Genomic DNA, 57671 nt, shown 5'->3' with positions numbered 1-57671 from the left:
GAGCATTTCAGCATCAGACATCTCCCCTAAGCGGTGCTTAGGATTTCTTTCACCGTGAAAGCCTGCTGGCTGGCAAGCTATCATGCTTGCAGGCTGGCCTACCGTCCTGACGGCGTGCATGCAGGCGCGACGGCATGACGGCAGGCTTGCAGGCATGAAGGCCGGATGACGTGGCGGCTTGACGGCTGGCAATCATGCAGGCATGAGTGCAGTCGCTCTTGCCGTCCGGCTTGCGTGCCAGAAGGCATGCCAGACTGCCGGCTGCAAATAATGCTTGCCATCGGGCATGCAATCGTGCTAGCCATCAGGCATGATTATCGCCGTGGCGAACTCCAAGGGCGGGGTCGGGAAATCGACGCTCGCCGTTCACCTGGCCGCGTGGCTCGACAAGCAGGGCCACCGCGTCACGCTCGCCGACTGCGACACGCAGCAGTCGTCGTCGCAATGGATTCGCGAGGCGGCGCCGCAGGTCAAGACGCTCTGCATGCGCGACCCGGACACCATCATCAACGAGCTGCCGCAACTGGCCCAGGAGACCGACTACGTCGTCGCCGACGGCCCCGGCAGCCTGGCCGAGACCAGCCGGGCGCTGCTGCTCGTGGCCGACCAGGCCATCGTGCCGTGCAAGGCGTCGATGCTGGAGATTCGCGCGCTGGACGCCGCGACCAAGGTGCTCCGCCAGGCGCAGAAGATCCGCGTCGGCCCGCCCAAGGCGACCATCGTGCTCAGCATGGTGGGGAAGAACTACCGGCTGACCCAGGACATGCGGGAAGCCGCGGCATTGCTCAAGCTGCCGATCACGCCGACCTTCATGACGCTCCGCCAGATTTACGCCGACGCGCCCGGCCAGGCGGCCGTGGTGTGGCACATGGGCTCGCGTGCCAGGGAAGCCGCCGTCGAGGTGCACCGGCTCTTCCGCGAGCTGCTGCCTGATGCGATTGCATCGGCGCGCCCGGCCCGCAAGCGCCAAGTCGTGGCGACGTAGGGGGAGGGGACGCATGGCCGCCGAACGCCGCTCACTCGCCGAGGGACTCAAGGCCACCCCGAAGGTGGACACCGTGGTCGCACGCGAGTTCGTGTACGAGGGGAAGCCCGGCGCGGCGCCGCCGGAAATCAAACCGCAAACGCAGGTTCCTGCCGCGCCGGTCATCAACCGCGTATCGCTCAGCACGCGCATCCGTGACGACTACGCCAAGGCGCTCAAGCGCGCCTCGCTGGAGCGGCAGTTGAAAGGCGTCGAGCCGAACACATTGCAGGACATCCTGGAGCAGGCCATCGAGCCGTGGCTGCGCTCGAACGGTTATCTCTCCTGATCACCCGGAGCGACAACACTGGCGCTATCGACCGCAGCGTCGCCGGCATCGGCAACGTCGGTCGCCTGCGGCACTTCGAGTCGCGCCGGCGGAGCTTCCGAGGGCGAGGGGAGGGACGGCGCCGCGTCCAGTTGCAGTTCCTGCTGCCGGCTCGAACCCTTGAGGTGGTACGAGCGGACGAAGGCCAGTCGGTCGCCGTTGAACATGAAACGGATGTTGACGAAGAACACGCCGTCGCTCGGGCTGCGGTAGAGGAACTCCTTTTCGAGCAGCTCACGCACGCCGCGCTGGTACGTGCGGTCGTTGATGCCGTGGTCCTTGGCGAGGTACTGGTTGAGCTTGATTTCGTCCGAGCCGGGATTGGCCCGCATCTGGTGGTAGACCAGCTCGAAGACCTGCATGCCCGTCTTCGACAGACCGGCCGCCTGCTTGATGCCGTCGAGGAAGAGCTTGACGAAGCGACTGCTATCGACTTCCTCCTCCCACCAGAAGCCCATGCCGCCGATGCCCTTGATCTCGCCGCTGCTGTGGTCCACGATCACCGAGCCCTTGCCGCCGGGCACATGGAAGCGCTTGGTGCGCGTCGTCATGCCGTTGGACGCGGGCACGCTCGGGTTGGTGCGGTAGACCGGGAAGCCGCGTTTCGTGCTGATCTGGTTCGCGCCTCCGGCGGTTGCCGCGCCTCTCGCGGCCAGCGCCGTACCCTGTCGATCATCCGTCATTTTCGCCCTCCATTTTTGTCTGTAGTCAGACAACACACTGGCAGATGACCGACAGAAGCGCAAGGGCTTTCTGACGGTGCACCGACCAGTTGTGACGGTCGCCCGACAGATCGTGACGGTTCAGATCGAGCAAGATCAACGACTTGCACCCCTGCCTCTTTCTTATATTCCAATACAAAGCACCGGGACCGCCGCCGAGCGCGCCCCGACCGCGCTGGCCGAGGCGGCGGCTCGCACGCCTCATCGGAAGAACCGCGCCGGCTGTGGATAACGCCACGAAAACCGCAGCAGCCGCAGCCAGAATGCACCGCCGGTAGACGGGAGGGTTGCCCTGGCTGAGCAAGCCGCAACGGCTTCACGTCGCGGAGAAGCCCGTTTGGCATTCAGGGAAGGGTTCGAGCGCGTGGCATGGTTCCCGGCCTCAATAGACGCCCGTAGAAGCGAGGAATCGACTTCGAGGCCATGTCGTCGCCCGGAGATGCTCTTTGGCCATTCAGAGGCGATTACTCGCGGAATGTCGCTGATGCAGGAAACAGATCGTCCGGCAATCGGGTCAGTCCTTCCGCCTCAACCGGAAACTGAACGGCGTGCCGCTGTCGCCTTTCAGCAGCAAGCCCTCATCGTCGAACGTGTACTCGAAATCCATCGTCGCTCCGAGCAACCCCTTGATACGGATGCGGTCGTCGTCCAGAAGGGTGTAGGAGCCTTGCGTGTCGATGAGGGCATCCTCCGTCCACGTCCCGTCGCGGCCGAACCTCCAGTCGGCGAAGCTGCCGGCGACGTGCCATGTTCCCGACAGGCGATAGCGCGTGGAGGCGTCAGACGCCCACGGGATGCCCAGGCTGACGAGGAAGTAGATGACCACCCCTACCAGCGCCAGGGGAATGACGCCCTGGCTCATGATGATCAGGAACCAATCGAACGCGCACGCAAGCCTGCTCTCGGATTCGACGGGAGCAAACGGAGCCGGGGTCACCGGCCCGCCTGGAAGCTGACTGCCGGAAGATCTGGGTTCCGCGCTCATCGCCGCGCCTCCCGCCTTCGTCGCAGGCCAGCGAAGCCGACCAGGGAGAGCAGCGCCAGCGAACCCGGCTCGGGCACGGCGGCGGTAACGATGCGAATCTCGTCGTACGCCGCGTCGAACTTCAATGTGAAGTCCAGCCGCGTCCGGTCGCCGGAAATCTCGAAGGTATCCAGCGAGCCGGGGGGCAGTTCCAGCCGCCGGCCGGGGCTGTTTCCGTAGGTCACGCCCGGCCGCCCGAGGAAGTCGTCGGTGCCGTTCATCGAGGCCGTATGAATCAGCACGCCCAGGATCGGCTGGTCGAAGACGACGTAGCCGGAAAGCAGGGCATCGAAGCCCGCCACCGAGTCGGCGTGGAACAGGTAGCTCTGCACCGCCGTCCCGACGGAGACGAGGCCCGGCACGAGCAGCGACTCGTGATCGACCAGCCCGGTGTTGACGTGGTCCAGGGCCAGGTCCGAGAACAGCACGGTCTGCCGCTCGAAGAAGCCGCGGATCTCGGTATCGCTCTCCCACTGGTTGAGCGCGATGTTGGCGGGCGGCTCCGCAAGGACAGCCGCCCCGCCGACCTCGATGATGTCGGCGGAGGCGTAAGGGGCGAGCATGGCGATGACGGCGATAACGAATCCGAGCCGCATGTTCTTTCTCTCCTGGGCATCGGGGACAAGGCGGCAGATTCCGTCGCGGCACGCCCGCGCGGACTGTCCGCGTTTTGGGGACACCCGAGTATAGCCGCTCTGATTGGGATGTGGCAACCACCCGCGGCAAAAAGCGTCTACTGCCCACCAAGCAGCCCCTACAGCACTCCGCGTACCAGGGCCTCGCCCGGCTCATCCACGAAAGGGCGGACGAGCTGGGCCTCTCGGTGCGGGCGCTCGCCGAGCGCCTTGACCGCCCGAGGACCACGGTTCACAAGACCCTGACCGGCCAGCGCCGGCTCGACCCCATCGAGTTCCTCGACTGGTGCGAGGCGCTGGAATGGGACGACCCGCTGGCGATCATCCGCTCGGTACGTCGCCGCTGACCCGCCGCACACCGAGGCGGTCCGCGAGCGATGCAGTTTGGGGTTGATTCGTCGGCCAGAGTGTGGCATGGGAGTACGCCGCAACTCACACCATCGACTCCATGCCCCGTCATTCCTGCCCCGCGTGCATCGAATCATCCGTCATTCCCCCCGTGGCCGTGCCCCTGAGCGCTGCCCGGGCAGGCAGTGACGCTACTGCGCGCCGCCGGACGGGACGGCACGGGCCGGGCATAGCTGCGCCGCTGTGACCATGCGCAGGAAGTGGCGCCCCGGACGAGAAACACCGCTGCTCTTCCCGCTCAACGGGAGCGACACAGCCGTCGCCCTGGAGGACGCACCGCAGCAACAGGAAGGAGAACCCCATGCCGTACAAGACGATCATCCTCGAACTCCTGCAGAGCGCGCCGCCGCTGCACGAGCAACTCCGCCGCGGCCGGATGCTGCTGGCGGCGACCGAGACGCTGGCGACGGCGCTCAAGGCCCGGCACGAGGAACTGAAGCACGAGTTGGCGGCGACGAAGCCGGAACTCGACCCGGCCCAGGCGGCGAGCGCGGCGATGGAGATCGCGGCGGCGGAGATGGAGCATCGTTTGCAGGCCGCGTTTCCGGCCAGCGGGCAGGGGCAGCTCTCGCTGGACGCCGCGATGGCGTTCGTCCGCAGTCTCACGTTGCGCGGCTGAAGGCGCGTCGCGCCCCGACGCTGTGGGACCTGCCGCCGCCGGCGCCACGGCCGGTTCATGATGCTGGACCTGCCGTCGAGACTCCGCATCCCGCCGAGGCCGAAGACCAATCACCCGGCGACACGCCCGCCCCGGTCGTCCAAATCGCCAGCGGCGAGAAGGAGAAGGCCCGCGACATCCTCGCCGCCATCCGCACATTGCAGGCGGTTGAGCGGGAAGGGCGGCCGGCAACGGCCGACGAGAAGCGCATCCTCGCCAGGTTCCCCGGCTTCGGCCCGGTGGCGCTTTCGATCTTCCCCGACCCGGTGACCGGGCGGTTCAAAGACGCCGGTTGGCAGGTGCTCGGCGAGGAGCTGAAGGCGCTGCTGTCTCCCGAGGAGTACGAGAGCGCCAAGCGGACCACATTCAACGCCTTCTACACCTCGCCCACCGTCATCGCGGCTATTCACGACGCCATCGGGCGATTGGGCGCACCCGACGACGCCCTGGTGCTCGAACCGGGCTGCGGCATCGGCAAGTTCATGCGGCAGGGAAGCGGCCGCCGGCGCTTCATCGGCGTCGAGCTGGATTCGGTTTCCGGGCGTATCGCCCGGGCGCTGCACCCGCAGCACGACATCCGCATCGAGAACTTCCGCGACACCAAGCTCCCCGAGGGCGGCATCGACGCCGTGGTCGGCAACGTCCCCTTCGCCGACATCCGGCTCGACTATCACGGGCGGAAGCTCGCTCTGCACGACTACTTCATCGCCAAGTCCGTGGACGCGCTCAAGCCCGGCGGCGTGCTCGCCGTGGTCACGTCGCACTTCACCCTCGACAAGCAGAACGCCGCGCTCCGCGAGTCCCTCGCCTCCAAGGCCGATTTCGTCGGGGCGATACGCCTGCCGTCCGATGCCTTCAAGCGCGAGGGCACGTCCGTCGTCACCGACATCCTGTTTCTTCGCAAACGCGCCCTTGGCGAGCCGGAGCATCACGTAGACCCCGACTGGCTGTGCGTTGCGCCGCTTGCCGTCGAGGGCGTGGTAGTCCCGGTCAACCGTTACTTCCTGAATCACCCGGAGATGGTGCTGGGCGAGTGGAGCCGCAAGGACACGCTCTACGGCGAGGGCTACAGCGTCCGCGGCGGCGGCGACCTTGCCGCGAGACTCAACGACGCCATTCAGCGACTGCCGCAGTTCACTCCGATCCTGGCGACGCCAGAACCAGGACGCTCGTCAGGCCGGAGCCTTGGCGAAGGCGGATTCACGCCGCCGCCGCCCGAGCGCCACATCGACGAGGGCAGTTTCTTCGTCGGCGAGGACCGCGGCATCTACCAGGTCGCCGGCGGCCAGGCCGTCCCCGTCGTCCACGGCGGCGCGGCACTGAAGGCAGGCGGCACGCTGACCGGTAAGCGCATGGCGGCGCTCATCGACATCCGCGACCGCGCCCGCCGCGTGCTTGCGTCGCAGAACGAGGGCTGGCCTGCGGAACACCGCGACGAGGCCCGCCGCGAACTGAACCTCGCCTACGACCGGTTCGTGCGCGCCTACGGCCCGATCAACAAGACCAGCTTCAGCGAGACGCGCGACGGCAGCGTCATCCGCCGCCGGCCCAACCTCGTGAAGTTCATCGAAGACCCGGACGCCATGCTGGTCATGTCGCTGGAAGACTACGACGAGGTCACCGGCAAGGCGGCCAAGGCCGCGATCATGAGCCGCGACGTGGTCGGCCGCACTCCGCCCGTCACGCAGGTCCGAAGCGCCGAGGAAGGGCTGCTCGTCTCGCTCAACCAGAAGGGCAGGGTTGACCTGCCGTTCATCGCCGCGCTGTACGGGAAACCGGAACAGCAGGTCATCGCCGAACTGGGCGACCTGATCTACCACGACCCGGAGTCGAAGCAGTGGCGGACGGCCGACGAGTACCTGTCGGGCAACGTCCGCCACAAGCTCGCCGTGGCCGAACGAGCCGGCCCGAAATACGCCCGCAACGCCGAGGCATTGCGCCGCGTGCAGCCCGAGGACGTGCTGCCCGGCGACATCGACGCGAATCTCGGCGCGCCGTGGATACCCGCAAGCGACATCCAGGCGTTCGCGGCCGAGTTGTTCCATGTTGCGCCCGAAGCCGTGCCCGTGGCGCACCTTGCCAAGGACGCTGTGTGGAATCTCGACGCCGGCTACGCGGCGAAGCAGTCCGTTGCCGCCACCTCCGACTACGGCACCGGCCGCGCCAACGGCACGTGGCTGCTGGAACTGGCGCTCAACATGAAGTCGCCGACCATCTACGACGTGATCGACCACGGCGACAGGGAAGAGCGCGTCGTCAACCAGGACGAGACGATGGCCGCCCGCGAGAAGCAGAAGCTCATCAAGGAGCGCTTCCGCGCCTGGGTCTTCGCCGATCCCGAACGCACCGAGCGGCTGGTCCGCATCTACAACGACACCTACAACAACCTGCGGCCGCGCCTCTTCGACGGCGCGCATCTCGACTTCCCCGGCATGAACCAGGCGATCACGCTCCGCCCGCACCAGTGCGACGCGGTGTGGCGCGGCATGAGCGCGGGCAACACGCTCTTGGCTCACGCCGTCGGCGCCGGCAAGACGTTCACGATGGCCGCCACCGGCATGAAGATGAAGCAGGCGGGGCTCATCCGCAAGCCGATGTACGTCGTGCCCAACCACCTGCTGGAGCAGTTCGCCCGCGAGTTCATGCAACTCTATCCCAACGCGAAACTGCTCGTCGCCACCAAGGACGACCTGCGCCGCGACCGGCGCAAGCTGCTCACCGCCAAGATCGCCAGCGCCGACTGGGACGGCATCCTCGTCACGCATTCGTCGTTCGAGCGCATCGGCATGTCGCGGGAGTACCAGGAGAAGTTTCTGACCGAACAGATCGCCGAGTACGACCGGTTGCTGATCGAGCACGCCGGCGCCAAGGGGTCGAACCGCAACATCATCAAGCAGATCGAGAAGCAGAAGGCGGCGCGCGTCGAGCGCCTGAAAGACCTGCTGGCCCGCGAGAAGAAGGACGACGGCCTCGTCTTCGACGAGCTCGGCGTGGACCACGTCTTCATCGACGAGGCCCACTACTTCAAGAACCTGGAGACGCCGACCAAGATGGAGCGCGTCGCCGGCATCCAGACCGGCGGCAGCGAACGCGCCTTCGACGTGTACATGAAGGCGAGCTACCTGGGCGAGCGGCATCCCGGCCACGGCGTCACCTTCGCCACCGGCACGCCGGTATCGAACACGATGGTCGAGATGTACACCATGCAGCGCTTCCTCGACCCGGCGGGACTCAAAAGCCGTGGGCTGGAACACTTCGACGCCTGGGCGGCCACGTTCGGTGAAGTCATCGACACGATGGAGATTTCGCCGGACGGGGCGTCGCTGCGCCCGCGCAGCCGGTTCGCAAAGTTCACCAACCTGCCGGAACTCCAGCAGATGTTCCGGGCGTTTGCCGACGTGCAGACCGCCGGGATGCTCAACCTCCCGACGCCGAAACTCGAAACCGGCAAGCCGATCGTCGTCGCCTGTCCGATGTCCGCCGAGCAGCACACCCTCCAGGACCAGCTCGTCGCGCGTTACGAGCGGCTGCGGACGGAGAAGGTGGACCCGCGCGAGGACAATGCGCTGGCCATCACCACCGACGGCCGCAAGCTCGCCACCGACGCGCGGCTGCTCTCGGCTTCCGCGACCGACTTCCCCGGCTCGAAGGTCAACCGCCTGGTCGAGAACGTCGCCGACATCTGGCAGAAGACCGCCGCGACGCGCGGCACGCAGATGATCTTCTGCGACATGGGCGTCAACCCGACGCCGTGGGGCTACTCGGTCTATGACGACGTGACGGAGAAGCTCGTCGCGGCCGGCATCCCGCGTTCACAGGTCGCCGCCATCGGCGACGCCGACTCCGACGCGAAGAAGCAGGCCCTCTTCGAGAAGGTGAGAAACGGCACGGTCCGCGTGCTGATCGGCAGCACGCAGAAGATGGGCACCGGCACGAACGTGCAGCAGCGCCTGGTCGCCCTGCATCACCTGGACGCCCCGTGGAAGCCGGCCGAGGTCGAGCAGCGCGAAGGCCGCATCCTGCGGCAGGGCAATACCAACGAAGAAGTTGCCGTGTACCGCTACGTCACCGAAGGCTCGTTCGACGCCTACATGTGGCAGGCCCTCGAAACCAAGGCCCGGTTCATCGGCCAGGTCATCACCGGCCACAACGCCGCCCGCCGCGCCGAGGACGTGGGCGGGCAGGAACTTTCCTACGCGGAAGTGAAGGCGATCGCCTCCGGCAATCCGGCCGTGCTTACGCTCGCCGAGGCCGACGCCGAGTTGCAGCGGCTGGCGCTGCTGCGGAAGAACCACCTCGACGAGCAGTACGTCGCCCGCCGCAACGTGGGCGACCTGCCGGGCAGAATCGCGAGGTTTTCCGAGCGGTTAGCGAGCCTCGACGCCGACCGGGCGACCGTCACCGCCCACGCCGGCGACGACATCGTCATCGGCGAGCGCGCCTTCCCGCGCGAGGACGCAATGGCCGTGCTCGGCAAGCGCCTGGAAGCGCTGCCGCAGACCGTCGGCGAGGAACAGCGCGTCCCGCTCGGCGCATACCGGGGCCTGCGCTTTGGACTTGTGCTCAGCCCGCACTTCCCGCCGGAGGTCTACCTCGAAGGTGCCACGACCCGGACGGACCGGCTCACCCGCGGCAGCCACGGCCCGCGCGCCGTCCTCAACGCACTCGACCGCGTCAGCGCCGGCTACGACAGCGACATATCCCGGCTCCGCCAGGACCGCTCCATCGCCGAGTCGCAGCTCCGCGACTACCAGGCCCGCATCGGCAGGCCCTTCGACCACGAGTCCTACCAGGACGAGCTGACGGCGCTGCGCGACCGGCTCAAGGCCAGTCTCGCCGGCATGACGGCCGAGCCGTCCACCGGAACTCCAGCATCGACGGCCGCTGAACTGGCCGAAGGGATCAAGACACTGAAGGCGGCCCACACCGTCGAAACGCCGGCCGAACGGAGCGCCACCCGCCGCCTCGACGCGGAGGAGCCGGTCACCACCCGCATTCGTCGCCATGCAGAGGCGCGCTCTGCTGACGACCCGACTGTCTCCGACGCCGAAGACACTCGCCCCTCGCACGAACCGGACGCCTTCGCCATCCCCGGACTACCGGGCCTGAACGGCTTCGGCACAGGCGTGCTACAGCGAGGCTCGAAGCGGTACCGGGAACACGTTGCCGATGAGCGTCGCTCCAGGCGATGCCCGGTCACCGAGAATGCTCCCAGCCGATAGGTGCTGGTGCGGTTCGCGATTTGCGGCACCCGTCACGCAACTGCCGCGGCCGGAGACGCAGACGCGACCCGAGACCGAAGGCTGTCCACGACCTTGCGCCACCGCTGCTGCAGCTCGCTTTCGATGAACTTCCGTCTTTCCGCGCGCCGCTCTGCCGAGAACCACTCGTCGGTCCATTGACGGATCTCCATCTTGTACCCGGCGCCGCCGCCCCAGCGATCCCGGCAACGTTGCCAGTAGCCGGCGTCTTCGCGAAGCTGGTCGCCGAACGCCGCCTCGCCGACCGACTGGATGTCCTGGAAGAACTCGTTCACCGCCGACGCGACCTCGGCGGACAAATGCGAAATGAAGCCATGAGCATCCGCCAGGTTGTCGTCCTCGGACAGGTTCTTGAGAATCGCCTTCAACTCCGCAACCTGTTTCGCCGTGCGGGCCACGGCCTCACGCCTCGACCCGTAGCCCAATCCGTGCCAGTAGTCGAAGTTGTACCAATCGCCTCGCCTGTTCACGGATGCGCGAAGACTTGAGGCATACCGAAGCTGGTCCATGTTGACGAGGAGCGCCTGTTCGACATGCGGTTCGCCGTCGGGAATGGACTCGTTCGCGCGACACCAAACGTGGACGCGACGGCCGACTTCCTCCAGGGCGGCGCGAACGGCCTCGTTCTCCCGGTTGACGATCAGGTGATCAACCGTCTGCACGAGCGACGAAATGCGCTGTGCCGCCTTGTCTCGCTGTGCGAACACGGTCTCGATCAGCCGCTGTTGCAGTTGTTCGCAGTCGGCAGGCACCGTCACATCCGTGAACTCCACGCGAAGCTCGGGCAGCCTCTGCCGTGCGAGGGTACTCCGGATGTGATCCGACTTGATCAGCCGCCCGTCTTCCACGTTCCCGGCAAGGTTGCCTTGTTGATCGCGTACCTTGGTTTCCTCGCCTCCCCGGGGCAGCACTACGAACACACCGCGCTCGGAGATCGCGTCGCCCAAACCGCCCTGCACGGCACGCTCGATCACGTCGAGCATCGCCGCGTCCGGCGAATCGTTGAATTTCGAGCAGAACACCACGACCGCCGATTCATCGTCCAGGTACGCTTGCAAGTCCCGCCGCGGCGCCTTTGGCTCGTCCACTCCCCGCGTATCGATCAGCCGCAGGTCTACCCGTTCTTCGGCGAGTATCCGCTCGGGAAGGCTTACTTCGATACGCCGCGGCATCGAGAACTCGGGATGATGCCCGTAGTTGATCTTCGCGGACGTGCGTCCCAGCCACTGCAACCCCGTCATTCCAGTATCACGCGACCAGCTCACCGAGGCTCTCCGTCGTCGATGGAGTTCCAGGCGAGCAAACACTTGCGCCTGGAGATCCTCCCGGTTCGGATACTTCAGCGCCAGTTCCTTCGCGGGATCTTCGTACCGCAGCTTGCCGTCTCCCGACTTGACGCGCTTGTGCGCGAGTCCGGTCATGTTCCGGAGTGCCCGGTCAATCTCGGCATTCAGACCAGCGGCTTCCGAGGAACCCGTGCCCTCGTCCGACGCCAACTTTGCGATATGGTCGCAGAACTCCGCCACGAACTGGCGCATCTCCTCGTCCGTGCATGGATCGACGGAGATCGCGTACTCGCCGCCGGACCGGACGTGAACTTCGCAGATGGTCGTCCTGCCGCCGCCGGTCTGCAAGACCATCTGGTGCTCCAGATCGTCTTCATTCACGCTCTCGTCCCGAAGGTTGGCCAGCGCGCAGATCAGCGTTGTCTTCCCGACGCCGGGACTCCCGATCAGCGCAATGGGGTGCTCGGTGCTCGCCAGGAAGCGCGCCGTCCGCAGCAGCGCCTCGCGACACGACTCGACCTGCTTCAGCAGCACATTCTTCGTGTCCGGATCGTCCTGGAGCGACTTCAGCCGTTGCAGGGCCTGCTCTGCCTCCCAGAGCGAGTGTCGATTCGCATGCTCGAATCCCGGCCGCTCCAGGATGAACCATTCCTGGCCCAGGTACTCCGCGTACTCCGCCGCCTCCGGCGTGCCGATTGCCCGCGCGAAGTCCTTGGCTTCCTCAACCGACAGCCGAAGTTCACCCGATTCGAGCCGCGAAACCCGGCTGGCGCTGGCGCCGGCCGCGAGCCGCTCCGCGATCTCTGCCTGTGACTTACCCGCGGCTTGGCGCAGCCGCGAAAGCGTCAGCCTGACCCGTCCTGATTCGTCCATAACTGCCTCCTGATTCGTTTGCGGTTTTCAGAACTTCGATACCGCATGGTATGCGATTATTCTGCCATTGTCAACCGCACGACATGCAGAAACTCGCGCTGCAATGTCTAACCAACTGCCTTGTCAGTGTTTACGGACGATCTGCCGGTGCTGCTGGAACGTGTCGAGCACGGTTTCAGCACGCCTCACGCCGCGATTGCCTCGGGCAGGTGTCATGGGACGTGGCCGGCTCCGCCTGTCCGGCTTTCATCCGCGGCGCTCCCGGCCGTCGCCGCTTCGCTTCCCGCCTCCGAGTCTTGCACGCCTCACGCCGTCGCCGCTGACGCGCCCTGCGGGTGCGCTCCGTCATTCGGCCTGCTCCGCTGACGCGGGACTCTCCGGCGGGCCGCCGGCCGTCGCGCCGCTTGCTCCTTGTCACCCCCGACGTGGTCCCTCGTGCCTGGCGAAGGGACCGCACGTCGCGGGGCCCGACAAGGAGCAGAACCATGAAAGCCGAACAAGCAAAGAAGATCGCCGACCAGGCCCTCGAACAACTCGCCGACGCACTCGCCAAGGGCAAGAGCGAGGCGCTCACCCGCTACCTCGCCATGCTGGCGAAGTTCCACAAGTACAGCTTCGGGAACGTGCTGATGATCCTCGCGCAGAAGCCCGACGCCACGCATGTCGCCGGCTTCCACACCTGGCGGCAGATGGGCCGCTTCGTCCGCAAGGGCGAGAAGGGCATCGTCATCATCGCACCGATGCTCATCCGCAAGCGCGACGAGCAGGACAGCGACGGCGCCGAGGAGCCGAAGCCCGTGCTGCGATTTCGAGCGGTGTACGTCTTTGATGTGGCGTCAACCGACGGTGAACCTCTTGCAGAGCCGGCGCGCGTCAACGGCGACCCGCGTCACCACACCGACCGCCTCAAGGCGCTCATCGCCGAGCGCGGCATCACGCTTGACCACATCGATGTGCCACACGACGCCCTGGGCGTCTCCCGCGGCGGCCGCATCAGCATCCACCCAGACTTGGAGCCGGCCGTCGAGTTCTCCGTCCTCGCCCACGAACTGGCCCACGAGCTGCTCCACCGCGGCGAGGACCGCCCGGCCAGCAAGACCGTCCGCGAGACCGAGGCCGAGGCGGTCGCCTTCGTCGTCTGCCAGGCGATCGGCCTGGAGGCCGGCACCGCCGCCAGCGACTACATCCAGCTCTTCGACGGCAAGACCGAGACGCTGGCGCAGTCCCTTGACCGCATCCAGCACGTCGCCGCCGAGATCATCGCGGCGCTGCACGGCGCCGCCGCCGAGCAGGCCCAGGCGGCCTGACTCTCCGACACCCCGGCGGGGTACCGCCGGGGTGTCTTTCTGTCGGTCGGCCGCGGGCCGATCGGGGGCGTTCAGCCCGTGCCGGCGGCACCGCTGTCGGAAAGCCAGTGCATGGACCACGTTGGATGGAGCGGGAGACGCGGCCCCTCTCCCGCTCCAAGCCTCACCCTCTACCCCCCTCCGAGCAGGCCGGTTGACATGTCTATCATGCTCCGATAGACAGGTAGCGGCGGTCAGGAGGCCCCGCGGATGCTTTACCAACGATCCCTCGAAATAGAACGCCGACTGGAGGCCGTGCTCGGCATGATCCGCAAGGGCAGCTACTCGACCCCGCGCTTGGCCGAGGAACTCGGCGTGTCGATTCCGACCGTCTCGCGCGACGTGACCGCCCTTCGCCAGCGCGGCCACGACATCCGGGCCGAGCGCGGCGACAACGGATGGCGATATGTCCTTGTCCAGGGAAAGGCCGACCGCAAGGACCGGCGCCCGTCCGACTCGGCACGAGGGGAGGGCCACTGACGCATGACGACGCTCGAATCCATCACGCGCGGCGCGGCCGTGCGAGGCATCCTCCCGGACTCGCTCGTCACCATTAGTGACGTGCGCTGGATCGGGACGGTTGCCATCGAGGTCACGTACAAGGACGCCGCAGGCAGGCTGGGCAACGAATTGCTCTACCGCGACCGCGAACCGACGCTGGAAGTGGTGGAGACCGGGCGCCCGTGGAGCTTCGACGGCGATGGCGGCTTGTTCCGGCTCTTGTCCGAGGCCAACCGTATCCGGCTGGCCTATCTCTTCGATCCGCTGCTCGCCGTTCACACGTCCCTAGTCGAGCCGCTGCCGCACCAGATCACGGCGGTCTACAGCGAGATGCTGTCCCGCCAGCCGCTGCGGTTCCTGCTCGCAGACGACCCGGGCGCCGGCAAGACGATCATGACGGGTCTGCTCATCAAGGAACTGATCGCCCGCGGCGACCTCCAACGCTGCCTCATCGTCTGCCCGGGCAACCTGGTCGAGCAGTGGCAGGACGAACTGGATCGCCGGTTCCACCTGCCCTTCGACATCATGACGAACGACGCGCTCGAAGCCGCCCGCACGGGCAACTGGTTTGCGGAGACCCCGCTGGCCATCTGCCGGCTCGACAAGCTGAGCCGCGACGAGGACACCCAGTCAAAGCTCAATCTGACCGACTGGGATCTGATCGTGTGCGACGAAGCCCACAAGCTCAGCGCGACCTATTTCGGCAACGAGGTCAAGTACACGAAGCGATACCGATTGGGTCAGGCCCTTTCGCCGTTGACGCGGCACTTCCTGTTGCTGACGGCCACGCCGCACAACGGAAAGGAAGCCGACTTCCAGCTCTTCATGGCGCTCCTGGACGGCGACCGCTTCGAGGGCAAGTTCCGTGACGGCGTTCACATGAGCGACGCGACGGACATGATGCGCCGCCTGGTCAAGGAGCAGTTGCTCAAGTTCGACGGCACGCCCCTGTTCCCCGAGCGCCGCGCCTACACGGTGAACTATGCCTTGTCGGACGCCGAGGCCGACCTCTACAAGCAGGTCACCGACTATGTCCGCGAGGAGTTCAACCGCGCCGAGGCGCTGGAGAACGAAGGCCGGAAGGGCACGGTCGGATTCGCGCTCACGATTCTGCAGCGCCGCCTCGCTTCCTCTCCCGAGGCCATCTATCAATCGCTCCGCCGTCGGCGTGAGCGGCTGGAGAAGCGCCTCCGCGAAGAGCAGTTGCTCAAGCGCGGCGCGGAGGCCGGCATCGACCTGACGGCCGGACTGCCGGCGCTCACTGCCGATGAGATGGACGACCTTGACGACGCCCCGGACAAGGAGGTCGAGGACACCGAAGAGCGCGTGGTCGATCAGGCGTCCGCCGCCCGCACGATTGCGGAACTCAAGGCCGAGATCGCACAGTTGCAAGACTTGGAGCGGGCAGCGCTTCGCGTCCGCCAATCGGGCACGGACCGCAAGTGGGATGAACTGTCCCGGCTGCTGCAGAACAACTCCGAGATGTTTGACGCGCACGGCCATCGCCGGAAGCTCGTCATCTTCACCGAGCACCGCGATACGCTGAACTATCTTGCAGAAAGAATCGGTGCGCTGATCGGCAAACCCGAAGCCGTGGTCATCATCCACGGCGGCATCGGCCGCGAGGAGCGCCGCAAGTCTCAGGAGGCCTTCACGCACGACAAGGAGGTCGAAATCCTCGTGGCGACCGACGCCGCCGGCGAGGGCATCAACCTCCAGCGCGCGCACCTGATGGTCAATTACGACCTGCCGTGGAACCCGAATCGCCTGGAGCAGCGCTTCGGCCGCATCCACCGCATCGGTCAGACCGAGGTCTGCCACCTGTGGAACTTGGTCGCCAAGGACACGCGCGAAGGCGAGGTCTATTACCGGCTGCTGGAGAAGCTCGACGAGGAGCGCAGCGCGCTCGGCGGCCAGGTCTTCGACGTGCTCGGGGAGCTGACGTTCGACGATCGCCCGTTGCGCGACCTGCTGCTGGAGGCCGTTCGCTACGGCGACCGGCCCGAGATCAGAGCAAGGCTCTTTCAGGTCGTGGACAAGGCGCTCGACCGCCAGCATCTGCAAGAGCTGGTCGAGGGGAGGGCGCTCACGCACGACGCGATGGACGTGTCCAAGGTTCGGCAGATTCGGCAGGAGATGGAACGCGCCGAGGCCCGCCGCCTGCAACCTCACTTCATCGCCGCCTTCTTTATCGAGGCATTCAAGCTGCTCGGCGGGACGATTCACGAACGCGAGCCGAAGCGCTACGAAATCAAGCACGTACCGGCCGTGATCCGCAACCGCGACCGACAGATTGGCCGCGGCGAGGCCGTGCTCACCCGCTATGAACGCATTACTTTCGAGAAGGGACTCATCAGCGTCCAGGGCAAACCGCCGGCCGCTTTCGTGTGCCCCGGCCATCCGCTGCTGGATGCCACGCTCGACCTAATCGTCGAGCGGCACCGCGACCTGCTCAAGCGCGGCGCCGTCCTGATCGACGACATCGATCCCGGCGAGCAGCCGCGCACGCTGCTTTATCTGGAGCATGCCATCCAGGACGCACGAACCGACCGCGCCGGCAACCGGCGCGTCGTGTCGAAGCGTTTGCAGTTCGTCGAGATCGATGCCGACGGCGACGCGGTCAATGCCGGACCGGCACCATACCTCGACTATCGCCCGCCGACCGACGAGGAGGCGAAAGCGCTTGCCGACATGCCGATGCCGGCCTGGATTCGTGGCGACCTCGAATCACGCGCGATGGAGTACGCCGCGATTCACATGGTTCCTCAGCACCTTGACGAGGTCCGCCGCCGCAAGGAGGAGTTGCTCGACAAGACCAAGGCCGCCGTGCAGGACCGGCTCACAAAGGAGATCAACTACTGGGACCACAGGGCGGCCCAACTCAAGGACCAGGAGCTGGCCGGCAAGGTCAACGCCAAGCTCAACTCCGGCCTCGCACGACAACGCGCCGACGAGCTGACGGCCCGCTTGCAACGGCGGCTCGCCGAAATCGAGCAGGAGCGCAAACTCTCGGCACTTCCGCCGATCGTTCTCGGCGGCGCGCTCGTGCTCCCCATCGGTCTTGTGCGGACGCTCAAAGGCGAAACCGCCGACATTCCGCCGGCGTTCGCCGTCGAGACTGAGCACTCTGAACGATTGGCCATGCAGGCCGTGACGGAGATCGAGCGTCGTCTCGGCTTCGTCCCGCGCGACGTGAGCGCGCAGAATCTCGGCTACGACATCGAATCCGCCATTCCCGACACGGGCTTGCTGCGGTTCATCGAGGTCAAGGGGCGCGCGAAAGGCGCAAAGACCGTCACCGTCACCAAGAATGAGATCCTCACGGCGCTGAACAAGCCCGACGAGTTCATCCTCGCCATCGCCGTGATCGATGGGGACCACACCGCCGACGTGCGGTACGTCCGCCAACCGTTCCAGACGGAGCCGGATTTCAACGCCACGAGCGTGAATTACGACTTGTCGGCGCTTTTGGCCGGAGCGGAGGCGCCGGCATGAGCGTCACTCTCCAGCAACTACAACACTGGCTCACCAGCCGCGAAGACGAGCACCTTGAGTTCAAGGAGGCCAAGAACAACTTCCACTTCGACAAGCTCGTCAAGTATTGCGCCGCGCTCGCCAATGAGGGCGGCGGCTCCATCGTGCTCGGCGTGACGGACAAACGCCCCCGCAGGGTTGTCGGCAGCAACGTCTTCAACGATCTGGAGCGGACCAAGGCCGGACTGATCGAACGGCTCAGGCTTCGCATCGACGCCCAGGAGCTCGCCCACGCCGACGGTCGCGTCGTCGTCTTTACCGCGCCGTCGCGACCAATCGGAGTACCGATTGCCGTCGAAGGTGCGTACTGGATGCGCGCCGGCGAAGACCTCGCCCCGATGACGCCCGACATGCTCCGGCGCATCTTCGACGAGGCCGGACTGGATTTCTCCGCCGAGGTCTGTCGCGAAGCGACGCTCGCGGACCTCGACCCTGCCGCGATAACGGCCTTCCGAACCCGCTGGGGCAGGCATTCCGGCTCAAAGGGGCTCGCCAAGCGACCCGTCGAAGCACTGTTGCAGGATGCCGAACTCATTCTGCCCGCCGGCATCACTTACGCGGCGCTCATCCTGCTCGGGACGCGCGCAGCGCTCGGCCGCTTTCTCGCGCAGGCCGAGGTCATTTTCGAGTACCGGGCGAACGCCCGCCCCGGTCCGGCGAATCAACGCGAGGAGTTCCGCCACGGGTTCTTCCACTTTTATGACCGGGTGTGGCAGCTGGTGAACCTGCGAAATGACATGCAGCACTTCCAGGAGCGCCTCGTCATGCACCCCGTGCCGACCTTCAGCGAGGTCGCGGTGCGAGAGGCGTTGCTGAATGCCGTCAGCCACCGTGACTACCGCCACGCCGGGTCGGTCTTCGTGCGTCAGTATCCGCGTCACATCGAGATCGTCAGCCCCGGCGGGTTTCCACCCGGCATTACGCCCGACAATATCCTCGACCAGCAGTTGCCCCGCAATCGCCGCATTGCTGAGACCTTCGCCCGTTGCGGCCTGGTTGAGCGCTCCGGCCAGGGCGCCGACCGGATCGTCGAGGAGTGCGTCCGTCACGGCAAGCGACTGCCGGACTACTCTCGCTCCGACGACAATCAGGTCTGGCTCACCCTCGACGGCGAGATTCGCGACGAGAAATTCTTGAAGTACCTGGAGCGCATCGGCGAGGAGACGCTTGATACGCTCGATCCGCACGACTTCCTCGTACTGTCGGCGGTCGCGGAGGGCAAACGCCTCTCGGCTGATCTGCAAAAGCACGTGCCGGCCCTGGTCGAGAAGGGCCTCCTCGACCGAATCGGCCGCGGTAAGCCGATCCTCGCGCGGGAGCTGTATCAGCCCGAAAGCGAGTCCGCAGTTGCCGCCCGCAATCGGGTGTCAATCCGCGAACAGAGCAAGGCTCGGCTCCTGCGTCACATCACCTCGAATCGGAAAAGCGGCTGTTCGCTCAGCGAGTTGATGGCCGTCGTTCCCGACCTGACGCGCAATCAGGTTCAGGACCTACTGAAGGAGCTGCGCCGGGAGGGCAAGACGCACCCCGTAGGGGCCACCAGGTCGGCCCGCTGGTATCCGGGCGGCGAGTCGCCGATTGCGGGAGGGAGACGATGATCCACGCAATTCCCCCGCAATCCATCGCGATCCTCGGCCTCGAAAATGCGTGTTTTTCAGGCGTTTGCGGCCCCTCCGATTGCGTGGAGGAGTCGGGCCAAAGCCCCCAATCTGACCCAAATCCCACGCAATCCGGCCCGCGCACGCCGTACAACCGGGAGGCTTCTTGATGGCCCGCCGCCGCCAGCAACCCGCGCCTACAACTGTCGAGCGACGCGTCTTTTTCTATCGCGTCAATCTCGGCCAAGACAATGCGGGAAGGCCTGTCCGCTTCGACGCCGCCGGCGCTCTGCAGCACATCGACGGCCTTCCGTACACACCCGCCGGCCGATACGTCGCCGGCCCGGACAACACGTCGCTCTGCGCGTGGATCGATAACGGTCGGCAGCAGCCGTGCATGCGCCTCGGAACGATCCGTCGCGGCGGGTTCCCACAGGTCGAGGACGCCGGGAACCTCAGCGACCTGGCTCTCGCGCCAAACTCCGGGCTGGCCGAGGTGACGCATCTTGCATTCTTCCCCCGAAACATCCTCGGCGCCGTGTTCAACTTCTACGGCCCGCGCCCGACGCGGCTCGGTCCCTATCTGGCTGCACGGGTTCCGGGCATCCCGCCCGACATCGCGATCGAGCCGCTCCTGCGCCAGGACGTTCTCGCCGAACTCAATCGACTGGGCGGATTGCGACTCTTCGACCTGAAGGTCCGCCGCTCCTACGCCGACACGATTGCCCACGCCGACGCCAGCCTCGGCGCCGCGTTTCAGGCCGCTGCTGACGCAGGAGAAGCTGACCTCGTTCAGGTCGTCCTACGGACCAATCGGCAACGGGCATCACGCTTGCGACAGAACCTCAGAACCGTCGCTCGCAATCTGCTCGGACGCGCCGACCTCCGCGAGGAAGCGGAGCGATTCGTGGTCGCCGGCGTCGATACGCACACCGAGCGAGTCGTCGAGGTTGACTTGCTCAGCGACAAGCTGGTCTCCGTCAAGCGCATCGTGAGCCAGGGCGGTCGCTCGAAGGCCCTCGATGCTGACTCGGCATATGAAGCCATCGCCAACGCTCACCATGAGTTGCGCGATGAACTCCAGCGCGCCGCGGGAGTCGCCCAATGAAGCGATTCGCCGGATATTGGGGGCGTTGCTTCTTGGGATGCGAGCTCGTCGCATTGCTTGCGTTCTTTGTGGCGTTCGTGGTATGGGCCGAATACTACAACGGGTACGCTCACGTGGCCGACATCTTGGAGGATCGCCGCAGCGCCATTTACGGCACGCTCGCCGCGATCTTCGGCTCTCTGCTCGGCTTCGCCATTACGGCCGAGTCCATCGTGCTCGGCCTGTCGGGTCACGAGCGACTGGACATTGTCCGCAAGAGCAAACACTACCCTACGCTTTGGCGGGTATTCACGGCCACGATCCGGGCGCTTGCCATCGCCGCGGTAGCGGCGCTTGTCGCCCTCATTGCCGACCGGGAGAACTCACCGGCAGCTTGGGCCATGTACGGATGCGTGCTCGGCATCCTGCTGGTCATCGCGCGATTGTCGCGCTGCGTTTGGGTACTGGAGCAGGTCACGCACCTTGTCGCGACCGCGCCGACGGAGGAGCCGAAGTCGTGACCGCATCCTACCGCAAGAAGCTGATCGAAGTGGCCCTGCCGTTGCCGGAGATCAACGACGCGTCGGCCTACGACAAGATGCCCGGCATCGGCCCGCACCCGAAGGGCATCCACCACTGGTGGGCGCGGCTTCCGTTGCCTACGGCCAGAGCAGTGCTCTTTGCTTCCGTGGTGGACGATCCGTCCGAGCATCCGGACCGCTTTCCGACCGAGGACGCGCAGAACGCCGAACGCGAGCGTCTCTTCGACATCCTCCGCAGCATGATGGAGAAGCGGCTGCATGATCGGCCGGAGATTTACGAGGCGGCCCACGCCGAGATGTTGAAGCACTGCGACGGAAGGCTGCCCGCCGTCTATGACCCGTTCGCCGGTGGGGGCTCGATACCGCTTGAGGCCAACCGTCTGGGATTAGAGGCGCACGCCGCCGACCTGAATCCAGTCGCTGTGCTGCTCAATAAGTGCAACCTTGAGCTGGCCCCCCGCTGGACGAATCATCCCCCAGTCAACCCAGAGGACCGAGAGACCATTGGCGGTGCAGATGCCTGGCGTGGTACACATGGATTGGCGGCCGACGTGCGGTATTACGCGGCGCTAATTAGTGACCGCGCCCATGAGAAGATCGGCCATCTTTACCCGAAGGTGCGCCTACCCAAGGAGAACGGCGGCGCCGAAGCAGATGTAATCGCATGGATATGGGCGCGTACCGTTGCCAGCCCCGATCCCGCTGTTCAAGGCAAGCATGTCCCGCTCATCAGCACATATTGGCTTTCTAGTAAGAAGGGAACGCTTGCGTGGCTCTCGCCTGTCATTGACCGTGGGCAAGGCACGTGGCGATTTGATGTTCGCACCGGGCCTCCCGAAAATCGAGCGGCTGTCGCCGCAGGCACCAAAGTTGGACGCGGTGCTAAGTTCCGATGCTTGCTGAGTGGCGAGCCCATTGGCGACAAGCACATCAAAGAGGAGTCGAAGGCGGGCCGTCTGAAGGAATCCCTCCTTGCGGTTGTGGCAGACTCGCGGGCTGGTCGTGCCTATGTACCGATCAATACAGTCCACGTAAATGCCGCTTCCGTACCCGCACCGTCGAATGTTCCGCAAGACGAACTGGCACATGATCCGCGAAACATCTGGTGCATCGGCTACGGTGTGACTCGCTTCAACCAACTGTTTACGTCTCGACAGCTCGTGGCAATCACGGTTCTCGCCGACTGCGTCGGACACGTTGCCATCGACATCATTCGCGACGCCGAAGCCGTTGGCATGGCGCCTGACAATGCGAAGAGTTATGCGAATACCGTTACGACGTTCCTGGGGTTGGCTCTGGACCGCTGCTGCGACTTCAATAACTCGCTTTGTCGCTGGAGTCCCACGAACGAGAAGGTCATGAACCTATTCTCCCGGCAGGCCATTCCCATGGTCTGGGACTTTGCCGAGGCCAACATCCTCGGAAAGTCCGTTGGGGCATGGCACACTTGCAGTCAGTACGTGGCTGGCTGTATTCAGGTCCTAACCGCTGGCTCGCAGCGCACGGGTCACGCAAGACAGATAGACGCCGCCAGCGGCGCGAATGGGCTCTCCAAAATCCTGGTCAGCACTGATCCTCCTTACTACGACAACATCAGTTACGCTGGTCTGTCTGATTTCTTCTACGTGTGGCTTCGACGATCGATTGGCACTGTTCATTCTGATCTGTGCAGCACAGTCCTCGTACCCAAAGCCCAGGAGCTAACGGCATCTCCAGAGCGATTTGATGGGGACAAGGAGAAGGCAAAGCAACACTTCGAGAGCGGATTCCGGAGTACGTTCACAGCGCTGCGCGAGAAAATGGACCCACGCTTCCCGCTCACCGTCTACTATGCATTCAAACAGGAAGACGAGAGCAGCGGAGCAACAGACGACCATGCTTCAAGCATCGATCTTACTACGGGCTGGGAGACGCTGCTTGAGGCGCTGAACTCGAGCGGGTTTCAGATCACCGGGACTTGGCCGGTCCGAGCGTCTCAGCAGTGGCGTATGGTCGCGATGGGAACGAATGCTCTCGCATCGTACATCGTTCTCGCCTGCCGACCTCGCCACGCTGACGCGCCGCTCGCGACTCGCAAGGACGTCATAGCGGCCCTACGTGGCAACCTGCCCAACGCTCTCAAAATGCTCCAACACGGCAACATTGCACCGGTGGATCTCGCTCAGGCAGCAATCGGTCCGGGTATGGCCATTTTCACGCGCTATGCCAAAGTGATCGAGAGTGATGGCAGACCAATGACTGTCCGCACGGCGCTTGGAATCATCAATCAAGTCCTTGACGAAGTGCTCACAGAACAGGAAGGCGATTTTGACGCCGATACGCGTTGGGCGGTGGCGTGGTTCGAGCAGTTCGGCATGAACGAGGAATCTTTCGGGACCGCTGAGACCCTGAGCAAGGCGAAGAACACGGCTGTTAGCGCACTCGAAGAGGCCGGAATCCTCCGAACGAAAGGGCTTAAGGGTAAGGTGCGATTACTGCGACGTGACGAACTCCCAGATAATTGGGACCCCGCCACCGACGCCCGTCTCCGCCACTGGGAGACGGTGCAGCACCTGATTCGGACGCTGGAGACCAAGGGCGAGTCCGAAGCCGCCAAGCTGCTGAATCGCCTCGGCGGCATGGGCGAGACCGCCCGCGAGCTGGCCTACCGGCTCTACTCGATCTGCGAGCGCAAGAAATGGGCCGACGAGGCGCTGGCCTACAACAGTCTCGTGATCGCCTGGCCGGAACTCTCCAAGCTTGCTCTTTCCGCCCGAGTGCGGCAACCTGAATCGCAGCGTGAACTCTTCTGAGGATGGGATCTGACTTATGGCCGTGAGCAATCGAGAACGTGTCGGCAAGGGGCTGGACCTGCTCGCGGCAGGATTGCGGCCGTTCGTCGAACGCGAACTGAAGTCCCACCTGGGCGATGACTGGCAGAACGTGTTGCCGGAAGCTGGCAACCGCGGAGCGCGGGGCAAATCGCAGGCCGCTAACCTGGACGACCCGGCGACCTTGCTCGGCGTCCTGTGGGACCAGTGGAACGCCGTGTTCCGCGACGTGCTCGGCCCGGCCGAGCGGAGCATCGTCAGCGAGCTGCGCGGCGTGCGCAACCAGTGGGCGCACAACGAGCAGTTCACCAGCAACGACGCCATCCGAGCGCTGGATTCGATGGAGCGCCTGCTCAACGCCGTCTCCGCCGCCGACGCCGCCGGCGAAGTCGGCCACATGCGCATGGACCTGATGCGCACGATGTTCGACGAGCAGCGCCGCTCCGAAATGCGTAAGCGCTCCGCCCAGCCGACCGAAGGGAAGCCGCAGGGGGGGTTGAAGCCGTGGCGCGAGGTTGTCACCCCTCACCCTGACGTGGCGAGCGGCCGGTATCAGCAGGCCGAGTTTGCCGCCGACCTGTGGCAGGTGTACCAAGGCGAAGGCTCGGACGAGTACAAGCACCCGACCGAGTTCTTCCGCCGAACGTTCATCACCGAGGGCCTGCGCCGCCTGCTCTCGCAGGCCGTGCTTCGGCTGTCGGGCAAGGGCGGCGATCCGGTCGTCGAACTTCAGACCAACTTCGGCGGCGGCAAGACGCACTCGATGCTGGCGCTGTACCACCTGTTCTCTGGTGCTTCCCCGGCGGACCTGCCGGGGGCCGAGGAGTTGGTCAAGGCTGTCGGCATCCAGCTTCCCAAAAACGTCCGCCGAACCGTCTTCGTCGGCACGCAGATTTCACCCGGCAAGCCGCACAAGAAGCCGGACGGCACGACGGTTCGCACGCTTTGGGGCGAGATCGCCTGGCAACTCGGCGGCAAGGAGGGCTACAAGCTCGTCAAAGAGGACGACGAGCGGGCGACGAATCCCGGCGCCACGATGACCGAATTGTTCAACAAGTACGGCCCGTGCCTGATCCTGATCGACGAATGGGTCGCGTATGCCCGGCAGCTTCACGGCACAGCCGATCTGCCCGCGGGCACGTTCGACACGCAGTTCACCTTCGCCCAGGCGCTCAGCGAAGCGGCGAAGGCAGCGAAGAACACGCTGCTCGTCGTGAGCATCCCCGCGTCGGAGAGCCCGCACCAGCGGGCCGACCGAGCCGTCACTGACATCGAAGTCGGCGGCGAGCGCGGACGCGAGGCGCTGGCCCGGCTCAAGAACGCTGTAGGGCGTGTCGAAGCATCATGGCGGCCGGCCAGCCCGGACGAAGGCTTCGAGATCGTGAGGCGGCGGCTGTTTCAGCCGCTCTCCGGCGACCAGTTCGTCGCCCGCGACGCCGTGGCTCGCGCGTTCGTCGATTGGTACGGCACCCAGCAGCAGGAGTTTCCGACCGAGTGTCGCGAAGCCGACTACGAGCGCCGCATCAAGATGGCCTACCCGATCCACCCGGAGATGTTCGACCGGCTCTACAACGACTGGTCCACGCTCGACAAGTTCCAGCGCACCCGCGGCGTGCTGCGCCTCATGGCGACGGTCATCCACTCGCTATGGGAGCGCCAGGACGGCAATCTGCTCATCATGCCCGGCAACGTGCCCGTCGATGATCCGATCGTGCAGTTCGAGTTGACGCGATACCTGGAAGATCAATGGATTCCGGTGATCGAGAAGGACGTGGACGGGGCGAACTCGCTGCCGCTCGCGCTTGACCGTGACAACCCGAATCTCGGCCGCTACTCGGCGACGCGCCGCGTGGCCCGGACCATCTACATGGGCTCGGCTCCAACGATGAGGGCAGCGCACCGCGGAATCGACGAGCGACAGATCAAGCTCGGCTGCGCGCAGCCCGGTGAATCGGTCGCGACCTTCGGCGATGCACTGCGGCGGCTCACGGACAGCGCCACGTACCTGTACGTGGACGGCAAGCGCTATTGGTACTCCACGCAGCCGACCGTGGCGCGACTGGCGGACGACCGCGCCGGCCAGCAGAGCGACGACCAAATCAGTGACGAGATCGTCAAGCGCCTGCGGGACCAGGCGCGGACGCGGGCCGACTTCTCGAAGATCCATGCCTGCGTGCCAAGCAGCGACATTCCCGATGAACGCGAGGCCCGCCTCGTCATCCTGGGGCCGGACTACCCGCACACGAACAAGAACGGCATCAGCGCGGCGCGGAAGGAAGCCGCGGCCATTCTCGAATCGCGGGGATCGTCCCCGCGTAACTACAAGAACACGCTCGTGTTTCTCGCCCCGGACATCAACCGGCTGCGCGAACTGGAGCAGGCGGTTCGCCAGTACCTCGCCTGGTCGTCAATCTGGGACGAGCGCGTGCCGCTCAACCTCGACCAGTTTCAGACTCGCCAGGCCGAGACGAAACGCAAGGGCGCCAACGAAGCGGTCGATTTGCGGATTACCGAGGCGTATCAGTGGCTTCTCGTTCCCAGCCAGGCCGACCCGAAGGGGGAGCCGTCGTGGACCGAGTTGAAGCTCCAGGGCCAGGAGAGCCTTGCCGGCAGGGCCGCAAAGAAGTTGAAGAACGAGGAAGCACTGCTCGTGCAGATGGGAGCCGTGCGGCTGCGGACCGAACTCGATCGCGTGCCGCTGTGGAGCGGAAACCACGTCGGCGTGAAGCAGCTGGCCGAGTACATGGCCCGCTACCTCTACCTGCCCCGGCTTCGCGACGAAAACGTGCTGTTTGCCGCCATCCAGGAGGGCGTGGCGAGCCTGATGTGGCAGAGCGAGACGTTCGCCTATGCGGAAGGCTGGGATGAGCAGAAGAAGCGGTACCAGGGTCTCCGCACCGCAACGACGATCCGCGTCATCGCCGACGACCGGGCCGTGCTGGTCAAGCCGGACATTGCCGCCGCCCAACTCGCGGCCGAGCAGCGAGCGGCTGCTGCAGGGACGACAGTCGCGGGGCCTGCTCCCCTCTCTCCCGTCCCCGCTGGCCAGCCCAACTCGGACGGGTTCGACTCGAATCAGGTCTCCCTCGGCGGCACACCGGGCGTGGCGGTGCCCGCCGCACCGGTCCTGCGCCGCTTTCACGGCTCGGTAAAGGTGGACCCCCTCCGCTTGGGCCGCGACGCGGCCCGCATCGCCGAAGAGGTCGTTCAACACCTGACCGGCGTCGTCGGGGCCGACGTGGAGATCACGCTCGAAGTCAGCGCCCGGCTGCCCGAGGGTGCATCAGACAAGACGGTTCGTGACGTGACGGAAAACTGCCGGACCTTGAGGTTCACTGACTTCGGGTTTGAGGAAACATGAATCCTTCTTCGAGTGGACATCTTGAAAGACTTGAGGCAGGGTACGTCGCGCTCAAGGACCGCCTTCTGCTAGCGACACGGAGATAAATTGGGAAAGCCTTTTGAAACTGAGATTGACGCCTTGCCCACTACCTACGCCTGGGCTCTCACCCAAGCGGTCGACGATCTTGCGCGCGCTGTTGAGCGCCTACAACCCCATCCGTTACTGGCCGTGGGATCCGGTGGGTCATTCAGCGTTTCGCATTTCGCGGCGCACCTGCATGGCATTCTTGCCGGCAAGGCGGCCCTTCCAATGACGCCCCTTCAGGCGGTAGCACAACGATCCCTCTGCGCAGGCGTCGGCGTCATCTTGCCCACCGCTGGCGGTAACAATCCTGATGTTCTTGCGGCCGTCCGCCTTCTTGCCGAGCAGGAACCACACAGCATCCTGATTCTCTGTGGAAATGCCAGGTCTCGCGTTGCTGCAAGGGCCGCTCAGTACAAAATGGTGGATTGCATTACGTATGACTTACCCGCTGGTAAGGATGGTTTTCTCGCAACGAACTCGCTTCTCGCGTTTTGCGTGTTGCTCGCTCGCGCGTATTCAGCGGCTTCGGGCAGACGACCTGATCTTCCCAAGCACTATCGTGAATTGCTGGGCGAACGCGAATCGTCGCTTCGCTCCACATCCGCCCATGCCGAGCTACGCGATCTCCTGCATCGAGGTACCTTGCTCGTACTGCACGGCCCGGCCACCGCATCCGGTGCCGTGGACATTGAATCAAAGTTCGCCGAAGCCGCCCTCGGAAACGTTCAGGTTTGCGACTACCGTCAGTTTGCTCACGGAAGACATCATTGGCTTGCAAAGCGGGCGGCAGAAAGCGCTGTTCTGTCTCTGGAATCCCAGGATGAACAAACGGTCGCCTCTCAAACCCTCGCGCTCCTGCCTGCGTCAGTGCCTGCGCAACGAGTCCGTATTCCCCATCGCGGCTGGCTCGCGAATCTTGCTGCGCTGACGCGCGGGCTCTACTTGGTGAGTGCCGCTGGGCGATGCCGCGGAATCGATCCTGGGCGGCCCGGCGTACCATCCTTCGGTCGTAAGCTCTACCATTCAAATGCATTTCGCGAGCGCTCCAGGAACAATGGCGTAACTGCTTGGAGGGCTCGCGCAGTTGAACGAAAGGCCGCGGAAACGATTGAGCAACTGACCGATGACGACCGTCTGACCTTTTGGCTCGGTGCTTTAGGTGCCACTCTGGCTCACCTATCCGCCGCTCGCTTTGGTGCCATTGTATTCGACTACGACGGAACTCTATGCAGTGAGGACCACCGGTTCGGCCCTCTCCCGAGCTCAATTGCGCAGGCTCTCTCTGATTTGACTGCAGCCGGTATCACAATCGGCATCGCGACCGGCCGCGGCAAGTCTGTCCGTACGCGACTGCGCGAGGCACTTCCCCGGAAGTACTGGCGGCAAGTCGTCGTGGGCTATTACAATGGGAGTCAGATCCTCAGTCTTAACTCTAATGCCGTTCCCGACGGGTCGGAGAATGTCGGCGAAGAGCTCATGCCCGTCGCAAGAGCGCTAGGGGCGGATCGCCTGCTGGCACAAGGCACGTTGACGCTCCGCCCTAAGCAAATCACCTTGGACTTGATTCGCGGCATGAGCCTTGAGGCACTTCACGAGCACGTGGAGGCAATTGCCAACCGCGTCGCAACGCACCCTGTTCGCGTCATGCGCTCAGGTCATTCCGTTGACGTCGTTCCAGCGTCTGTATCCAAACTGGAGGTCGTAGCACACATTCGGAAGACCGCCCGCATCGCGGATACGGATGCGGTCCTCCGAATCGGTGATCGGGGACGCTGGCCGGGGAACGACGCACACCTCTTGGCAAGCCCATACGGATTGAGTGTGCATGAAGTGTCCTCTGATCCCGAAACATGCTGGAACCTCGCTCCCGCGGGCTTTCGTGGCTCTCAGGCCACTCTATGGTACCTCGGCCACCTAAAGATGACGAAACAAGGGTTGCGTTTCGACCTGAAGGGGATGACACCGTGAAGGATGCGCTCGCCGAGGAATTGCTTGCCAAGGTACTCGGTTGGGAACCGAGTGATGTCGCCGAGGAACGTCCGGTCTTACAGGCGATGGCGTCGCTCAAGTATGATGAGTACGAACAGTACTCTCCGGGTCTCCGTTTCCTTGAGAGCCTCGCACTCTGGCTCAACCAGTTTGCCCCGGAAGACCGCAGCGTTGCCTACGCCTTCCTCAAAGCATCGCTCGTCTTCTGCTCTGCGGAGGAAATGGACCACTTCGTGGAGACGGCTTACCCGGACCACGTTCGGCCGATCCTGCTTGCCCGCTCCGCCGTTGAGCAGGGCGTCAATGCGCACTACGTCGGCCGTATCGCCTTATCGGTTCCATTCCGCACACTCCAACGCCAGACGCTGTTCCTCGGCCTCAGCGACGGTGCCCGCATCGACGCGTTCCGTCGCGCGAACCCGGACCTCAACCACGAGCAGATCTGGCAGACCCACGAACTCGCCGAGGAGCGCGTCAACGAGCTACTGGATAAGCTGAAAACCCACGTCGCCGACCTCGGCGCAACGCAATCCGAGCCGAAGTTCCGCTCGATCGTGTTGCTCGACGACTTTTCCGCGAGCGGCAGCAGCTACTATTCCAAGAAGTCGTCAGGCGAAGCAAGCGGCAAGGTCGCAAAGTTTCTTCGTGCGCTCGCAGACGACAAGACCCCGCTCCATCGCCTGTGCGATCCGGCCGGCGTCGAAGTCATCATCCTCATTTACATGGCAACCGAACAGGCGATTGCGCACCTAAGCGATGCGCTGAATGCTCAAGTCCCTGGTGTTGTCCGAACTCAGGTCGCGACCGTGCAACTGCTACCGAACCGCATGAGAGTCGGCCGTGGCGATCACTCCGTCGCATTCACGAAGCTGATCGAGAAATATTATGACGATGACGTGGACAAAGTCGTGTTCGATCTCCACATGAAGAAAGGCAACACACCCGACGCCAGATACGGCTTTGCCGACTGCGGCCTTCCCGTCGTCTTGCATCATAACACGCCGAACAACTCGCTGGCCATCCTCTGGTATTACGAGAACTGTCCCTTACGGGGATTGTTCCCCCGCGTACAGCGGCACCGGGAGATGTCATGAGAGGGCTACGAAACCCATTTCGGCTTCGCCGCTCGGAGAGCATCGACACGGACGATGCGTTCCTCACGCTCTTTGAGCCGGGGATTCTGGACGTAATGCCCCAGGCGACGCTCTGGGACTCAGTCCACATCATCCGTAGCGCCGCGGGCGGAGGAAAGACGAGCCTCATCCGCATGTTCACGCCCCCGTCGCTTCTTGCTCTTTGCCGCCGGGGCCGCAACGACGCGAAGACCAAGGAGCTTTTTCAGCGAATGAAGGAGTTTGAGGCGATCGACGACGCCGGACCGCAAGTTCTCGCAGTGCTGCTGACCTGCGGACCCGGTTACTCGATGCTGCAGGACCTGAATATCGAGCAGGCGCGAAGGAATCGCCTGTTCTTCGGATTGTTCAATGCTCGGATCACGCTAGCAGTACTACGCGGTGCGCTTAGCCTCAAGGGCTTGCCGTTCCCCGAAGGGCTCCAACGGCTCATCGTCTCCTCATCTAACGGTATACCGTCTCTCCAACCGGTTACGTTCCCTTGCAAAGGCCGTCAACTCTACCAGTGGGCCGAGCAGCGCGAAGCAACATTGTGCGGGACCTTGGACAGCCTAGGCCCGCTGAAGGCGGAGACACTGCCCGGCGACGACGCCCTCTACAGCCTGAATCTGATGGGTCCCGGGAATCTCACGATGGACGGCAGGCCTATTGCCCAGCGTGTGCTCCTCATGATGGATGATATCCATAAGCTTACGGCCCTTCAACGTGAGCTGCTCGTAAGTACTGTCATCGAGGCACGTAGCCCCGTAGGCGTCTGGATAGCCGAACGGTTCGAGGCCCTCTCCGCTCAGGAGATGCTATCCTCCGGTGCTGAGAAGGGACGTGACTATGGCGCAACCATAGAGATTGAGAACTTTTGGCGTGCCAAGTGGGACAAGTTCGAGAAACTCGCCATAGCCGTAGCGGATCGTCGCATCACGGAAGCGTCCGACACAGAAATCACCTCATTCCAAAGCTGCGTCCAGGAGATGCTCACCGGCACCCACTGGGATCAACGCTTCGCTGACATCGCAGGGGTCATCTCATCTCGGGTGAAAGACACATTCGGTGGCAAGGAACGGTTTCGCGAGTGGATCCGTTTGCGTGAAGGCGCAGACTGCACACCACAGGAGCGCGCCATCGAGTGGCGCAAACTCGAAATACTGATCGCGCGCGAGCTCAACAGGAAACAGAAAGGGCTCTTTGACGAGCAGCCACTCGGTGAGGAGGAACTCGACCGAAGGGACGATTCCTCTCTTTCGAGTGCCGCCGAGCTGTTCCTCGCGCGCGAGTTCGACCTTCCCTATTACTACGGGTCTGGCCGCATCGCTCGGCTCGCGTCGCTCAATATTCAGCAGTTCCTGGGCCTAGGCGGCGAGGTCTTCGAAGAGTCGGCTGCGGCAGAAGTTATGCGACGTTCGCTCGCACTTCCCCCCGAACGCCAACACGCGATCATGAAGGATCTTGCTCGGCAGCTTTGGGAAGACATCCCTAAGAGAGTACGTCATGGCCGCGCGTTGCGACAATTCCTTGAATCCGTCGGCAACTTTGCCCGAGCCTACACCTATCGCCCGACTGCGCCGAACGACCCAGGTGTGACCGGCACTGCGATCCGCATGAGCGAGCGCGAGCAACTGTATGAGGTGCTCGCGAAGAAGGGGCAAGCCAACCATGCGATGGTGCGCCTCGGCGAGACGATCGCGTCGGCCCTTTCGCACAACCTGCTTGTCGCCCAACTCGATTACAATTGCAAGCACGAAAAGTGGATGCTGCTCAACCTCAACCGGCTCCTCTGTGTCCACTTCGACCTGCCACTTGGCTATGGCTTGTATAAGGAGCGCCCGCTCAAAACGCTGATGCAGTGGCTTGACCGCCCCTATTCGGACGCGTCGGAGGGCGAACTTCTATGACGACCCCCGCACTCGCTCTGACCGACCCCCGCTGGCGTGACTACGTCATTACGCGCGGCGCGACATTCGATGAGTTCTGGGACGCTCACACTCGCGAACAGGATCGCCGTGTCTTGTTCATCGTTGGACGGGGCTTCGATCCGCGTGCGCCGAGAGGATTGGCCCGCTTGGCGGCCGCAGCGAAGCACTGCTCGATCAACGTCGTGGCCTTGCAATTCGAGGACGAGCTTGCGGCTGATTCGCCCGAACAGCGCGCGGCGGCGACGGCGAATTGGGAAGCCTTCGGCCAGATTATTGGCAACCGCGGGACCGTTGAGTCGAAGGCGGTGCAGTTCCGAAACGAGAAGCGCGACTCAATCGCGGACCGCAGCGCGGCCAACCTGTTCTCAGACGAGAACGTCGTCGCCTCTTACACGGACATCGTCGTCGACGTAAGCGCCATGCCTCGCGTCGTCTACTTTCCCATTATCAGCCGTCTGATCTACTTTCATGACGATCGGCAGAGGCTCGGAAAGGCCGCACCTAACATCCACGTCATCGTCTCGGAAGATCCCCGCGTTGATACCCTTATCCGCGAACACGGCATCGATGAGGAGGCCAAGTTCCTTCACCCGTTCGAGGGCCCGTTCAACCGCGAGGCCAGAGGGGACCAGCGGACTGTGTGGGTTCCGGTATTGGGGGAGGGCCGCACGCATCATTTCGAACGTATGTACGTGCATGTGAAGCCCACGGAAGTCTGCCCTGTGCTCCCATCCCCCGCAAGGAATCCCCGTCGGGGAGACGACATCGTAATGGAATATCAGAAGCTACTCTTCGACGAGGTCCGCTTAGCTCCTCGGAACATCATGTACGCCTCGGAGTCGAATCCCTTCGATGTCTACAGGCAGATCAGACGAACCGTTCTTCACTACCACCAGGTATTGGGTCTCATTGGCGGCTGTCGGGTGGCACTCTCGGCGATGTGCAGCAAACTGATGTCTCTGGGCGTTCTTTTGGTTGCTTACGAACTGAAAGCGAGCGATGTTGAGGTCGGCATTGCCCACATCGAATGCCAAGGTTACGACATGCCCGCCAACTTGCAGATCGAGGACGTGCCCGTCGGAATCTGGGTCGCCGGGGAATGTTACAGATAGGACAACGATGATGCGTCACCGCAGAACAGTCTCCTCCGCCAAACCGGTCGTCGTTGGCACTGGCTTGGTCGCCCTAGATGTCGTGATAGCCGATAACGTACGGTCGGATCCGATTCTCTGTGCCGGCGGAACCTGCGGCAATGTTCTTACTGCATTGGCCTGGCTTGGTTGGGATGCGTACCCGATCGCCCGCCTACGTAGCGATGCCGCATCCAAGCGGATCATCGAGGATCTCAAATCCTGGGATGTCAAGCTCGACTTCGTATCCCTGAGCAGTTGCGGCAGCACGCCGGTCGTGGTTCAGCACAACCATGAGAATGGTAATGGCGAGCGGTCGCACAAGTTTTCTCGCAGGTGTCCGGTCTGTGGCAACTGGCTTCCTTGGTACAAGGCTGTCCGAGCCGCAACCGTTCCGGAACTTACGCAGCGGTTGCCTAAAGCAAACGTCTTTTATTTCGACCGCACTTCGCGTGGCGCCGTGACGCTCGCCCAAAACGCGCGCCAGGACGGCGCGCTTGTTGTGTTCGAACCATCCGCCGAAAGTGAACCGCACTTGCTAAAGGCGGCGCTCGCTGTCGCCCACGTTGTCAAAGTCGCGTCTGATCGCACAGCCGGGAACGAAGACATCCTCGATGCCACGACGCCGCTGCTTCTCATCGAGACGCTTGGCGCATCTGGTTTACGATACTCACGTCGCCGCGTGGGTAGGAAGAGATCGTGGAAGACCTTGCCGGCCTTCTCCGTTACTGCCTTTCGCGACGCCGCCGGTGCCGGCGACTGGTGCACAGCAGGTATTATCAGCAAACTTGGCCAGCTCGGCCCGAAGGGACTCGAGGCCGCATCCGGCGCGCAGGTGCAGGCCGCCCTCAGGCGAGGGCAGGCGATGGCTGCTTGGACTTGCCACTACGATGGCCCACGCGGCGGTATGTACGTGGAGACGCGCAAGACGTTTGACCGAGCGGTCGATGATATCCAAAGCGGCAAGTCACGATACGACGCCAAACCGACAGCCACTCGCCGAAGGCAGCGATCTGCGGGGACAGGATGGTGTCAGTGTTGCGTCGCTTCCACCCGCTAGGATTCCGACGCCGAATGGGCAGTATCCCCGAGCGCTCCGGCTTCGACCTTATCGGCAGGCAGGGGCATCCGGCTGCTCTGCCTACGCCGCCACCGTCGCGGCCCCAAGGGCCTACCGGCCTGCTCTCGCGAGGACCGCGATGGCGACGGCTTAGACGGCAGGCATCCGAGATCGCGCTTTTCGCTTTCCACGATCTCTCAGCAATGCCGATAGACGGCCCCGCCCGTGGCGCGGACTGAGCGCCAGTAACCTGTCGGCCTTGCGTCTTGCTTGACTTTCCCAGCCGTCTCATGCAGCCTTTCTTGGACGGAGGACCTTATGGCGGTTGAGCCCCATTCGGAAGCTGCTCGCTTGCGGGCCAAGCTCGATATGATCATCCACTATCTCGAACGCTGGGACCTCCACTACCACGCGCACGGCGCGGATTTCCGCCCGCCAGGGTGGGACATCACGATTCAAGAGATGATCTGGCGGCTCAAGGACGAGCGCCCGCCACCAGTGAATGAGTCCGGAGGCAGCGACGCTTTGTGAAACTCGCACCGCCCGTTGTCAGGCCGCCCGGTCGAAGTGCAGCCAGAACACGGCCCGGATGGACGCCAGAATCAGCGTTCTTTCGCTCTCAGGCGTGTTGCGGTGGCGGGCATAGCGGGCCCATGATCTGAACCTACGCCGGGGGAGCTTTGCGTTCTGGATAGTCATTCCAGCCACGATCAGAGATGGGGCGTTCAAACCGCTCGCGACATCCTCTTACCGTGGCAGTTCCGGGCCCTATTTGAACTGCCGGTGTAGACGAGGAACTCCTCGTCGGCTGGCCGGAGGGGCTGCCCGACTGGTACTCGCAGCCAACCCCGAAAACAAACAGGCTCAGGGGGCGCAGCCGTCGCATCTTGGCACCTCGTGATCAACATCGGTGGCATCGCGCCACCCTCAACGGGCAGTCTCCGCAGCGGACGCCTTGCCTGTGAGCCACCCGCAGCGCGGCTTCGTGACTGCTCCGCGGAGTCGCGTTACGCCGATGATCTTTCCGCCAACGCCCGTTGCTGGAGATGGCGGGGCGAAGGGGCCGCGCGCGGCCGCCGTCGGAAACCGGCCGTCATGCGCTGCACGAGCACGAAGAAGGCCGGCACGAAGAATACGCCGACGAACGTCGCGGCCAGCATGCCGCCGATCACTCCAGTGCCGATGCTGTGGCGTGCCGCCGCGCCCGCGCCGCTGCTGATGGCCAGGGGCAGAACGCCGAGCACAAACGCCATCGAGGTCATGACGATGGGCCGGAACCGCAGGCGCGCGGCCTCCAGCGCCGCGTCCATGGGTCGCTTGCCCTCGCGGACCGCACTCACGCAGAACTCGACGATCAGGATCGCGTTCTTGGCCGCCAGCCCCACCAGTGTCAGAAGTCCGATCTGGAAGTAGATGTCCTCCGAGAGGCCCCGCAGCGAAACCGCCACGTAGGCCCCGAGCACCGCGATGGGAACACTCAGGAGCACGACGATGGGAAGCGACCAGCGCTCGTACTGTGCGGCGAGCACCAGGAAGACGACGACCAGACCGAACGCGAGCACGATGGGCGCCTGGTTGCCGGCCTTAATCGCTTGGTAGGTCTCTCCGCTCCACTCAAAAGCGTACCCGGTGGGCAGGGTGCGTTCGGCGAGCGAGGCCACACGCTGGATCGCCTCGTCTCCGCTGACGCCCGGCACCGGCGCGCCGTTGATCTGCACCGACGGAAAGCCGTTGAAGCGGGTGATAATGTTGGGGCCGGCGCGGAAGCTCGCGTCAACGACCCCCGAGAGCGGCACCATCGAGCCTTCGGCGTTCCGCACGAACACTCGGTTGAGGTCAGAGGGATCGTCGCGGAAGCCGGGCTCGGCCTGGACCAGCACCCGCCATACCCGCCCGAACTTGGAGAAGTCGTTGACGTACAACGCACCGAAGTACGCCTGGAGGGTCTCGAACACCTCGGAGATCGACACGCCCATCATCTTGGTCTTGGCGCGGCTGAGCTCCACGTAGAGCTGCGGGACCGTGACGCGGACGTTGCTACGGATGCCCACCAACGAGGGGTCCTGGCTCATGGCCCCCACGAGCGCCCCGCTGGCCTGGGTCAGCTCGACGACCGTGCCGCCCTGCCGCTGCTCGAGCTGCATCTCGAATCCGGCGGTGACGCCGAGGCCCTGGATGGCGGGAGGGTTGAACGCGAGCACCAGCCCCTCGCCCGAGCGGCCGAACCGCATGAGCACGTCCCGCGCGACGGACTGCGCGCTCAGGGCGGGGTCGCGGCGGTCCTCGAAGGGCTTGAGCGTGACGAACATCGTCGCCGCGTTGGTCGCGTTGACACGTCCCGAGACCACGTCAAGGCCGCCCAGCATGGTGACGTTCTCGACGGCCGGATGGTCGATGAGGAACTGCTCGGCCTGGCGCGTGAGCGCGTCGGTGCGGTCGAGCGACGCCCCGTCGGGCAGGATGACGGCGGCCAGGATGTAGCCCTGATCCTCATCGGGCAGGAAGCCGCCGGGGACGCGCTCCTGGAGCCGCCAGAGCGCGAAGACGAGGATGCCGAAGACCGCGAGCGTCACGACGAGGTGCCGGCCGGCCAGCGCGACGCCGCGTCCGTACCAGGAGGTCGCGCCCGCAAACAGGGAGTTGAACCAGCGGAAGAGCACGAACTTCTTTCGGTCGTGGTGAGGTTTGAGCAGCAAGGCGCACAGCGCCGGGGAGAGCGTCAGCGCCACCATGCCGCTGATCGCGACCGAGGTCGCGATCGTCACCGCGAACTGCTTGTAGAGCTGCCCGGTCAGGCCGCCCAGGAAGGCCACGGGCACGAACACCGCCGAGAGCACCAGCACGATGGCGATCAACGCGCCGCTGATCTGGTCCATCGCCTTGATCGTGGCCTCGCGGGCGCTCAGCCCTTCCTCATCCATGATCCGCTCGACGTTCTCGACGACGACGATCGCGTCATCCACCACGATGCCGATGGCGAGCACCAGGCCGAAGAGGGTCAGCGTGTTGATCGTGAACCCCAGCAGGAGCATCCCGCCGAACGTGCCCACGATCGCGACGGGCACCGCGAGCAGGGGGATCAGCGTCGCCCGCCAGCTCTGCAGGAACAGGAAGACCACGAGCAGGACCAGCAGGACGGCCTCCAAGAGCGTGTGGACCACCTCTTCGACCGAGGCGCTGATGAAGGTCGTGCTGTCGAACGGGATCGTGTGGCGCACGCCCTGGGGAAAGCTCACCGACGCCTCCTCCAGCACCCGCCGGACATTGTCCATGGTCTCCAGGGCGTTGGCGCCCGTCTGCAAGTAGACCAGCATCAACGTCGTGGAGCGGCCGTTGGCACGGCCGAAGAGCTCGTAGCTCCGGCTGCCGAGCTCGACGCGGGAGACGTCCTCGAGCGTGACGATCCGGCCGTCCTCCTCGGCCCGGATGATGATGTTCTCGTACTCCGAGACCTCGCTGAGCTGGCCGCGCGTGAGGACGGGGACCGTCAGTTCGACCGCTCGGCCCGTGGGACGCTGGGCGATCGTGCCCACGGGGAAGTTGGCATTCTGCTCGCGGAGCGCCGCGACCACGTCGCTGACGCTCAGGTTCTTGGCCGCGAGCTTGTCGGGATCGAGCCAGATCCGCATCGAGTAGTCTTTGCTCCCGAAGACCGTGGCGTCGCCGACGCCCTCGGCGCGGCGGATTGAATCGAGCAGGTTGATCGTGGCGTAGTTGCTCAGGTAGATGTCGTCGTATCCGGACCCTTCCTCCGCCTGGAGCGTCGCGACCGCGAGGATGTTGGTCGAGCTCTTGATCACCGTGATCCCGTTGCGGACGACCTCCGCGGGCAGCTGCGGCTCCGCGACGCTCAGCCGGTTCTGGACTTCGACGGCGGCGAGGTCCTGGTCCGTGCCGATCTCGAAGGTGGCGGTGATCGTGACGGACCCGTTGTTGGTGCTGGTGGAGCTGAAGTAGATCAGGTTCTCGATGCCCGAGAGCTGCTGCTCAATCGGCGCCGCGACGGCCGTCGCCGCCGTCGCCGCGTCTGCGCCGGGGTACGTCGCACTGATCTGAATCGTCGGCGGCGTAATCTCCGGGTAGCGCGCGATCGGGAGTATCACCAGCGCCACGCCGCCCGCGATGAGGATGAGCAGCGACAGCACAGTCGCGAAGATCGGGCGATGAATGAAGAATCGGGAGAACATCGCGGCTCCTAATGCGGTGACTCGGGCTGTGGTGCCGCGGCCGGGGCGGCGGCTTCCACGGGCATGCCCGGCCGAATCTGTACGAGGTGATCGGTAATCACGCGCTCACCACTCCGGAGGCCCGATTCAACGATCCATTGGCCGTTTGACCAACCGCCCGGCGTCACGGGCCGCAGCTGGGCGACGCCTCCGTCCACGACGTACACCGCCGCCCCGTTGGGCGTCTGCAGCACCGCCGACTGCGGTACGGCGATGGCGCCCAGCCGCGACGCCCCGCCGATCCGCACCTGCACGAACTGGCCGGGAAGCAGGGTGCGGTCCGGATTCGGCACGGTGGACCTGATGACCGCGGTGCCTGTCGAGGGGTCCACGGCCACGTCTACGAAGTCGATGCGGCCCGGATGCGGGAACTCCCGCCCGTCTGGCAGCACCACGGTCACCGTGAGGTCTTCGATGCCAACGTCGTTCACCATCCCCTGTTCGGTCATCCGCTGCCAGCGCAGGAGGTCGCGCTCGCTCACGCTGAACCGCACGTAGAGCGGGTCAACCTTGCGAACCGTCGCAAGCAGCGGCTCGGCCTCCGGCGCCGGCCCGACAAAGCTGCCGACATCCTGTTGGCGCATGCCGATGACGCCCGTGATCGGAGACTCGACCGTCGTGTAACCCAGGTCAAGCTTCGCTTGCTCGATCAGAGCCCGCTGAGTCGCAACCTGGGCCTCTGCAACCCCGAGCGACTCTTGCGCTTGCTCGAGCTCATTGGCCGCAGCGTCCTGCTGCGCAGCCAGCTCCTGAAACCGACGGACCTGCCGCTCGGCGCGAGTGAGCACGGCCTGTGCCGATTGGAGACCAGCCTCGGCCCGCCTCAGTGCAATCTCGAACGGTTCGCGGTCGATCCGGAACAGCACCTGCCCCTCGGTAACGATCTGGCCCTCCTCGAATCCTCGCTCGATCAGGACTCCGCTGACCCGGGCGCGGATCGGCACGGTCTGCGACGCTTCCGTCTGACCGAGGAACTCCGCGGTGATCGGCACATCTTTGGGCTCGACCGTGAGGATGTTCACGGCCAGAGGGCCCGACGGTGGTGGTGCGCCGCGCGGCGCAGGCCCGTGTCCGCCGCGTGTCAGGTAGAAAGCAGCGAACGCGAGCACGCCAAGCAGCACGACTATGACGAGTCCGCGCCAGAGGATGTGCCGCAGCAAGAGCGTCTCTTTCGCATCGGCCTCCTCGGCCGGGGGTCGAAGATCTTCGGAGGGTTGGGTCTCATCCGCCATTGTCGCTTCTCCGGACTGGATCGGGCTTCGGCTCGCGGGGCATGCCCACGTGGAGCTCGCCGCTCACGGGCGCATCGTTGGGGTCGGCGAACTGGCCATTCAGGGGAACAGGCGGCGGCGCCTTGCCGTCCACGAGGGGAGGGCCGCCCAGGGCCAGATACAAGTTCAGGCGCTGGCGCAACCGCTCGAACCGCACCCCAAGGAGGAGCGACCGGGTGTCGTAGTCCCGCCGGCGGATCTGCTGGAGGTCGAGAATGCTCATGAGACCCTGCTCGTAGCGGTTGATCGCCGCCTCGCTCGCTTCCTGGAGCCGCGCGCTCGCATCCGCGAGGCTCCTCTCTCGCTCGCCGAGGAAGCGCGCGTTAGAGAGGGCCGACTCGACTTCGCTGAATGCGCGGAGCGCGACGGAGGCGAATTGGCCGAGCGCCTGACGCTGGCGCGCGTTGGCCGCCGCTTCCTGGGCCTGGAGCCGCCCGCCTTGAAAGAGCGGCGCGAGGATTTCCGCCGCGACCGAGGTGATGAAGTCCGACGGATCGATCAGCGTCCTGGCATCGGCCGTGAGGATCAGCCGCGGGAGCCGGGCGGCCCGCGCCGAGCGGACGTCGAAGTACGCCGCATCCACCAGCCGCTCGACGCTCCGCACGTCCGGTCGGCGTTCGAGCAGCTCGGCGGGCACGCTCACGGCGACCGGAGCGGAGGAGAATCGCGGCAGGGCTTCGGGGGCGGCATCGAGCTCGGCCGAGGGGTAGCGGCCCAGCAGGAGCTCCAGCGCCCGACGGGCCTCTCGCAGGGCGGACAGGTCGTCCTGAACGGCGGCCTCCGCGAGGCGCACGCTGGACTCGGCCAGGTTCAGGTCGAGGCTGGTGAGCAGCCCGGCTTCGACGCGCTGCCGGGTCGTGACGGCCGTGAACCGCTCGGCCTCCAGGAGCTGATTGTCGATCGCGAGCTGCTGCTGGGCGACGATCACGGCGAAATAGGCCTGCGCAACCGCGGCCGCGAGGGAATGCCGCGCCTGGATGAAGTCGAGCCCCGCGGACTCGGCCACCCGAGCCGCCGCCGACCTGTCCGCCCTGAGCCGGCCCCAGAGGTCCGCCTCCCAGGAAACCTGGAGGGCGGCGAAGTACTGGTCCTCGTCCGTTGAGCCGTCAAAGTCCGTGTGCCGCGCCTCGCCGACGCCGGCGGCCTGTGGGTAGAGGAACGAGGCCGCGATCCGCAGCCGGGCCGCCGCCTCCTCGAATCTGGACGCCGTCACGTACAGGTCCGGATTCCGGTCCCACGCCTCGCGAACGAGGGCTTCGAGCGTCGTGTCCCCGAGCTCCGACAGCCACCCCGCCCCGACCTCCATCGGCGTCGCATTCGCGGAGAGCTCCGAGAACTGGCCGGGCGTGCCGACGTGGCGCGCTGCGAGGTCATCGGGGGGCGGCGGCACGGAAAGGCAACCGGCCAGAAGCGCGGTGAGCGGCACCGTCGTCACCAGAAGAGTTCGTGAAGCAGACTTGCGGCTCATGTGCTCTCCCGCGATGCCGTGCCGGCGGCGCCCCGCGGCCCGTCGAGGCCGGAGCGGACCTTCTCAAGCAGTCCACGCAGTGTCCTCCGCTCGGCCGGGCAGACGCCCCGCATCAACTCCGAGAGCCGGCTCAGGTGCGCAGGAAGGATTTCATCGAGCAAGCGCCGCCCGGCCGGCGTCAGGTCGATGAGCGACACGCGGCGGTCCTCCTTGCTCGCGAAGCGACGCACCAGCCTGTCACGCTCCAGTCCGTCCACGAGCCCCGTGACGGTCCCCTTGGTCACCATGGCGGCCTCCGCGAGCTGAGAGTGCGTGGCGGGACCGCCGAGGTAAAGGAGGTAGCCCAGCACCCGCAGCCGCCCTTCGCTGATCCCGAACCGATCCAGGCTCAGTTGGAGCTGTGCTGACAGCTCTGCCGCCACGGCCCGGAGCAGCGCCGCAGCGGTGACATCGTCAGGGTCCAGACCCGGAACGCGCTCGGCGAGTTCCCGCAGGCGCTGATAGTCGGGGATGTACGGGGGAAGGTGACTCACGCGAGCGCGTTCCTCGATCGGTTTGGGGCCAAATGGTATGGCGGGCAACTACCATGTCAACCCCCAGAGGCCGGTGCGCCCAACGGGTGACTCACACGGCCCCGCCTGCGAACCCGTCCGACACGTCGCCTGCCCGCACCGCGTCCGTAAAACTCTCGCAGTTCGCCGCCGAAAGGTACACGGCAGGTTTGCCCTGCTCCCTCTGGTTCACTCCAGCGACACACGAGACGGGGGCGCCGATGGCTGCGACGCCGATCGCGTGGTAATCCCCTTCAGGCTTCTGTTGCGTGTCCTTATCGGGATCTGCTCGACGGGTGGAACCAACCGCCTGTGACCGCATTTCACGGTTTCACGGCCAGCAGAACCCGCGTTTCCGTCCCCCAGGAGCGGATTCCCTGCACGAAAAGTTCTATTGGCGTACTGTCACCCCGATTCACGCCTCAAGCCGCGCAGGTCAAGGACTTGCACGGCTTGCGTTTTTTTGAGAGCCTGAGCTCCCGCTCTTGGCGCGTGCTCTGGGCGTGGCGACCGTGCCGCCCGGCGATGACGAGCCCGACGCGTCCATCGTGTAGCATTCCTCGCATGAACCTCCACGACTCCTACGACACGATCGGTGCGATCCTGGACATCCACGCGATGATCAGTGGCTTGCTCATCGAAGCCGTCGAAGACGTGCCGGAATCCCGCATGACCGAGCAGCCGGGCGCCATTGTGAACCACCCGGCGTGGACGCTGTCGCATCTCAACGCGTACGCAGGAATGTTGCTGTCGATGCTTGATGACCCGAGTGTGCCGACGGCCGAGGCCGAGATGGAGCGGTTCGGGTATGGCACCACGCCCGTGCCCGACCTCGCTGCCTATGCGACGAAGCGCGAACTGCTTGACCAGTTCAGAGAGCGCAATGCGCGACTTGCCGCGGTCGTCGCCGAGAAGCATCAGGACTACTTTCCGAGACGCGCGCCGCAGAGGTTTCAACCGCACGCGCCGACCATCGGGCATATCGCCATCATGCTGCTGGTGGCGCACCCGCCGGACCACTTGCGGCAACTCAAGCAGTGGCGCCGCGCCGCTGGAATCGCCCAAAGCGCGTAAGGTGCGGGGTGACGAGAGTGAATACCACCAGCGCGCGACGCGAACAGGGTGAGTTTCGCGGAATGTGATATGTGTGGATGGCGAGGCCGCCTGAGCCGATTCGCCTCGACGGAGATCATCGGCTCGATCGACATCGTCGTGGGGCAGGTGGACCGGTAACCGATCGGTCGCTTCGATTCGCTTGAAGCGCGCTCCACGCGCTGTCGCGGCGGAACGTGCGGCCTATGAATAGATGTGAGAATCCGGAGGTCGCCAGATGCCGTGGATTTGCCTGACCCCTGCGTGTGCACGCCTGCGTTTGATCGCGGCCCAGTCCGTCGCGTGCTCTGCCCTGATCTTCGTGCTGGTCGGTATGGTCAGTTGCGGTCGCGGCGAGCCGGCGCCGACTTCTGTCGAGCCGGCGCGGCAGGCCGCGCCCGAGATTGCTGAGCCGGTGGCTCACTCGCCCGAGAGCTTTCGCGCGGATGTCGAGCGGCTCGTGTCTGCGGGCGACTACGACGGAGCCGTGCGACTGCTCAAGGGCGCCAGTGTCGAGCGTCAGGTCGAGCACGACGCGGCCGGCTACCTCGCCGTGGCTGAAGACATGATTGTGCTTCCCGGCGTGCCGGCCGACGTCGAGTATGATCGGGATCGCGACTGGGTCTTGCCCGGCACCTCGGATGTCATCGAGAACACCGCTTGGCAGAAGGCGGCGACGGAGTTTGCCGGCCGGTACAACGCGTTGCGCGCAAACCAGCCGGCCGAGGCTGAAGCAGCGCCTGCAGAGGCAGACGATTCGCCCATCCATCTCGCGTTCATCCTGCTCTCCAAGGCGCAGCTGCCCGAAGGAGAGGCGGTGGCGCAGGCGTTTCGCGAATTTGCAGCGCCCGATGAGACGATCCAGGTGGAGGGGGACGCGTCGGCGGATGACCCGGAGGATCGCGGCCTGTCGCTGAAACTCGGCACCGGCGAGGAAGGCATGGTCGTGGTGATGCCGATGGCCATACCCGGCGGCGAAGCGGAACAGTATGCGATGTTCAGTCTTTCGGCGATCGGCAAAGGCTGGGAGCCACCGCCATACAACGCGCATCTCGTCGTCATGCTCTACGCTTCTGGGAGGACGAGCCCCGCCGAGCGCGTCGCGCGGTTTACTTCGGTTCTCGCCGCCGTAACGAAGGCGTCCCCGGCGGTGGGAGTCTACTGGGGCAGCGCCGGAGCGACGCATGATTCTGAGTTCTTTACATCGGTCGCCGCCGATCACGACATGCGCATGCTGATCTGGTCCGGAGTAAGCGTGGCGCGACAGGAAGACGGTCGGCTCAGTCTGCTCAGCACCGGGATGGAGCAATTCGGATTGCCGAATCTGCTGCTCATCTCCGGCGAGACTCCGGCGGGCGAGGCGCTGCCTTTCATGTACGACCTTCTCTCCTACGTCGTGACGCGCGGTGAGGCGGTTCCGGAAGGCGACACCGTCGGCTGGACAGAGGAACAGCGCCTGCCTGTTCGCTACGTCGAGTCGCCGGTCGATCCGGAGAAGAAGGTGTTCTGCGTTGAACTTCCATAGCCGCGCGGCGGACGGCTGGCTGTTCGCAAGAAGTACTCAACGCCGGGGCGCGGAGAGCGCTGGGAGAAGTCCGGCGGCGAGTCACTGTCGCTCGTCGGCCGGTTTGATGATGAACTCGCCGAAGTCTTCACCCGTCAGCAGGTTCTCCAGCCGGAGCACTTCGAGCAGCATCGCCGGCTGTACGTTCTCCAGCGTGATCGTTTGACCGGCCTTGACCGAGACCGGGCCCATGACGACGCGCTCGCCGCCGTCGGTGATGCTGACGAGCACCTGATTACTGGTGATGTCATCGAGGTGCAGACGGAACTTGCCGCCGGGCAGCCAGGCGCTGGCGCGCTGCTTGATTGTGAGGGGCACGCCTTCGGCAGTCAGCGTGATCGCGGCAGACTCCTGCGGCCCGGGTTCAGGCGCGCCTGGCTGGCCCAGCGCTTTGGTGGCGGTTTCGACGCCCGTTTGCACCGCGCCGGTGATCGCGAAGATCGCCCAGACGATGCTTGCGCAAACTGCAACAACCGCGAGGCCGGCGAGCCACTTGAGCGGAGAGTGTGTTGCCTTCATCCGTCCGGCCTCTCTGAGGTTGGCCTGCGACTCTGTCGATTATAACCATTGATCGAACGCGAAGTTCATGTCGCGCGAGCAGTGGGCGAGCCGGGGCCCGCCGATTCCCGCTTCCCAGGTCGGCGGTAGAATCCCGCGCATGGTCCGCGAGTCAACATCGAAGGCGAAGTCAGGCGCGGCCGCGAAGGCGCCCCGGTTGCTCTCGGGCGGTAACCCGCAGATTCCCAAGGGCGATGGCGACGGGCCTGTGCGGGCGTACCTTGAGGCGATGCCGGGCTGGAAGCAACAGGTCGGCCGGCGCCTCGATGCGCTGATTGTCAAGACCGTGCCGGATGTGCGCAAGGCGGTGCGGTGGAACTCGCCATTCTACGGCGCCGGCGATCCGCAGCAGGGTTGGTTTCTCAGTTTCCACTGCTTCACGAACTACGTCAAGGTTGTGTTCTTCCGCGGCGCATCGCTGCGCCCGATCCCGCCCGGCGAGTCGAAGCACAAGGAAGTGCGCTACGTTCACATTCATGAGAGCGGGCGGCAGAGCGGCGAGCCCCTTGATGAGTCGCAACTGGCGGACTGGATTCGCCAAGCGGCGGCGCTGCCGGGCGAAGCGTGCTTCTAGCCCCGGTGGAACTCGGTAATTGCCGCGTGGTTGCGGACACACCCGCTGCCGCATGCTGATCCAAATCGGCCGAAGCGGACAGCGGGCTGGCCGGGGGCCGGCCTGACGACGAGCAACGCGTCGATGGCATAGACTGGCTTGAAGACTCCAAGAGAATCCCACTGGAGGTAAAGCGATGACCACAGAGAAAGCCGATTCAACCGAACACGCTGCCGCGCCGGGCACCATCCGCCTGCATCGGGTGCTCAAGGCGCCGCCGATGCGCATCTACAAGGCGATTCTCGATCCCGCGGCGAACTGCAAATGGCTTCCGCCACATGGTTTCACCTGCACCGTCCACCAGCTCGACGCGACCGTTGGCGGCACGTACAGGATGTCGTTCACCAACTTCTCTACGGGTAAGAGTCACGCCTTTGGTGGAAAGTATGTCGAGTTGAAGCCTGGCGAGCGCATCGTCGCGACCGATGTCTTCGACGATCCCGGCCTGCCGGGCGAAATGCGCACGACCTATTCGCTCACGCCAGTGTCGGTCGGCACGGAGGTGACGATCGTTCAGGAGAACATCCCCGCGATGATTCCGCCGGAGGCCTGCTACCTCGGCTGGCAGGAGTCGCTGGAACTGCTGGCAAAGCTCGTCGAGGCAGAGATTCCTGACGACATGTAAGCCGCGCGTGATGTTCAATGCACGGAGGGCGCGATGAACGCAGCCGCGGAGATCGACGCGCGGATCGAGGAGTTGATCGCATCGAGCGACTGGCGCGGCCAGACGCTGGCGACCGTGCGCGACCTCATTCGCCAGGCCGATCCGCAAGTCGTCGAGGAAGTGAAGTGGCGCAAGCCGACGAATCCGTCGGGCGTGCCGGTCTGGTCGCATGATGGCATCATCTGCACCGGGGAGATCTACAAGGACAAGGTCAAACTGACGTTTGCCGGGGGCGCCGCTCTCGAGGATCCTGCGGGTCTGTTTAATGCAAGCCTGGAGGGCAACACCCGGCGGGCCATCGACATCCGGCAGGGCGAGCGCGTTGATCAGCGGGCCTTCAAGGCGCTCATTCGCACGGCGGTGGCGATGAATGCTGCTGCCGCACCGCCGACCGCGAGCCGCTCGAAGAAGAAATCCCGAAGGCGCTAGCCGAAGGCCGTGCGGGCTCCCAACCGCGCTAATCGGTCTCATGCGCTTCCACGAGCCGCTTCGGCGCCGTGTTGCGCCATGCATCGCGCATGGCGCGGCGGAGTACGTTCGCCTTCGCGCCGGCGAGGATGACCTTGGTGCAGCCGCGCAGTCCCCACGTGCCGTTCACCGGCTCGAACATCGCCGGGTGAGCGTCGATGTACTCATCCTGCTGTTCGGGGGTGAGTTTCACCATGCCGTGTGCATCATCGTTCCACAGGCTGGCGAACACCTTCCCGCCAACGCGAAAGTCGGGATGTCCGCCGTGCGAACGCTCCTCGCTTTCAGGCATGCTCAACGCGATCGAACGGAACGCATCGGGGGACATTCGGAGCCTCGCAGGTGTTCGACGGGCGCGAACTGCGCTCGATCAGTTTTCAGTCTCGATTCCGCGTTCAGCGAGGAACTCGGTGGCGCTGGCGCTCGGCCTGCTCCCCGTAATTGTTCCACGATGCCCGCCACAACTCCACCGGATGAACCGGCGGACGGCGCGCCTATACGCCCGCTCATCCGATCCGAGATTCTTTGAGGAACCGTCGGAGCGTTTCGTCCGGGCCGATCCTGAGAGTGCTCGTGCAAGGCTGAGCCGGTCACGATGAGCAAATTCTCATGCCGTATTCACTCGCCATTCAGACGCGGCGTGCACTATTGCACACGCCTGTCACAACGCGGGCGAGCAAAGGAGCATCAATGAAACTGTCCAATCTGCACGACGTTCTGGTGGATGAACTTCGCGACCTCTACAACGCGGAGAAGCAGATCCTCAAGGCCCTGCCCCGGATGAGCAAGGCCGCGTCATCGACCGAATTGCAGAGCGCGCTCGAAGAACACCTGGCGCAGACCGAGAATCAGGTGGAGCGCCTCGAGCAGATCTTCGAAGAACTTGACATGGCCGCGCGCGGCAAGACCTGCCACGGCATGCAGGGCATCATCGAAGAAGGCAAGGAAGTGCTCGATGAGCGCAAAGGCAGCGATCCGGCCGCCATCGACGCCGCCCTCATCGCCGCGGCCCAGAAGGTGGAGCACTACGAGATCTGCGCCTACGGCTCATCGCGCACCCACGCCGAGCTGCTCGGGCTCTCGCGCGTGGCCGAGTTGCTCCAGGAAACCCTCGACGAAGAGAGCGAGGCCAACGAGAAGCTCGACGCCATCGCCCGCGACGGCGTCAACGCAGCGGCAGCCAATGGCGGCGCCGCACGCGGCGAGGCGGCCGAGGATGAAGACTACGACGAGGAAGACGAAGACACGGGCGACTGAATCTGCGCGGAGGAAACAGCCATGATCACCACCGACACCGACCGCATCGAAAAGGCGGTCGAACTCAATGCGTCCGTGGACAGCGTGTGGCACGCGCTCACCGACCCGGCCGCATTCAGCGATTGGTTCGGCGCCAACCTCGATGGGCGATTCGCGCCCGGACGCCACGTGAGCGGGCGGATGACCGGCGGCGCATTCGAGCGAACCAGAATCGAGATGGACGTCCAGCGCATTGAGCCGCAACGGCTGTTCTCGTTCCGCTGGCACCCCAATGCGATCGACCCCGAGGCGGACTATTCCGACGAGGAGCCGACGCTGGTCGAGTTCCGCCTCCGGCGCACGCCTGCGGGGACGCTGCTTCGACTGACCGAGTCCGGCTTCGATGCGATTCCGCCGTCGCGTCGTGAACAGGCCTACCACGCCAACCTCGAAGGCTGGACCGAGCAGCTCAAGAACATCGAAGACCACGTCGCCCGGCACCCATAGAAACCCTGCCAACTGGCACGGCCCCGTCTCCACGGACTACTGATTCCGGTGAGCGGGCGCTTTGCCATGCACCTGCCGCCTGGCCCGGGCAGGCGCCGCCTCTTGAACACGACTGGCTTGAATGGCACGCGACTCGGCCGGCCGCTCGCTGCGGCTGCGCCTGGCCAGGCGGCTGGCCCGCGGGCGGCGACCAGCTAAACTCACGGCCCGATTCAACAGCGGCTCGGTCGAGCCGGCTGCGTCTCGCGGCGTTCTCGATTCACTTCCTGGATGTTTCCTGGCAGATTTGAAACCTCTCACAGGACCGTACCCACATGACTCAGTCTCAGGTGATGATGCCCGACCGCGCTCGGGCCGGCCGAAGCTCCACTTCGGCTGCGGCGCGCTACTTCTATGCCGCCGCCGCGGCGGTGATGGTCGTTCTTGCATTCCTTGGCTTCAGCAAGTTCTACCTCCACGGACAGGCGTACCCCGGCCGAGAGATCGCGCCGCCGATTCGCACGCTGGTCATTGCGCACGGCGTGGCGATGAGCGCGTGGCTCATCCTGCTGCTGGTGCAACCGCTGTTGATTGTGGTGCGCAAGCACCGCGTGCACATGGCCCTCGGCCGCGTCGGCGCAGCGCTGGCGGCGGCCATCCTGGTGCTGGGCATCTGGGTGGGCATTCAGTCGGCGCGCTACACGCCGCCCGAGGCCGTCATCTGGGGGCTGTCGCCAAAGCGCTTCATGGCTATTCCGCTCATCGGCGTGAGCGTGTTCGCCATCTTCGTCGCGCTGGGCGTCGTGTACCGGCGCAAGCCGCGCATTCACCGCGCGATGATGATCACCGCGACGCTGTCGGCCCTGGCCGCGGGCGTGAGCCGCATCGATGCGCTGAGCAACCTCTACGTCGGCACGGCCTGGGAGCAGTACTTCGGCCCGTTTCTGATGACGATGGTCTTCGCCGTGGCGCTCTGGCTACTGCGCTGCGCCGTGACGCGCTCCATCGACCGCGCGCTGGGCATCGGCGTGGCCAGCCTGATCGCGATCTCGCTGCTGACTATGCAGGTGGCGCGAACCGCTGCGTGGGAGTCGTTCGCCTCGATGCTGGTCGGTTGAGACTCTTCATCTGTCCTCGCTGATACAATGCCGACAGCGGCGCGCTATGCGCTGCGCCCGGGCCATCAATTGAGGAGAGAGCTCATGCAATACCGGCGACTCGGAGCGAACTGCGGCGTGCGCGTCAGCCCGCTGTGCCTGGGCACGATGAACTTCGGCGCCATCACCGGCGAGAAGGATTCGTGGGCCATCATGGACCACGCGCTCGCCGAAGGAATCAACTTCTTCGACACCGCCAATGTCTACGGCCGCGCGTTCTGGAGCGCCGAGCAGAAGGGACAGGTCGGCCTGACCGAAACCGTCATCGGCAACTGGTTCGCCCAGGGCGGCGGACGGCGGCAGCGCACGGTGCTCGCCACCAAGGTCTACGGCCAGATGCAACTGGCCGAGGGCTACGACCCCGACCGCGAAGGCGGCCTGAGCGCCCGGCGAATCATCCTCGATTGCGAAGCGTCGCTGCGCCGCCTGCAGACGGACTACATCGATCTCTACCAGATGCACCACATCGATCGCGCCTGTCCGGTCGAGGAAGTCTTCGAGGCATTCGATGCGCTCAAGAAGCAGGGCAAGGTGCTCTACATGGGCTCGAGCAACTTCGCCGGCTGGGACATCGCTCGCTACAACGAAACCGCGCGGCGCCTGGGAACGCCGGGCCTCGTGAGCGAGCAGAGCATTTACAGCCTGCGCGTGCGCGCGATCGAGGCGGAGGTCGTGCCCGCGTGCCGGGAGTACGGCGTGGGCATCATTCCGTGGAGCCCGCTGGGCGGCGGGCTGCTCGGCGGCGTGCTGGGCAAGGATGCAAGCCGGGATGCGAGCCAAGGCTCGCGCCGCACCGGGCCGCGCATCAACGAAGCGCTGGACAAGTGCCGCGCACAGGTCGAGCAGTACGAAGCGCTGTGCAGCGAACTGGGCGAGTCGCCCGCGAACGTCGCGCTGGCGTGGCTGCTGCACAACCCGGTCGTCACGGCGCCGATCATCGGTCCGCGCACCATGGAGCAGTTCACCGGCTGCCTCCGCGCGATCGAACTCAAACTCGAAGACGCGACACTGCAGAGCCTCAACGAAATCTGGCCCGGCCCCGGCGGCGAAGCGCCGAAGAATTACGCGTGGTAATGGGCGCGGCACATTGAAAGCAGCGCGAGCAGCCGAACGCGGCGTGATAGGATCGGATGATGCGCAAGCGCCTGCGAAGCACGATCAAGTGGGGCGGGACGGTGCTGACCGTGCTGCTGCTTGTCTTGTGGTGGGGAAGCGCGTGGATGGCATTTGGCATCGATCACACTCCGCAGTTCGGAGCGAGCGTCATCGGTGGTCGAGTTTCCATTGACTGGTTTGAGAACGGGAAGTTCCCTCCGCGCACCACTGAGTGGAAGGGGCCGGTCTGGCATCAAGCGCCGTTTCGACTTGGCTTTCGGTGGCAACGCAGCACGAATCCCTGGGGAGTCACATCCACCCATATCAGTCTTCCAATCTGGTCACTGGTGCTGCTCGCCGGTTTGTCGACTGTGCTGACTTGCTGGAGATTGGGAACAGCGCCGGCGATAGGACACTGCATCAACTGCGCCTACGACCTGCGCGGCGTCGCGCATGAAGTCTGTCCGGAGTGCGGCTCAGCACTGCCGGTGCGCAGCGCGAGCGGGGCAACCGATGCCTGAGCGGCGCGGAGCATCGCGGCGGCGCATATGGACGAAGCGACTCGTCCTTTGCCTGCTGCTTGGTGCCCTCTTCCAATACCTGGTTGCAATCGCGTTCAGTCTCTCTCGTGGGCGAAGCGGACCCATCGTACAGATATGGTGGCTGGAAGGCGATCGGAGCGGTGTCGTGTTGAAAGCTTCCATAAACGTGCGATCATCTCGTTCGTTCGACTTTCTGTGGAGCAATCACAATGGCGGTACACTTTCCGATTGGCCGGAGTTGGACGGTGATGCCTGGTATTACTGGAGCGAAGCAGGACCTTGGCGGAAGGTCGAATCTGGCGGCATGACGTCTCATGTTGATCGCGACTTTCGAAAACCTCCAACGTGGTCGCGCTTTCGGCAGCTGGAGGGTCGCCGCAGCCTGGAGGCATGGGCCCCTCAGTCCACGGCGTTCATCTATGAATACGCGTTTGGCCTGCCGATGCGCTCTGCGATGTACACGGAATTCGAGTCGTCAAACCGACACGACGCACTAATCGTCCGCGACGGGATTGCACTATCTCGAACTGCAACGCGTGTCCTGCCATTGAGGATCCACTGGCCCGGCGCGCTGGCGAACACGGCTGTTTACGGCGCAACACTTCTCCTCATCTGGTTTCTGGCCAGGATGGTCGGGGCGGCATGGCGAAAACGGCGCGGCCGGTGCGTGCATTGCAACTACGACCTCCGCGGTGCGGATCACGCCGTGTGCCCGGAGTGCGGCGCACATCGCCAAGATGAACGATGAGCAGCAGCCAAACCAACCCGGTGCACCGAGTCCGCTCGCTGGCGGTGGTCATTGGCGCGTTGGGACTGTACCTGGGCTCATTCTTGTATGAGGCGCAGTTTGAGATTGCCGCATTTCCGAGGGTGCATTTCGCATTCAACATCGGATGGGGAACGATCGAGTTTCCCGATTGGGTGGTGTTTGATGCGCCACCGTCTTTTGATGTGGATTTTGAAAGGACAGGCACGGTTCGTTCTCATGATCTCCGTCGCAAGATCGGCTGGCACACACTGATTCCCAAAGCCGTCGCCCGGGTCAATGGGGTACGGATGGTCAGCGGAGCACGCATTGCGCCGCTCTGGCCGTTTGTCGTGGTCATCATCGCGTTCCGGTGGCGCGCCTTGCGTTCGTTCCTGGCCACTCCGACAGGATTCTGCCACAAATGCGGCTACGACCTGCGCGGGGCCGCTCATGAAGTCTGTCCCGAGTGCGGGGAGCCCCCACCCCAGCCCTCCCAGGCAAAGCCGGAGGAGGGAGTCGATAGTTCCGCGCTGTAGGATCACGCGATGCGCAGCCGTCTGCAAAGCACCATCAAGTGGGGCAGTGCTGCACGTGTTGCTGAAGAGTTACATGATTGGCGCGCCGGTTCACCGCTGGAATTCCACGATGTAACCGGTGTCGCGATGGTTCCTCCGCGCACTCCGCGGTCTTTGCAGTGAAAAACCCTGCCTGGACCCTCTGGAGCGCTGAAGGTGCGACGCGTGCTCAGGCGCAGCCCAGCAGCGCGCCGAGTTTCGTCACCGTGTTCCAGTTGCGCACGGTGCACGTTGTGCCCAGCGTCGAGTCGAGGTAGGCGCTGGTCAGTTTCGTTCGCGCCATGCCGCTGGGCGTGTGCAGGTAGATCTCGCGGCCGCGAACGCTGAACGAATCGCCCGGCGAGCGATCGGCGTCAAGGCTCGCCACCTGCCCGGCCGTTGGGCGCTCGGCGAGAAACCCCACGTGCAGCGTCGCCGCGTTCACGCCGGGCCTTGCAAACGGATTGGCCTTGAGCACGTCGGCCATCTCTTTGCGCGAGCGCACGACGACGACGGGCTCGAAGCCGAATTCGCGGCCGATGCAGCGTGGCAGTTCCTTGGCCAGAGTGCGCGCCAGATCGGCCCTGCCCGTGAAGAGCACGTTGCCGCTCTGGATGTAGGTCTGCACCGAGCCGCAGCCGGCTTGTTCGAAGATTGCCGCCAGCGCCTTCATCGGCACGATGCGCTTGCCGCCGACGTTGATGCCGCGCAGCAGGGCCACGTGAGTCAGCGCGAGATCGCTTCGGCGGGCGGCGGGCATCAGGCGATTCCTGCGTCAACGGATCCGACGACAAACATAGGCGCCCGGCCCCTGCGCCAGCGCCGCCACCAGCATCTCTGCCGACGCAGCCGCCTGATGCTGGATGCGCTCGATGTCTCGCCCCGGCCACGGCGCGGCGGCTTCGTGCATGAGCAAATCCCTCAGCCCGGCCGCTGCACCGCCGGCCGTATCATCTCGGTCGGCTGTCCCGATCAGGAGTCTGGAGGCCCGCGTGCCCGATGTGGCCATTCACGAGGAGTTTCCGGGTGGCTCGCTGAGCACGGCTATCGCAGTCAGGAATGCCCAGGCCCTCCGCGCCATGCTCCTCGATCGCGGCTTGTGCGAAGTCCACTTGCGCTGCCGGCAGGGCGGAAACTCCACGATCTTCCGCTCAGTGGTCGTTGCGAGTCTCTCTGAAGACGACTTCACCTGGCTGACGGAGGCAGTTGTGGGCGACTACCGCTATGTCTGCTGCCGCATGCCAGGCGCGCAGAGCCCCAGGCTCTCAGATCCCACCGCCTCAGCAAAGGAACGCCTGGATGTCCGAGGTTCAGATCTGTGAAGGTTTCGACGGCTCATCAGTCAACTCCACCATCGACGTCGCCAACGTCGAGGAACTGCGCGCCCACCTCCGCCGGCGCATCGGCGATGACACGCTCTTTGCGCTCGAAGAAGCCAGCCGGGGCGAATCGCGAGTGGAGCGCAAGTCCACGGCCGCCTCTCTGACCAACGCCGACTTCCACTGGCTCACCACCGCGCCCGAGGGCGCCTGCCGGTGCGTGCGCATCGAACCGCGACCCACCCCGACGGCCGAGCCGCCGCCGCAGGTCAGTGCCTGAGCGCCGCGCGGGTTTCGCCGCGCGCCGCTCGATCTTGACCGTACTTGCGGGCAGGTTCTAAGATGCTCCCTGCGGGGCCGTGGTGTCCCCGCTTCAGAGGGAATCCCCGCTTCAGAAGGTGACCACCATGGCTGTGTTCCACCTGCGCCGCTCCAGCGACGACCGGTACTACTTCGTGGCCTACGCCCGATTCGGCCCGCGCCTGATCCAGAGCGGCTCGTACGGCACACCCGCAGCAGCCCGCCACGCGGTCGAAATCTGCCGCACCGCCTCCTCCGACAAGTCGCGCTACCAGCCCCTCGAGTCCGGCCGCGACAAGTACTACTTCAACATGACGGATCTCTCCGACGCCTATCTCGCCACGAGCGACACCTTCGACACCATCCACCGGCGCGATGAGACCATCAACTACTGCTGCGAACGCCTGCCCAAGGCCGGCTTTACCGATGAGACGCTCACGCCGCCGTCTGCGGACTGACGCCGCGGCGGACCGCTGAGCACGCAGGGCCGCCATCGGCTACTGCTCGGAGCCGGGCCCGAAGCGCCTGGCCGTCGGCTCGGATACATCCCGAAGCAGTTCGGCGGTGCGGCCTTCCGACGCCTTCAGCGCGATGTCCGCCTGCGAGATGATGCCGCAGCAGCAGCCGCTTTCATCCACCACAGGTACGCGGCGGACCCGGTGCTGCTCCATGGTCTTGCAGCACTCTTCGATGTCATCGTCAGGGTGCACCGTGATCACCGGCGAGGTCATCACATCGCGCGCATGAACAGTCAGCCCGTCGCGCCCCTGCGCCACCGCGCGGCAGGCGATGTCGCGATCAGTCACCACGCCCACGGGCCGCCAGTTTTCATCGACCACGGGAATCTCGCCGCAGTCGCGGTCGATCATCATCCTGGAAACCTCCTGCAGGTTCGCTCCAGGATCGCAGCACGTCACATCGCTCGTCATGCATTCGCTGACTTTCATGGGGTTCTCCTTTTGGACACCCGATGCTAGCGGCCGCAGCAGCCGCGCCGGCTGGGGCGATTGCCCATGCCGCGTCGAGGGTTCCACCTCCCGCAAAGCAGCGGCGCCGCCTTCTCGCGCATCCCTCACGCCGCGCGGAACCACACGGGCTGCGGCCGACTGCCCCTGGGCAGCGCCCGCGGCCGCTTGTAGCGCCGCACCGCAGTGAGATGCCACTGCCACCAGCCGTCTTTAAAGATGCAGTCGCAGATGACCGCCGAGCCGACGAGCACGCCGGTCGGTAAGTCTGAAGGGGTGAGGGGGTGAATGGGTGAGTGGGTGTCCGCGGCGGCGCTGGTTCCTGGCTCTGACACCCCATCACCGTGACACCCCATCACCCACTCATGCCCGGCCACGCCGGCCCACTTGCGAGCCGCATAGATGGCAAACCGCCGCCCAATCACCCGCGTCGGCCGGGAGCGGTACTCAATGGTCTTGTCCCCGCGGAGAATGAGTTCGGCGTAGGGTTGGCGAATGGAAAGGGCCAGCATAAGGGCCGTATCGGCCCGATGGGGCTGGTTCTCCTCTCAACTTTCTCCCGCTCAACTCACTCGGCGCAGCCGCGCCGTGTCGGCCCGGTTTTCCTGATCGATGTGCTCTAGACACCTTTCCCAGCCCCTCGCTGGGGCGTAGGGTTGACGGATGGAAAGGGGGGTCACAAAGCTCGCTTGTCCGGCCCGAATTCCGCTGCGCGGGACCGTGGCTCGGGCGGCGACGCGCCGCCGTGCCAGCTCCAGATTCTGATCCTCGCTGCAATAATGGAAGAATGGATGAGCGGACGCTGGGGCCCTTGGGAGTAGACAAATGAACGAACCTCAAGAGCAGTCTTGGGTTGCCGATGACGCGTTCCACAAGTTCCGGACGATTCGGCCGTCATTCTCGTCGGGCCAAGATGCTAATGAAGCAACTACGCGAATGCGCGTTATCGACCAGATTCTCTTTGAAGTGTTGGGCTGGGATCGCGCTCGGGTGGATACAGAAACGTTTGCTCGTGATGTGGGCTTTGCAGACTACGTATTCGATCACCGCGCCTCGAGAGCACTAGTTCTTGAGGCAAAGCGGGAGGGCACGACGTTTCTAGTGTCAGGCGATCAGTACCCTGATCGACCGGTCAGTTTCTCATTACTTGCTAGCGAGTCAAAAACCGCGGCCGCGGCTTTGCGTCAGGCTGCCAACTATGCAAATTCATATGGAAGTCGTTACGTCGCAATCACCAACGGACATCAGTGGGTATTCGGGCTCACATACGTGCCTGGAGAATCGATCGAAGACCGGCGGGTTTTTGTGTTTGAGTCGCTCGACGCGATCGAGCGGAAGTTTCGAGTGTTCTTCAAGTGCCTGAGTCCGATCGGTCTGCTCTACAACGCGGTGATTGGCCAATTGTTCCGGTCGCGTACTGACCCTGCACCCTCAAAGCTATCCGCAAGCATTGCTGGGTATCCTGTAGTCCGGACCGAGGCAGCGATACGCAATCATCTACGAGTACCATTGCAACTCATTTGGGAGGAGGTGAACCAAAACGATTCGGATCAATCATTTCTGCAGGAATGCTACATCACACCTGGAAAGGCGGACGGTACGTTACAACTCGCGCAGGAGTTGATTGATCAGCGAAAGCGCACGGATGCAATAGTTGCAGAAAAGGCGGCGCGAGCAAGCGATGTCGGCGACCTACTTTCCGCAGCAAAGTCTCCGGAGAAGCCTATCGTGGTGCTCGGGAGAATCGGGCACGGAAAGTCAATTTATTTGCAGTACCTGCGTCAAGTGCGCGCCAAAGAGTCATTAGAAAAGTACATACAGATCGACGTTGACTTCCTTGACCGTCCCGAAACGCCTGAGGCAGTCGCGGATTACCTCTACGGCGAGATTGAACGCCAATTGCTTGAGAATTACGGTATTGACATCTACGATGACGCAACGGTGCGTGGCGTGCTCCGCTTACCGACTCTGCGGTTCCGAAAGTCGGTTGAAGGAACACTTGCAGCGCGCCAAGGGCAAGCCCAACTGGAGGAGGCTGAGGCACAATTTCTTGCAAACTTCGTCAGAGACCGGCAAATCTATCTCAAGCATGTCTTTCACCATTTGCGATCTGGGCAGGGACACTCCGTCTCGGTATTCTTTGACAATATCGATCGGAGGATTGACGCCATTCAAGAGGAGGCTGCGCTTCGAGCGTCTGCGGCCGCTCGGGATTGGTCGGCGCTTGTGTTCATTTGCTTGCGCCCGGGCACGCTCCAGAGATCAAACTTAGACGGCGCACTTGACTCAATTGCTCCAAAGATCATCTCCATCGCGCCTCCAAAAGCGGCAGTTATGCTCCGCAAGCGCTTTGATTATGCTGCATCGCTGGCGCGCGGGGAAAACCAGCGAATAGAAGTGGTCCGCGCGGCGCTCGGAAAGGAGGTTGCTTGGGACCTAGGGAGCGCTGCGGAGGTATTGGAGTGTTGCGCCGATTCGGTGCGTCGGCGCGCAGAGCTTGGGTCCATG

48 protein-coding genes (1 of these 48 only partly in view) are annotated in these 57671 nt (G+C 64.6%); 35 read left to right on the top strand and 13 right to left on the bottom strand.

From position 1 onward, the window contains the following. The first annotated feature begins 322 nt into the window (after positions 1–322). Both IT430_09365 and IT430_09360 read left to right on the top strand, forming a co-directional pair. Positions 323–985 carry an AAA family ATPase gene (locus IT430_09365; protein ID MCC6908136.1) on the top strand — a complete coding sequence of 221 codons (663 nt, stop codon included), beginning with the start codon at positions 323–325 and terminating at the stop codon, positions 983–985. A 13-nt stretch (positions 986–998) separates the two neighbouring features. Next, positions 999–1313 (top strand): hypothetical protein, encoded by a 315-nt coding sequence (locus IT430_09360; GenBank protein ID MCC6908135.1) that lies wholly within the window; start codon positions 999–1001, stop codon positions 1311–1313. On the opposite strand, the gene IT430_09355 is transcribed toward IT430_09360, so the two are convergent. From IT430_09355 to IT430_09345, 3 genes are all read right to left on the bottom strand, one after another. Beyond that, positions 1301–2035: a hypothetical protein gene (locus IT430_09355; GenBank protein MCC6908134.1), complete on the bottom strand. Its 735-nt coding sequence runs from the start codon at positions 2033–2035 to the stop codon at positions 1301–1303. The genes IT430_09360 and IT430_09355 overlap by 13 nt on opposite strands. Before the next feature lie 553 nt (positions 2036–2588). Further along, positions 2589–3011 (bottom strand): hypothetical protein, encoded by a 423-nt coding sequence (locus IT430_09350; GenBank protein ID MCC6908133.1) that lies wholly within the window; start codon positions 3009–3011, stop codon positions 2589–2591. 44 nt (positions 3012–3055) lie between these two features. Continuing rightward, a complete protein-coding gene (locus IT430_09345; protein ID MCC6908132.1) occupies positions 3056–3694 on the bottom strand; it encodes a PEP-CTERM sorting domain-containing protein in 639 nt (212 codons plus the stop codon). A 110-nt stretch (positions 3695–3804) separates the two neighbouring features. Here IT430_09345 and IT430_09340 point away from each other — a divergent pair, with 110 nt between their 5' ends. From IT430_09340 to IT430_09330, 3 genes are all read left to right on the top strand, one after another. Continuing rightward, the gene (locus tag IT430_09340; protein MCC6908131.1) at positions 3805–4080 is read left to right on the top strand and encodes a hypothetical protein; all 276 of its coding nucleotides are present in this window, start codon (positions 3805–3807) and stop codon (positions 4078–4080) included. A gap of 362 nt (positions 4081–4442) precedes the next feature. Further along, on the top strand, positions 4443–4760 hold the full coding sequence (locus IT430_09335) for a hypothetical protein (GenBank protein ID MCC6908130.1): 318 nt from the start codon (positions 4443–4445) through the stop codon (positions 4758–4760). A 197-nt stretch (positions 4761–4957) separates the two neighbouring features. After that, entirely contained in the window at positions 4958–10021 is a 5064-nt protein-coding gene (locus IT430_09330; protein ID MCC6908129.1) for a DEAD/DEAH box helicase family protein, read from the top strand. A 32-nt stretch (positions 10022–10053) separates the two neighbouring features. Here IT430_09330 and IT430_09325 read toward each other — a convergent pair whose 3' ends face one another. Beyond that, positions 10054–12219 (bottom strand): helix-turn-helix domain-containing protein, encoded by a 2166-nt coding sequence (locus IT430_09325; GenBank protein ID MCC6908128.1) that lies wholly within the window; start codon positions 12217–12219, stop codon positions 10054–10056. Positions 12220–12704: 485 nt separating this feature from the next. On the opposite strand from IT430_09325, the gene IT430_09320 reads away from it, so the two are divergent. The 14 genes from IT430_09320 to IT430_09255 all read left to right on the top strand — a co-directional run bounded on the left by IT430_09320 (position 12705) and on the right by IT430_09255 (position 34817). Further along, positions 12705–13526 carry a hypothetical protein gene (locus IT430_09320; protein ID MCC6908127.1) on the top strand — a complete coding sequence of 274 codons (822 nt, stop codon included), beginning with the start codon at positions 12705–12707 and terminating at the stop codon, positions 13524–13526. A gap of 249 nt (positions 13527–13775) precedes the next feature. After that, on the top strand, positions 13776–14045 hold the full coding sequence (locus IT430_09315) for an HTH domain-containing protein (protein MCC6908126.1): 270 nt from the start codon (positions 13776–13778) through the stop codon (positions 14043–14045). A 3-nt stretch (positions 14046–14048) separates the two neighbouring features. Further along, positions 14049–17561 (top strand): DUF3883 domain-containing protein, encoded by a 3513-nt coding sequence (locus tag IT430_09310; GenBank protein MCC6908125.1) that lies wholly within the window; start codon positions 14049–14051, stop codon positions 17559–17561. Further along, positions 17558–19198: a putative DNA binding domain-containing protein gene (locus IT430_09305; GenBank protein ID MCC6908124.1), complete on the top strand. Its 1641-nt coding sequence runs from the start codon at positions 17558–17560 to the stop codon at positions 19196–19198. Before IT430_09310 ends, IT430_09305 begins: the two co-directional genes overlap by 4 nt. Before the next feature lie 169 nt (positions 19199–19367). Next, positions 19368–20306, top strand: coding sequence for a hypothetical protein (locus tag IT430_09300; GenBank protein ID MCC6908123.1), 939 nt, complete (start codon positions 19368–19370; stop codon positions 20304–20306). Continuing rightward, entirely contained in the window at positions 20303–20806 is a 504-nt protein-coding gene (locus IT430_09295) for a hypothetical protein (GenBank protein MCC6908122.1), read from the top strand. Before IT430_09300 ends, IT430_09295 begins: the two co-directional genes overlap by 4 nt. After that, positions 20803–23619 (top strand): DUF1156 domain-containing protein, encoded by a 2817-nt coding sequence (locus IT430_09290; GenBank protein ID MCC6908121.1) that lies wholly within the window; start codon positions 20803–20805, stop codon positions 23617–23619. The genes IT430_09295 and IT430_09290 overlap by 4 nt, the downstream gene beginning before the upstream one ends. 16 nt (positions 23620–23635) lie before the next feature. Continuing rightward, positions 23636–26998, top strand: a complete 3363-nt coding sequence (locus tag IT430_09285) for a DUF499 domain-containing protein (protein ID MCC6908120.1) — start codon at positions 23636–23638, stop codon at positions 26996–26998. Between the two features lie 87 nt (positions 26999–27085). Next, on the top strand, positions 27086–29032 hold the full coding sequence (locus IT430_09280) for an HAD hydrolase family protein (GenBank protein ID MCC6908119.1): 1947 nt from the start codon (positions 27086–27088) through the stop codon (positions 29030–29032). Beyond that, the gene (locus IT430_09275) at positions 29029–30147 is read left to right on the top strand and encodes a hypothetical protein (protein ID MCC6908118.1); all 1119 of its coding nucleotides are present in this window, start codon (positions 29029–29031) and stop codon (positions 30145–30147) included. Before IT430_09280 ends, IT430_09275 begins: the two co-directional genes overlap by 4 nt. After that, positions 30144–32075, top strand: coding sequence for a hypothetical protein (locus IT430_09270; protein ID MCC6908117.1), 1932 nt, complete (start codon positions 30144–30146; stop codon positions 32073–32075). Before IT430_09275 ends, IT430_09270 begins: the two co-directional genes overlap by 4 nt. Beyond that, entirely contained in the window at positions 32072–33208 is a 1137-nt protein-coding gene (locus IT430_09265) for a hypothetical protein (GenBank protein MCC6908116.1), read from the top strand. The genes IT430_09270 and IT430_09265 overlap by 4 nt, the downstream gene beginning before the upstream one ends. 7 nt (positions 33209–33215) lie before the next feature. After that, a complete protein-coding gene (locus IT430_09260; GenBank protein ID MCC6908115.1) occupies positions 33216–34286 on the top strand; it encodes a hypothetical protein in 1071 nt (356 codons plus the stop codon). 318 nt (positions 34287–34604) lie between these two features. Further along, positions 34605–34817 carry a hypothetical protein gene (locus IT430_09255; protein MCC6908114.1) on the top strand — a complete coding sequence of 71 codons (213 nt, stop codon included), beginning with the start codon at positions 34605–34607 and terminating at the stop codon, positions 34815–34817. A 476-nt stretch (positions 34818–35293) separates the two neighbouring features. On the opposite strand, the gene IT430_09250 is transcribed toward IT430_09255, so the two are convergent. From IT430_09250 to IT430_09235, 4 genes are read right to left on the bottom strand one after another with little or no spacing between them, the layout of a single operon-like run. Continuing rightward, entirely contained in the window at positions 35294–38431 is a 3138-nt protein-coding gene (locus tag IT430_09250; GenBank protein MCC6908113.1) for a multidrug efflux RND transporter permease subunit, read from the bottom strand. A gap of 50 nt (positions 38432–38481) precedes the next feature. Further along, positions 38482–39744 (bottom strand): efflux RND transporter periplasmic adaptor subunit, encoded by a 1263-nt coding sequence (locus tag IT430_09245; protein MCC6908112.1) that lies wholly within the window; start codon positions 39742–39744, stop codon positions 38482–38484. Beyond that, positions 39734–41251, bottom strand: coding sequence for an efflux transporter outer membrane subunit (locus IT430_09240; protein MCC6908111.1), 1518 nt, complete (start codon positions 41249–41251; stop codon positions 39734–39736). Before IT430_09240 ends, IT430_09245 begins: the two co-directional genes overlap by 11 nt. Continuing rightward, positions 41248–41784, bottom strand: coding sequence for a MarR family transcriptional regulator (locus IT430_09235; protein MCC6908110.1), 537 nt, complete (start codon positions 41782–41784; stop codon positions 41248–41250). The genes IT430_09240 and IT430_09235 overlap by 4 nt, the downstream gene beginning before the upstream one ends. Positions 41785–42366: 582 nt before the next feature. Here IT430_09235 and IT430_09230 point away from each other — a divergent pair. After that, positions 42367–42876: a DinB family protein gene (locus tag IT430_09230; protein ID MCC6908109.1), complete on the top strand. Its 510-nt coding sequence runs from the start codon at positions 42367–42369 to the stop codon at positions 42874–42876. 256 nt (positions 42877–43132) lie between these two features. Then, positions 43133–44419: a DUF4261 domain-containing protein gene (locus IT430_09225; GenBank protein ID MCC6908108.1), complete on the top strand. Its 1287-nt coding sequence runs from the start codon at positions 43133–43135 to the stop codon at positions 44417–44419. A gap of 81 nt (positions 44420–44500) precedes the next feature. On the opposite strand, the gene IT430_09220 is transcribed toward IT430_09225, so the two are convergent. Next, on the bottom strand, positions 44501–44977 hold the full coding sequence (locus tag IT430_09220; protein ID MCC6908107.1) for a hypothetical protein: 477 nt from the start codon (positions 44975–44977) through the stop codon (positions 44501–44503). A gap of 139 nt (positions 44978–45116) precedes the next feature. Between IT430_09220 and IT430_09215 the strand changes: the two genes are divergently transcribed. The 3 genes from IT430_09215 to IT430_09205 all read left to right on the top strand — a co-directional run bounded on the left by IT430_09215 (position 45117) and on the right by IT430_09205 (position 46722). Further along, entirely contained in the window at positions 45117–45590 is a 474-nt protein-coding gene (locus IT430_09215; protein ID MCC6908106.1) for a DUF1801 domain-containing protein, read from the top strand. Between the two features lie 175 nt (positions 45591–45765). After that, on the top strand, positions 45766–46254 hold the full coding sequence (locus tag IT430_09210; GenBank protein MCC6908105.1) for an SRPBCC family protein: 489 nt from the start codon (positions 45766–45768) through the stop codon (positions 46252–46254). Positions 46255–46287: 33 nt separating this feature from the next. Beyond that, positions 46288–46722 (top strand): DUF1801 domain-containing protein, encoded by a 435-nt coding sequence (locus tag IT430_09205; GenBank protein ID MCC6908104.1) that lies wholly within the window; start codon positions 46288–46290, stop codon positions 46720–46722. A 28-nt stretch (positions 46723–46750) separates the two neighbouring features. Here IT430_09205 and IT430_09200 read toward each other — a convergent pair whose 3' ends face one another. Continuing rightward, positions 46751–47053, bottom strand: coding sequence for an MmcQ/YjbR family DNA-binding protein (locus tag IT430_09200; GenBank protein ID MCC6908103.1), 303 nt, complete (start codon positions 47051–47053; stop codon positions 46751–46753). A gap of 398 nt (positions 47054–47451) precedes the next feature. Between IT430_09200 and IT430_09195 the strand changes: the two genes are divergently transcribed. The 7 genes from IT430_09195 (at position 47452) to IT430_09165 (ending at position 52723) form a co-directional block, all read left to right on the top strand. Then, positions 47452–48018: a ferritin-like domain-containing protein gene (locus IT430_09195; GenBank protein MCC6908102.1), complete on the top strand. Its 567-nt coding sequence runs from the start codon at positions 47452–47454 to the stop codon at positions 48016–48018. 21 nt (positions 48019–48039) lie between these two features. Next, a complete protein-coding gene (locus tag IT430_09190; protein ID MCC6908101.1) occupies positions 48040–48504 on the top strand; it encodes an SRPBCC family protein in 465 nt (154 codons plus the stop codon). A gap of 314 nt (positions 48505–48818) precedes the next feature. Beyond that, positions 48819–49601, top strand: a complete 783-nt coding sequence (locus IT430_09185) for a hypothetical protein (GenBank protein ID MCC6908100.1) — start codon at positions 48819–48821, stop codon at positions 49599–49601. An 84-nt stretch (positions 49602–49685) separates the two neighbouring features. After that, a complete protein-coding gene (locus tag IT430_09180; GenBank protein MCC6908099.1) occupies positions 49686–50714 on the top strand; it encodes an aldo/keto reductase in 1029 nt (342 codons plus the stop codon). 59 nt (positions 50715–50773) lie between these two features. Next, positions 50774–51256 (top strand): hypothetical protein, encoded by a 483-nt coding sequence (locus IT430_09175; GenBank protein ID MCC6908098.1) that lies wholly within the window; start codon positions 50774–50776, stop codon positions 51254–51256. Positions 51257–52021: 765 nt separating this feature from the next. Then, positions 52022–52561 (top strand): hypothetical protein, encoded by a 540-nt coding sequence (locus IT430_09170; GenBank protein ID MCC6908097.1) that lies wholly within the window; start codon positions 52022–52024, stop codon positions 52559–52561. A gap of 9 nt (positions 52562–52570) precedes the next feature. Next, entirely contained in the window at positions 52571–52723 is a 153-nt protein-coding gene (locus IT430_09165; protein ID MCC6908096.1) for a hypothetical protein, read from the top strand. Between the two features lie 46 nt (positions 52724–52769). On the opposite strand, the gene IT430_09160 is transcribed toward IT430_09165, so the two are convergent. Beyond that, positions 52770–53339, bottom strand: coding sequence for a DUF1697 domain-containing protein (locus tag IT430_09160; protein MCC6908095.1), 570 nt, complete (start codon positions 53337–53339; stop codon positions 52770–52772). 232 nt (positions 53340–53571) lie between these two features. On the opposite strand from IT430_09160, the gene IT430_09155 reads away from it, so the two are divergent. The 3 genes from IT430_09155 to IT430_09145 all read left to right on the top strand — a co-directional run bounded on the left by IT430_09155 (position 53572) and on the right by IT430_09145 (position 54656). Beyond that, on the top strand, positions 53572–53901 hold the full coding sequence (locus IT430_09155; GenBank protein MCC6908094.1) for a hypothetical protein: 330 nt from the start codon (positions 53572–53574) through the stop codon (positions 53899–53901). Then, positions 53879–54178, top strand: coding sequence for a hypothetical protein (locus IT430_09150; protein ID MCC6908093.1), 300 nt, complete (start codon positions 53879–53881; stop codon positions 54176–54178). The genes IT430_09155 and IT430_09150 overlap by 23 nt, the downstream gene beginning before the upstream one ends. Positions 54179–54305: 127 nt before the next feature. Continuing rightward, positions 54306–54656 carry a hypothetical protein gene (locus tag IT430_09145; protein MCC6908092.1) on the top strand — a complete coding sequence of 117 codons (351 nt, stop codon included), beginning with the start codon at positions 54306–54308 and terminating at the stop codon, positions 54654–54656. Between the two features lie 39 nt (positions 54657–54695). On the opposite strand, the gene IT430_09140 is transcribed toward IT430_09145, so the two are convergent. Further along, positions 54696–55145, bottom strand: coding sequence for a CBS domain-containing protein (locus tag IT430_09140; protein MCC6908091.1), 450 nt, complete (start codon positions 55143–55145; stop codon positions 54696–54698). A gap of 125 nt (positions 55146–55270) precedes the next feature. Then, a complete protein-coding gene (locus tag IT430_09135; GenBank protein ID MCC6908090.1) occupies positions 55271–55675 on the bottom strand; it encodes an ASCH domain-containing protein in 405 nt (134 codons plus the stop codon). A gap of 313 nt (positions 55676–55988) precedes the next feature. On the opposite strand from IT430_09135, the gene IT430_09130 reads away from it, so the two are divergent. Further along, on the top strand, positions 55989–57671 hold the 5' portion of the coding sequence (locus tag IT430_09130; GenBank protein MCC6908089.1) for a hypothetical protein. 747 nt of this gene lie beyond the right edge of the window; the window shows 1683 of its 2430 coding nt (coding positions 1–1683); its start codon is at positions 55989–55991; the stop codon falls past the right edge of the window.

This window comes from Phycisphaerales bacterium (assembly GCA_020852515.1).
Taxonomy (GTDB): Bacteria; Planctomycetota; Phycisphaerae; order Phycisphaerales; family UBA5793; genus UBA5793.
Note: the sequence above shows the minus strand (reverse complement) of the source record. Positions and strands in the feature narration are given on the sequence as shown.

What these genes read in the sequence shown, in the direction of transcription:
- IT430_09360 (MCC6908135.1), top strand. Translation starts at nt 999, where the DNA reads ATGGCCGCCGAACGCCGCTCACTCGCCGAGGGACTCAAGGCCACCCCG.
- IT430_09355 (MCC6908134.1), bottom strand. Translation starts at nt 2,035, where the DNA reads ATGACGGATGATCGACAGGGTACGGCGCTGGCCGCGAGAGGCGCGGCA.
- IT430_09345 (MCC6908132.1), bottom strand. Translation starts at nt 3,694, where the DNA reads ATGCGGCTCGGATTCGTTATCGCCGTCATCGCCATGCTCGCCCCTTAC.
- IT430_09335 (MCC6908130.1), top strand. Translation starts at nt 4,443, where the DNA reads ATGCCGTACAAGACGATCATCCTCGAACTCCTGCAGAGCGCGCCGCCG.
- IT430_09325 (MCC6908128.1), bottom strand. Translation starts at nt 12,219, where the DNA reads ATGGACGAATCAGGACGGGTCAGGCTGACGCTTTCGCGGCTGCGCCAA.
- IT430_09320 (MCC6908127.1), top strand. Translation starts at nt 12,705, where the DNA reads ATGAAAGCCGAACAAGCAAAGAAGATCGCCGACCAGGCCCTCGAACAA.
- IT430_09315 (MCC6908126.1), top strand. Translation starts at nt 13,776, where the DNA reads ATGCTTTACCAACGATCCCTCGAAATAGAACGCCGACTGGAGGCCGTG.
- IT430_09310 (MCC6908125.1), top strand. Translation starts at nt 14,049, where the DNA reads ATGACGACGCTCGAATCCATCACGCGCGGCGCGGCCGTGCGAGGCATC.
- IT430_09305 (MCC6908124.1), top strand. Translation starts at nt 17,558, where the DNA reads ATGAGCGTCACTCTCCAGCAACTACAACACTGGCTCACCAGCCGCGAA.
- IT430_09300 (MCC6908123.1), top strand. Translation starts at nt 19,368, where the DNA reads ATGGCCCGCCGCCGCCAGCAACCCGCGCCTACAACTGTCGAGCGACGC.
- IT430_09295 (MCC6908122.1), top strand. Translation starts at nt 20,303, where the DNA reads ATGAAGCGATTCGCCGGATATTGGGGGCGTTGCTTCTTGGGATGCGAG.
- IT430_09285 (MCC6908120.1), top strand. Translation starts at nt 23,636, where the DNA reads ATGGCCGTGAGCAATCGAGAACGTGTCGGCAAGGGGCTGGACCTGCTC.
- IT430_09270 (MCC6908117.1), top strand. Translation starts at nt 30,144, where the DNA reads ATGAGAGGGCTACGAAACCCATTTCGGCTTCGCCGCTCGGAGAGCATC.
- IT430_09265 (MCC6908116.1), top strand. Translation starts at nt 32,072, where the DNA reads ATGACGACCCCCGCACTCGCTCTGACCGACCCCCGCTGGCGTGACTAC.
- IT430_09260 (MCC6908115.1), top strand. Translation starts at nt 33,216, where the DNA reads ATGATGCGTCACCGCAGAACAGTCTCCTCCGCCAAACCGGTCGTCGTT.
- IT430_09255 (MCC6908114.1), top strand. Translation starts at nt 34,605, where the DNA reads ATGGCGGTTGAGCCCCATTCGGAAGCTGCTCGCTTGCGGGCCAAGCTC.
- IT430_09245 (MCC6908112.1), bottom strand. Translation starts at nt 39,744, where the DNA reads ATGGCGGATGAGACCCAACCCTCCGAAGATCTTCGACCCCCGGCCGAG.
- IT430_09240 (MCC6908111.1), bottom strand. Translation starts at nt 41,251, where the DNA reads ATGAGCCGCAAGTCTGCTTCACGAACTCTTCTGGTGACGACGGTGCCG.
- IT430_09230 (MCC6908109.1), top strand. Translation starts at nt 42,367, where the DNA reads ATGAACCTCCACGACTCCTACGACACGATCGGTGCGATCCTGGACATC.
- IT430_09225 (MCC6908108.1), top strand. Translation starts at nt 43,133, where the DNA reads ATGCCGTGGATTTGCCTGACCCCTGCGTGTGCACGCCTGCGTTTGATC.
- IT430_09220 (MCC6908107.1), bottom strand. Translation starts at nt 44,977, where the DNA reads ATGAAGGCAACACACTCTCCGCTCAAGTGGCTCGCCGGCCTCGCGGTT.
- IT430_09215 (MCC6908106.1), top strand. Translation starts at nt 45,117, where the DNA reads ATGGTCCGCGAGTCAACATCGAAGGCGAAGTCAGGCGCGGCCGCGAAG.
- IT430_09210 (MCC6908105.1), top strand. Translation starts at nt 45,766, where the DNA reads ATGACCACAGAGAAAGCCGATTCAACCGAACACGCTGCCGCGCCGGGC.
- IT430_09205 (MCC6908104.1), top strand. Translation starts at nt 46,288, where the DNA reads ATGAACGCAGCCGCGGAGATCGACGCGCGGATCGAGGAGTTGATCGCA.
- IT430_09200 (MCC6908103.1), bottom strand. Translation starts at nt 47,053, where the DNA reads ATGCCTGAAAGCGAGGAGCGTTCGCACGGCGGACATCCCGACTTTCGC.
- IT430_09195 (MCC6908102.1), top strand. Translation starts at nt 47,452, where the DNA reads ATGAAACTGTCCAATCTGCACGACGTTCTGGTGGATGAACTTCGCGAC.
- IT430_09190 (MCC6908101.1), top strand. Translation starts at nt 48,040, where the DNA reads ATGATCACCACCGACACCGACCGCATCGAAAAGGCGGTCGAACTCAAT.
- IT430_09185 (MCC6908100.1), top strand. Translation starts at nt 48,819, where the DNA reads ATGACTCAGTCTCAGGTGATGATGCCCGACCGCGCTCGGGCCGGCCGA.
- IT430_09180 (MCC6908099.1), top strand. Translation starts at nt 49,686, where the DNA reads ATGCAATACCGGCGACTCGGAGCGAACTGCGGCGTGCGCGTCAGCCCG.
- IT430_09175 (MCC6908098.1), top strand. Translation starts at nt 50,774, where the DNA reads ATGCGCAAGCGCCTGCGAAGCACGATCAAGTGGGGCGGGACGGTGCTG.
- IT430_09170 (MCC6908097.1), top strand. Translation starts at nt 52,022, where the DNA reads ATGAGCAGCAGCCAAACCAACCCGGTGCACCGAGTCCGCTCGCTGGCG.
- IT430_09165 (MCC6908096.1), top strand. Translation starts at nt 52,571, where the DNA reads ATGCGCAGCCGTCTGCAAAGCACCATCAAGTGGGGCAGTGCTGCACGT.
- IT430_09160 (MCC6908095.1), bottom strand. Translation starts at nt 53,339, where the DNA reads ATGCCCGCCGCCCGCCGAAGCGATCTCGCGCTGACTCACGTGGCCCTG.
- IT430_09150 (MCC6908093.1), top strand. Translation starts at nt 53,879, where the DNA reads ATGTCCGAGGTTCAGATCTGTGAAGGTTTCGACGGCTCATCAGTCAAC.
- IT430_09145 (MCC6908092.1), top strand. Translation starts at nt 54,306, where the DNA reads ATGGCTGTGTTCCACCTGCGCCGCTCCAGCGACGACCGGTACTACTTC.
- IT430_09140 (MCC6908091.1), bottom strand. Translation starts at nt 55,145, where the DNA reads ATGAAAGTCAGCGAATGCATGACGAGCGATGTGACGTGCTGCGATCCT.
- IT430_09135 (MCC6908090.1), bottom strand. Translation starts at nt 55,675, where the DNA reads ATGCTGGCCCTTTCCATTCGCCAACCCTACGCCGAACTCATTCTCCGC.